The organism is Marivita sp. (assembly GCF_051859345.1).
Taxonomy (GTDB): domain Bacteria; phylum Pseudomonadota; class Alphaproteobacteria; order Rhodobacterales; family Rhodobacteraceae; genus Marivita.
In genome coordinates, this window is sequence record NZ_JBHYFV010000009.1 from 56106 (window position 1) to 113112 (window position 57007).

At 59.6% G+C, this 57007-nt stretch carries 54 protein-coding genes (2 of these 54 only partly in view); 29 read left to right on the top strand and 25 right to left on the bottom strand.

Annotated features, from left to right (window positions below):
- The 8 genes in view from ACTIEN_RS08250 to gluQRS are tightly spaced (at most 58 nt apart) and all read left to right on the top strand, a layout consistent with a single transcriptional unit that may run on beyond the window.
- Nucleotides 1–423, top strand: the 3' portion of a protein-coding gene (locus ACTIEN_RS08250; protein ID WP_439522648.1) for a DMT family transporter. It extends 489 nt beyond the left edge of the window; 423 of the gene's 912 nt are visible here — the last part of the coding sequence; its start codon lies off the left edge, out of view; the stop codon is at nt 421–423.
- A gap of 58 nt (nt 424–481) precedes the next feature.
- Nucleotides 482–1348, top strand: coding sequence for an ATPase (locus ACTIEN_RS08255; RefSeq protein WP_439522649.1), 867 nt, complete (start codon nt 482–484; stop codon nt 1346–1348).
- Nucleotides 1349–1351: 3 nt separating this feature from the next.
- Nucleotides 1352–2296, top strand: a complete 945-nt coding sequence (locus tag ACTIEN_RS08260; protein WP_439522650.1) for a homoserine O-succinyltransferase — start codon at nt 1352–1354, stop codon at nt 2294–2296.
- 9 nt (nt 2297–2305) lie between these two features.
- A complete protein-coding gene (locus ACTIEN_RS08265; RefSeq protein ID WP_439522651.1) occupies nt 2306–3259 on the top strand; it encodes an alpha/beta fold hydrolase in 954 nt (317 codons plus the stop codon).
- Nucleotides 3260–3311: 52 nt separating this feature from the next.
- Complete coding sequence (gene ppk2 / locus ACTIEN_RS08270; RefSeq protein WP_439522652.1) at nt 3312–4181, top strand: polyphosphate kinase 2; 870 nt, start codon at nt 3312–3314, stop codon at nt 4179–4181.
- A complete protein-coding gene (locus tag ACTIEN_RS08275; RefSeq protein WP_439522653.1) occupies nt 4174–4791 on the top strand; it encodes a TetR/AcrR family transcriptional regulator in 618 nt (205 codons plus the stop codon). The genes ppk2 and ACTIEN_RS08275 overlap by 8 nt, the downstream gene beginning before the upstream one ends.
- A gap of 36 nt (nt 4792–4827) precedes the next feature.
- The gene (gene trmFO, locus ACTIEN_RS08280) at nt 4828–6192 is read left to right on the top strand and encodes a methylenetetrahydrofolate--tRNA-(uracil(54)-C(5))-methyltransferase (FADH(2)-oxidizing) TrmFO (protein ID WP_439522654.1); all 1365 of its coding nucleotides are present in this window, start codon (nt 4828–4830) and stop codon (nt 6190–6192) included.
- Nucleotides 6192–7046 carry a tRNA glutamyl-Q(34) synthetase GluQRS gene (gene gluQRS, locus ACTIEN_RS08285; RefSeq protein ID WP_439522655.1) on the top strand — a complete coding sequence of 285 codons (855 nt, stop codon included), beginning with the start codon at nt 6192–6194 and terminating at the stop codon, nt 7044–7046. Before trmFO ends, gluQRS begins: the two co-directional genes overlap by 1 nt.
- A gap of 65 nt (nt 7047–7111) precedes the next feature.
- Here gluQRS and hisI read toward each other — a convergent pair whose 3' ends face one another.
- Entirely contained in the window at nt 7112–7474 is a 363-nt protein-coding gene (hisI, locus tag ACTIEN_RS08290; protein WP_439522656.1) for a phosphoribosyl-AMP cyclohydrolase, read from the bottom strand.
- 68 nt (nt 7475–7542) lie between these two features.
- Here hisI and ACTIEN_RS08295 point away from each other — a divergent pair, with 68 nt between their 5' ends.
- Nucleotides 7543–7995, top strand: coding sequence for an iron-sulfur cluster assembly scaffold protein (locus ACTIEN_RS08295; RefSeq protein ID WP_439522657.1), 453 nt, complete (start codon nt 7543–7545; stop codon nt 7993–7995).
- Nucleotides 7996–8173: 178 nt separating this feature from the next.
- On the opposite strand, the gene ACTIEN_RS08300 is transcribed toward ACTIEN_RS08295, so the two are convergent.
- The 5 genes from ACTIEN_RS08300 to sciP all read right to left on the bottom strand — a co-directional run bounded on the left by ACTIEN_RS08300 (nt 8174) and on the right by sciP (nt 13885).
- Nucleotides 8174–8308, bottom strand: a complete 135-nt coding sequence (locus ACTIEN_RS08300; RefSeq protein ID WP_439522658.1) for a hypothetical protein — start codon at nt 8306–8308, stop codon at nt 8174–8176.
- A gap of 86 nt (nt 8309–8394) precedes the next feature.
- Nucleotides 8395–10485 carry an ATP-dependent DNA helicase RecG gene (gene recG / locus ACTIEN_RS08305; protein ID WP_439522659.1) on the bottom strand — a complete coding sequence of 697 codons (2091 nt, stop codon included), beginning with the start codon at nt 10483–10485 and terminating at the stop codon, nt 8395–8397.
- The gene (gene ligA / locus ACTIEN_RS08310; RefSeq protein WP_439522660.1) at nt 10482–12605 is read right to left on the bottom strand and encodes an NAD-dependent DNA ligase LigA; all 2124 of its coding nucleotides are present in this window, start codon (nt 12603–12605) and stop codon (nt 10482–10484) included. Before ligA ends, recG begins: the two co-directional genes overlap by 4 nt.
- Before the next feature lie 179 nt (nt 12606–12784).
- Nucleotides 12785–13495, bottom strand: coding sequence for a response regulator transcription factor CtrA (gene ctrA / locus ACTIEN_RS08315; protein ID WP_439522661.1), 711 nt, complete (start codon nt 13493–13495; stop codon nt 12785–12787).
- A gap of 117 nt (nt 13496–13612) precedes the next feature.
- On the bottom strand, nt 13613–13885 hold the full coding sequence (gene sciP / locus ACTIEN_RS08320; protein WP_439522709.1) for a CtrA inhibitor SciP: 273 nt from the start codon (nt 13883–13885) through the stop codon (nt 13613–13615).
- A gap of 144 nt (nt 13886–14029) precedes the next feature.
- Between sciP and mnmA the strand changes: the two genes are divergently transcribed.
- Together mnmA and ACTIEN_RS08330 are read left to right on the top strand one after the other, a co-directional pair.
- Nucleotides 14030–15169, top strand: a complete 1140-nt coding sequence (gene mnmA / locus ACTIEN_RS08325; RefSeq protein ID WP_439522662.1) for a tRNA 2-thiouridine(34) synthase MnmA — start codon at nt 14030–14032, stop codon at nt 15167–15169.
- Between the two features lie 69 nt (nt 15170–15238).
- Nucleotides 15239–17038, top strand: a complete 1800-nt coding sequence (locus ACTIEN_RS08330) for a glycosyltransferase (protein ID WP_439522663.1) — start codon at nt 15239–15241, stop codon at nt 17036–17038.
- A gap of 18 nt (nt 17039–17056) precedes the next feature.
- Here ACTIEN_RS08330 and ACTIEN_RS08335 read toward each other — a convergent pair whose 3' ends face one another.
- Genes ACTIEN_RS08335 through ACTIEN_RS08345 form a run of 3 tightly spaced genes read right to left on the bottom strand, consistent with a single transcriptional unit; the run spans nt 17057 to nt 19073 of the window.
- Nucleotides 17057–17722 (bottom strand): alpha/beta hydrolase, encoded by a 666-nt coding sequence (locus ACTIEN_RS08335; RefSeq protein ID WP_439522664.1) that lies wholly within the window; start codon nt 17720–17722, stop codon nt 17057–17059.
- A complete protein-coding gene (locus ACTIEN_RS08340) occupies nt 17719–18348 on the bottom strand; it encodes a DNA-3-methyladenine glycosylase family protein (RefSeq protein ID WP_439522665.1) in 630 nt (209 codons plus the stop codon). Before ACTIEN_RS08340 ends, ACTIEN_RS08335 begins: the two co-directional genes overlap by 4 nt.
- Entirely contained in the window at nt 18333–19073 is a 741-nt protein-coding gene (locus ACTIEN_RS08345; protein WP_439522666.1) for a precorrin-6A/cobalt-precorrin-6A reductase, read from the bottom strand. Before ACTIEN_RS08345 ends, ACTIEN_RS08340 begins: the two co-directional genes overlap by 16 nt.
- A gap of 89 nt (nt 19074–19162) precedes the next feature.
- Here ACTIEN_RS08345 and ACTIEN_RS08350 point away from each other — a divergent pair, with 89 nt between their 5' ends.
- Both ACTIEN_RS08350 and ACTIEN_RS08355 read left to right on the top strand, forming a co-directional pair.
- Nucleotides 19163–20401, top strand: a complete 1239-nt coding sequence (locus ACTIEN_RS08350) for an MFS transporter (RefSeq protein ID WP_439509180.1) — start codon at nt 19163–19165, stop codon at nt 20399–20401.
- A 98-nt stretch (nt 20402–20499) separates the two neighbouring features.
- Nucleotides 20500–20748, top strand: a complete 249-nt coding sequence (locus ACTIEN_RS08355) for a hypothetical protein (RefSeq protein WP_439522667.1) — start codon at nt 20500–20502, stop codon at nt 20746–20748.
- Nucleotides 20749–20752: 4 nt separating this feature from the next.
- Here ACTIEN_RS08355 and ACTIEN_RS08360 read toward each other — a convergent pair whose 3' ends face one another.
- The 4 genes from ACTIEN_RS08360 to ACTIEN_RS08375 form a co-directional block, all read right to left on the bottom strand.
- Entirely contained in the window at nt 20753–21529 is a 777-nt protein-coding gene (locus ACTIEN_RS08360; RefSeq protein ID WP_439522668.1) for a squalene/phytoene synthase family protein, read from the bottom strand.
- Complete coding sequence (cimA, locus tag ACTIEN_RS08365) at nt 21526–23145, bottom strand: citramalate synthase (protein ID WP_439522669.1); 1620 nt, start codon at nt 23143–23145, stop codon at nt 21526–21528. Before cimA ends, ACTIEN_RS08360 begins: the two co-directional genes overlap by 4 nt.
- 184 nt (nt 23146–23329) lie before the next feature.
- On the bottom strand, nt 23330–24733 hold the full coding sequence (gene cysS, locus ACTIEN_RS08370; protein WP_439522670.1) for a cysteine--tRNA ligase: 1404 nt from the start codon (nt 24731–24733) through the stop codon (nt 23330–23332).
- A gap of 156 nt (nt 24734–24889) precedes the next feature.
- A complete protein-coding gene (locus ACTIEN_RS08375) occupies nt 24890–25807 on the bottom strand; it encodes a cation diffusion facilitator family transporter (RefSeq protein ID WP_439522671.1) in 918 nt (305 codons plus the stop codon).
- Between the two features lie 166 nt (nt 25808–25973).
- Between ACTIEN_RS08375 and ACTIEN_RS08380 the strand changes: the two genes are divergently transcribed.
- On the top strand, nt 25974–27155 hold the full coding sequence (locus ACTIEN_RS08380) for a pyridoxal phosphate-dependent aminotransferase (RefSeq protein ID WP_439522672.1): 1182 nt from the start codon (nt 25974–25976) through the stop codon (nt 27153–27155).
- A 116-nt stretch (nt 27156–27271) separates the two neighbouring features.
- Here ACTIEN_RS08380 and ndk read toward each other — a convergent pair whose 3' ends face one another.
- Complete coding sequence (ndk, locus tag ACTIEN_RS08385) at nt 27272–27694, bottom strand: nucleoside-diphosphate kinase (protein ID WP_439522673.1); 423 nt, start codon at nt 27692–27694, stop codon at nt 27272–27274.
- A 176-nt stretch (nt 27695–27870) separates the two neighbouring features.
- On the opposite strand from ndk, the gene ACTIEN_RS08390 reads away from it, so the two are divergent.
- The 8 genes from ACTIEN_RS08390 (at nt 27871) to ACTIEN_RS08425 (ending at nt 35061) form a co-directional block, all read left to right on the top strand.
- Nucleotides 27871–29724 (top strand): ABC-F family ATP-binding cassette domain-containing protein, encoded by a 1854-nt coding sequence (locus ACTIEN_RS08390; protein WP_439522674.1) that lies wholly within the window; start codon nt 27871–27873, stop codon nt 29722–29724.
- A 56-nt stretch (nt 29725–29780) separates the two neighbouring features.
- Entirely contained in the window at nt 29781–30404 is a 624-nt protein-coding gene (locus ACTIEN_RS08395) for a MarC family protein (RefSeq protein WP_439522675.1), read from the top strand.
- A 71-nt stretch (nt 30405–30475) separates the two neighbouring features.
- Complete coding sequence (locus ACTIEN_RS08400; RefSeq protein ID WP_439522676.1) at nt 30476–31057, top strand: retropepsin-like aspartic protease family protein; 582 nt, start codon at nt 30476–30478, stop codon at nt 31055–31057.
- A gap of 76 nt (nt 31058–31133) precedes the next feature.
- Nucleotides 31134–31946 (top strand): arginyltransferase, encoded by an 813-nt coding sequence (locus ACTIEN_RS08405; RefSeq protein WP_439522677.1) that lies wholly within the window; start codon nt 31134–31136, stop codon nt 31944–31946.
- Between the two features lie 360 nt (nt 31947–32306).
- Nucleotides 32307–32462, top strand: coding sequence for a light-harvesting antenna LH1, beta subunit (pufB, locus tag ACTIEN_RS08410; RefSeq protein WP_439522678.1), 156 nt, complete (start codon nt 32307–32309; stop codon nt 32460–32462).
- A gap of 12 nt (nt 32463–32474) precedes the next feature.
- Complete coding sequence (locus tag ACTIEN_RS08415; protein ID WP_439522679.1) at nt 32475–32822, top strand: light-harvesting protein; 348 nt, start codon at nt 32475–32477, stop codon at nt 32820–32822.
- A gap of 107 nt (nt 32823–32929) precedes the next feature.
- Nucleotides 32930–34369 (top strand): PucC family protein, encoded by a 1440-nt coding sequence (locus tag ACTIEN_RS08420; RefSeq protein ID WP_439522680.1) that lies wholly within the window; start codon nt 32930–32932, stop codon nt 34367–34369.
- Nucleotides 34366–35061, top strand: coding sequence for a hypothetical protein (locus ACTIEN_RS08425; protein WP_439522681.1), 696 nt, complete (start codon nt 34366–34368; stop codon nt 35059–35061). The genes ACTIEN_RS08420 and ACTIEN_RS08425 overlap by 4 nt, the downstream gene beginning before the upstream one ends.
- A gap of 96 nt (nt 35062–35157) precedes the next feature.
- Here ACTIEN_RS08425 and ACTIEN_RS08430 read toward each other — a convergent pair whose 3' ends face one another.
- The 3 genes from ACTIEN_RS08430 to ACTIEN_RS08440 all read right to left on the bottom strand — a co-directional run bounded on the left by ACTIEN_RS08430 (nt 35158) and on the right by ACTIEN_RS08440 (nt 39687).
- On the bottom strand, nt 35158–37509 hold the full coding sequence (locus tag ACTIEN_RS08430; protein WP_439522682.1) for a TRAP transporter large permease: 2352 nt from the start codon (nt 37507–37509) through the stop codon (nt 35158–35160).
- Nucleotides 37510–37573: 64 nt separating this feature from the next.
- Nucleotides 37574–38485, bottom strand: a complete 912-nt coding sequence (locus ACTIEN_RS08435; RefSeq protein ID WP_439522683.1) for a TRAP transporter small permease subunit — start codon at nt 38483–38485, stop codon at nt 37574–37576.
- Between the two features lie 116 nt (nt 38486–38601).
- Nucleotides 38602–39687: a TRAP transporter substrate-binding protein gene (locus tag ACTIEN_RS08440; protein ID WP_439522684.1), complete on the bottom strand. Its 1086-nt coding sequence runs from the start codon at nt 39685–39687 to the stop codon at nt 38602–38604.
- 680 nt (nt 39688–40367) lie between these two features.
- Here ACTIEN_RS08440 and ACTIEN_RS08445 point away from each other — a divergent pair.
- Together ACTIEN_RS08445 and ilvN are read left to right on the top strand one after the other, a co-directional pair.
- The gene (locus ACTIEN_RS08445; RefSeq protein WP_439522685.1) at nt 40368–42122 is read left to right on the top strand and encodes an acetolactate synthase 3 large subunit; all 1755 of its coding nucleotides are present in this window, start codon (nt 40368–40370) and stop codon (nt 42120–42122) included.
- A gap of 93 nt (nt 42123–42215) precedes the next feature.
- The gene (gene ilvN, locus ACTIEN_RS08450) at nt 42216–42776 is read left to right on the top strand and encodes an acetolactate synthase small subunit (protein WP_439522686.1); all 561 of its coding nucleotides are present in this window, start codon (nt 42216–42218) and stop codon (nt 42774–42776) included.
- Between the two features lie 59 nt (nt 42777–42835).
- Here the strand turns inward: ilvN and ACTIEN_RS08455 are convergent, their stop codons facing one another.
- The gene (locus tag ACTIEN_RS08455) at nt 42836–43201 is read right to left on the bottom strand and encodes a hypothetical protein (protein ID WP_439522687.1); all 366 of its coding nucleotides are present in this window, start codon (nt 43199–43201) and stop codon (nt 42836–42838) included.
- Between the two features lie 270 nt (nt 43202–43471).
- Between ACTIEN_RS08455 and ACTIEN_RS08460 the strand changes: the two genes are divergently transcribed.
- The 3 genes from ACTIEN_RS08460 to ACTIEN_RS08470 all read left to right on the top strand — a co-directional run bounded on the left by ACTIEN_RS08460 (nt 43472) and on the right by ACTIEN_RS08470 (nt 45750).
- Nucleotides 43472–44266 (top strand): helix-turn-helix domain-containing protein, encoded by a 795-nt coding sequence (locus tag ACTIEN_RS08460; RefSeq protein ID WP_439522688.1) that lies wholly within the window; start codon nt 43472–43474, stop codon nt 44264–44266.
- 102 nt (nt 44267–44368) lie between these two features.
- A complete protein-coding gene (locus ACTIEN_RS08465; RefSeq protein WP_439522689.1) occupies nt 44369–45517 on the top strand; it encodes an aromatic ring-hydroxylating oxygenase subunit alpha in 1149 nt (382 codons plus the stop codon).
- Nucleotides 45514–45750, top strand: a complete 237-nt coding sequence (locus ACTIEN_RS08470) for a hypothetical protein (protein ID WP_439522690.1) — start codon at nt 45514–45516, stop codon at nt 45748–45750. The genes ACTIEN_RS08465 and ACTIEN_RS08470 overlap by 4 nt, the downstream gene beginning before the upstream one ends.
- Nucleotides 45751–45769: 19 nt before the next feature.
- Here the strand turns inward: ACTIEN_RS08470 and ACTIEN_RS08475 are convergent, their stop codons facing one another.
- The 5 genes from ACTIEN_RS08475 to ACTIEN_RS08495 all read right to left on the bottom strand — a co-directional run bounded on the left by ACTIEN_RS08475 (nt 45770) and on the right by ACTIEN_RS08495 (nt 53059).
- Nucleotides 45770–46561: a DUF2189 domain-containing protein gene (locus tag ACTIEN_RS08475; protein ID WP_439522691.1), complete on the bottom strand. Its 792-nt coding sequence runs from the start codon at nt 46559–46561 to the stop codon at nt 45770–45772.
- A 161-nt stretch (nt 46562–46722) separates the two neighbouring features.
- Nucleotides 46723–47847, bottom strand: coding sequence for a peptide chain release factor 2 (gene prfB, locus ACTIEN_RS08480; RefSeq protein ID WP_439522692.1), 1125 nt, complete (start codon nt 47845–47847; stop codon nt 46723–46725).
- 96 nt (nt 47848–47943) lie between these two features.
- Nucleotides 47944–50496 (bottom strand): penicillin-binding protein 1A, encoded by a 2553-nt coding sequence (locus tag ACTIEN_RS08485; RefSeq protein ID WP_439522693.1) that lies wholly within the window; start codon nt 50494–50496, stop codon nt 47944–47946.
- A gap of 113 nt (nt 50497–50609) precedes the next feature.
- Complete coding sequence (locus ACTIEN_RS08490; RefSeq protein WP_439522694.1) at nt 50610–51827, bottom strand: N-acetylmuramoyl-L-alanine amidase; 1218 nt, start codon at nt 51825–51827, stop codon at nt 50610–50612.
- Between the two features lie 77 nt (nt 51828–51904).
- The gene (locus ACTIEN_RS08495; protein WP_439522695.1) at nt 51905–53059 is read right to left on the bottom strand and encodes a pyridoxal phosphate-dependent aminotransferase; all 1155 of its coding nucleotides are present in this window, start codon (nt 53057–53059) and stop codon (nt 51905–51907) included.
- A 57-nt stretch (nt 53060–53116) separates the two neighbouring features.
- Between ACTIEN_RS08495 and ACTIEN_RS08500 the strand changes: the two genes are divergently transcribed.
- Both ACTIEN_RS08500 and ACTIEN_RS08505 read left to right on the top strand, forming a co-directional pair.
- Nucleotides 53117–54448, top strand: a complete 1332-nt coding sequence (locus tag ACTIEN_RS08500) for a M48 family metalloprotease (protein WP_439522696.1) — start codon at nt 53117–53119, stop codon at nt 54446–54448.
- Between the two features lie 38 nt (nt 54449–54486).
- Entirely contained in the window at nt 54487–55236 is a 750-nt protein-coding gene (locus ACTIEN_RS08505; protein WP_439522697.1) for a DsbA family protein, read from the top strand.
- A gap of 8 nt (nt 55237–55244) precedes the next feature.
- On the opposite strand, the gene ACTIEN_RS08510 is transcribed toward ACTIEN_RS08505, so the two are convergent.
- Both ACTIEN_RS08510 and ispG read right to left on the bottom strand, forming a co-directional pair.
- Complete coding sequence (locus ACTIEN_RS08510; RefSeq protein ID WP_439522698.1) at nt 55245–55565, bottom strand: hypothetical protein; 321 nt, start codon at nt 55563–55565, stop codon at nt 55245–55247.
- Between the two features lie 1086 nt (nt 55566–56651).
- Nucleotides 56652–57007, bottom strand: the end of a protein-coding gene (ispG, locus tag ACTIEN_RS08515; RefSeq protein ID WP_439522699.1) for a flavodoxin-dependent (E)-4-hydroxy-3-methylbut-2-enyl-diphosphate synthase. Its footprint extends 772 nt past the window's final position; 356 of the gene's 1128 nt are visible here — the last part of the coding sequence; its start codon lies off the right edge, out of view; it ends in the stop codon at nt 56652–56654.

Consider the following 57007-nt stretch of genomic DNA (forward strand, 5'->3'; position numbering starts at 1 on the left):
GCAGGCACCCTGTCCTACGCATTTGCCAGCGCGTGGGCGCGAAAGATGCTGGGCGGCATCCCCCCGGTGATCGCGGCGGCGGGCATGCTGAGCGGTTCGACGCTGTGCATGATCCCGCTGGTTCTGGTGATCGAAGGGGTGCCTTCGCTGGCGCTTGCCGCCTCGACCTGGTCGGCAATCGCCTATTACGCGATCATCGCCACCGCGCTGGCTTACCTGCTCTATTACCGTGTTCTTGGCATGGCGGGCAGCGGCAACCTGTTGCTTGTCACGTTGATCATCCCGCCCATCGCGATCACACTGGGGGCTTTGGTGCGCCACGAAACCCTGCATCCCGGCGAATACCTTGGATTTGGTCTTCTTGCCTTGGGACTAAGCATCATCGACGGGCGACTTTGGCGGCGCAGGCCCACAACCGTTTGACGCCCCCGCGCCGCATCGCTAATTCCAAACGACGGGATTTCGGGCACGGGACAGCGCAATGATCTACACCTCTGCACAGGACTGGCGGGACGCGCCGAACAAACGCGTTGTGTTGTTTGCCATGTCGGGCCTCGGCAAGACCCATATCTCGAACCTGCTGCGCGACAGCGGCGACTGGTTCCACTACTCGATAGATTACCGCATCGGCACCCGCTACATGGGCGAATACATCGCCGACAATGCCAAGCGCGAAGCGATGAAGGTGCCGTTCCTGCGGGATCTGCTGATGTCGGATTCGATCTATATCGGCTCGAACATCACGTTCGACAACCTGGCCCCCGTCGCTGCCTACCTGGGCAAACCCGGCGATCCCGCGCGCGGTGGCTCTCCAATGGATGAGTACCGCAAGCGGCAGGACCAGTTCCGTCGCGCCGAGATGGCGGCCCTGCTCGACACCGGCTATTTCATCGACCGCGCCATCGACCTGTATGGCTATCCGCATTTCGTCTGCGACACCGGTGGGTCGATCTGCGAATGGGTCGATCCCGAAGACCCGAACGATCCGATCCTGTCAGAGCTGACGAAACACGCGCTGCTGGTGTGGATCAAAGGCGACGAGGCCCATACCCAGGATCTTGTCCGGCGGTTTGACAAGGCACCCAAGCCGATGGCGTACCAACCTGAATTCCTGAGCCGCGTCTGGGACCAATATCTAAGCGAAAACAAGATTGAACAAGACGATGTTGATCCAGACGCCTTTATCCGCTGGACCTATGCGCAGGCGCTTGCACATCGTCAGCCCCGCTACCGGATGATGGCGGATCGTTGGGGTGTCACCATCGACGCCAATGATCTGATCGCAGACCCCACACCGCAAAACTTTGACACGTTGATCGCCCGCGCGCTTGACCAGAAAAGACCGTAAGACATGCCTATCAAACTGCCTAACAACCTGCCCGCCTTTGACGTTCTCAAGCGTGAGGGCGTCATGGTCATTCCCGACGAAATGGCCAGCCAGCAGGACATCCGCCCGCTGCGCATCGCGCTGCTGAACCTGATGCCCAAGAAGATCCAGACCGAGAACCAGTTTGCCCGGCTGATCGGGGCCACGCCCTTGCAGATCGAATTCAACCTGATCCGCATGTCCGAACATCAGACCCGCAACACTGCTGCCGAACATATGGAAAGCTTTTACCGCCCATTTTCCGAGGTAGCAGACAGTGGAGAAAAGTTTGACGGGTTGATTATCACCGGGGCGCCGATTGAACATTTGCCTTATGAAGAGGTGACTTACTGGGACGAGCTCACGCAAGTGATGAACTGGACCCAGACCCATGTGCATTCCACCTTTGGTGTGTGCTGGGGTGGCATGGCGATGATCAGCCATTTTCACGGCGTACCCAAGATCGAGCTGCCGCAAAAGGCGTTCGGCTGCGTCCGGCACCGCAATCTTGCGCCCGCCTCACCCTATCTGCGCGGGTTTTCGGACGATATGGTGATCCCTGTCAGCCGCTGGACCGAAATCCGCCGTGATGACGTTCTGAAAGCTGGTCTGCCGATTCTGATCGACAGCACCGAAACCGGGCCCTGCCTGATCGAAGATCCCGATCATCGCGCGCTTTATGTGTTCAACCATTTTGAATACGACAGTGGCACGCTCAAGGATGAATACGACCGGGATGTCGAAAACGGCACGCCGATCAATGTCCCTGCGAATTACTACCCGAATGACGACCCCAGCAAACCACCACAGAACCGCTGGCGCAGTCACGCGCACCTTCTCTATGGCAACTGGGTGTCCGAGATCTATCTTACAACTCCGTTCGACATCGACCAGATCGGCGCGTCCAGCACGGATCTGCGCAACAAATAGGAGGTCGCCGTGGCGATAAAGGGGTTAGGCGTCTTGCTTGGCTGTGCAGCTGCGTTGGTGCTGACCACAGCCTGCACGGCAAACTATCGCGAAGCCAGTGCCGAAGAGAGGTTTCCCCCACAGGGCACATTCCTGAACGTCAATGGCACGCAGGTGCATTATGTCACCAAGGGCGCCGGCCCGGACATCGTCCTGATCCACGGAGCCAGCGGCAACCTGCGGGATTTCACCTTCTCGCTGGTCGACAAGCTGGCCAACCGCTATCGCGTCACTGCGTTTGACCGGCCCGGTCTGGGCTACACCGAACGGGTCAATCCGAGTGGCACAACCATTGTCCAGCAAGCCAATCTTCTGGCGGATGCGTCAAACCAACTTGGCCTGCAAAAACCGATGGTTCTGGGGCATTCTTACGGTGGCGCAGTGGCGCTGGCCTGGGCGGTCGAGCGGCCCGACAGCATGTCCGCGCTCATCCTTCTTGCCGCCGCCTCAAACCCGTGGACCAGCGATCTGAGCCTCTTTTACAAGGTCACGTCAAGCGATCTGGGCAGCGCGGTCGTTGTTCCCGCTCTGACCGCCTTTGCCCCCAACCCGGTGATCGAAAGCGCCATCGAAGACATCTTTGCACCGCAAAGTGAACCCGAAGGTTATGCGGATCACGTCGGAGCGCCCCTGACCCTGCGCCGCGTCTCTTTGCGCGCCAATGCGATGCAGCGCGCCAACCTGCTGGACGAGATCACGGCTCTGTATCCCCGCTATGGCATCATCGACGTCCCGACCGAAATCGTTCACGGCGATGCAGACACCACGGTCGGTCTGTCCATCCATTCGATTCCGCTTTCCAAACAGATCGACGGCGCGAACCTAACCGTCCTCGAAGGCGTCGGCCACATGCCTCACCATGCCGCCGAACCCGAGGTCATCACCGCCATAGATCGGGCTGCATCACGAGCGGGTTTGCGTTAATCGCATTAACATCCCATATTCAAATCAGAGCAGACGACAGAAAGGGCGGAAGATGGACCTTCCCTTTGATGGTGCGATCAGCGCCTTCTTCAAGAACGATGCGCCAGAAGACATCAGAAACGCGATCAAGCGCGCGGACAAGGACGATATCATCAATCCGGATTATCCGTATTCGGAACGGATGCCGCGCAAGGCCTACCAGAAAGACCTTGACGCGCTTCAGATCGAACTGGTCAAGATGAAGACTTGGGCACGCGAAACCGGAACCCGCGTGGCAATTGTGTTCGAAGGCCGTGATGCCGCCGGTAAAGGCGGTACAATCAAACGCTTCCGCGAGAATCTTAATCCACGCGGCACCCATGTTGTCGCCTTGTCGAAACCGACCGAAACGGAAGCGACTCAATGGTATTTCCAACGCTATATCGACCATCTGCCCGCGGCTGGTGAGATCACGTTTTTTGACCGCAGTTGGTACAATCGCGCCGTGGTCGAACATGTGTTCGAGTTCTGCACCCCCGAACAACGCATGCACTTCTTCCGGCAAGTTCCTGATTTTGAACGCATGTTGGTGGATGACGGTATCAAGCTTTTCAAGATCTGGCTCAATGTCGGTCGTGCCGAACAGCTGCGCCGCTTTCTATCGCGTGAGAAAGACCCTCTAAAGCAATGGAAATTAAGCTGGATTGACGTTGAAGGCCTCAAGCGATGGGACGCCTACAGCGCCGCGATTCAGGAGACCTTTGCAAAGACGCATACCGATCATGCCCCATGGACCATCGTGCGTTCGGACGACAAGCGCCGCGCGCGCATCAACGCCATTCGCAGTGTGCTGACGCAACTGGATTACACGCGCAAAGACGCCAAGGCGCTTGGCAAGATCGACCCTAAGGTCTGTGGTGGGCCGGACATCTGGGATGAGTAAACGCGGCTATCATCATGGCAATCTCCGGCAGGCCCTGATCGACGCGGCGCTCGAGCTGATCACCGAAAAGGGCCCAACCGGCTTTACCCTGTCCGAGGCTGCCAAACAGGCGGGCGTCACCCCCGCCGCCGTCTATCGCCATTTCGAAGGCCGCGAAGACCTGATCGCCGAAGCCGCGCGCCAAGGCTACGCGATTTTCGCGGACGTGATGCAATTCGCCTATGACAGCGGCCAACCCTCGGCCCTGGCCGCGTTCGAGGCAACCGGGCGGGCATATTTAGCTTTTGCGCGAAAATACCCCGGTCATTATATCGCAATGTTTGAAAGTGGCATCTCGGTGAACCGCACTCCCGAGCTTGCCGCCGTTTCGGCTCGGGCACGCGCTGTGCTGGAACGCGCCGCCGAGGAATTGTCACAGCATATCCCACCGGAAAAGCGCCCTCCCGCCTCCATGTTCTCGGCCCATATCTGGGCGCTGAGCCACGGTGTTGTCGAACTGTTCGCCCGCAACTCCCCCGGCACCACGTCGCCGTTCCCGCCGGAAGAGCTTCTTGAATCGGGTATCGGCATATATCTGCGCGGTTTGGGCCTCATCGCGCCGGATCAGTGACGTGACAAACGGTGCGCGACGAATTACATGCCTCTCATGACACAAGAACTGCATATCGTCGGCGGCGGCATGGCCGGATCCGAGGCCGCTTGGCAGGCCGCAAACCGGGGTATTCCCGTGGTGATCCACGAAATGCGCCCCAAGGTCGAAACCTTCGCCCACAAGACCGGCGATCTGGGCGAGATGGTGTGCTCCAATTCCTTCCGCTCGGACGACCATGAACAGAACGCCGTGGGCCTGCTGCATTGGGAAATGCGCGAGGCAGGCGGGTTGATCATCGACACCGCGCACCAGCATCGCCTGCCCGCCGGTGGCGCGCTGGCCGTGGACCGGGACGCCTTCAGCGCCGCCATCACCGCCCGCCTGCATGCCCATCCGCTTGTGCGGGTCAGCCACGAGGAAATCACCGATCTGCCCGATGACGGCCAGTGGATCTTTGCCACCGGCCCCCTGACCAGCGCCGCATTGGGTCAGGCAATCCAGACCGAGACCGGCACCGACCGACTTGCCTTTTTCGACGCGATTGCCCCGATTGTCTATTTCGACAGCATCGACATGTCCAAGGCATGGCTGCAATCGCGCTATGACAAGGGCGAGACCGAAGAAGAACAACGCGCCTACATCAACTGCCCGATGGACAAGGCCCAATACGACGCCTTCATCGACGCGCTTCTCGCCGCCGACAAGACCGAGTTTCACGAGGGGGAAACCGCCGGGTATTTCGACGGTTGTCTTCCGATCGAAGTGATGTCCGAACGCGGCCGCGAAACCCTGCGCCACGGCCCGATGAAGCCCGTTGGCCTGACCAACCCGCACCAGCCCGATGTCAAACCCTGGGCCGTGGTGCAACTGCGCCGCGACAACGCACTGGGCACGCTCTACAACATCGTCGGGTTTCAGACAAAGATGAAGTACGGCGCGCAAGCCTCTGTTTTCAAAATGATTCCCGGCCTTGAGAACGCGAGCTTCGCGCGCCTTGGCGGCATTCATCGCAACACGTTCCTGAATTCCCCAACTCTGCTCGATGACCAGATGCGCCTGCGCTCCAAGCCGAACATTCGCTTTGCGGGACAGGTTACCGGCGTCGAAGGCTATGTCGAATCCTCGGCGATGGGGCTTCTGGCCGGTCGCATGGCCGCCGCCGAAATCTCCGGCCAACCGCTCCCCACCGTGCCGCAGGACAGCGCCCATGGCGCGCTCATTCATCACATCAGCGGTGGCGCCGAGGCGAAAACCTTCCAGCCGATGAACGTCAATTTTGGCCTTTTCCGCCCAGTCGAAGGACTCAAGGGGGGACGACGTGGCCGCAAGGACCGCTACAAGGCCTATACCGACCGTGCGAAAACCGCTTGGTCCAACTGGCTCGGGGCGCAGGAGTCCGCCAAGTCCGCAGCGGAATAGTGGGGTTCGTCACGCGCTTCGCGCCCAGCCCGACGGGCCAGTTGCACCTTGGCCATGCCTTTTCGGCCCTGCTGGCGCATGACATGGCGCAGGCCGCAGACGGGCGGTTTCTGCTGCGCATCGAAGACACCGATACGGCGCGGTGTACCCCTGCATTCGAAGCGCAGATCACCGACGATCTGACATGGCTTGGCCTGACATGGGAAACCCCGGTGCTGCGCCAATCCGACAACGTCGATGCCTATGATGCAGCCCTCATGCAGCTGGGTGACATGGGGCTGCTTTATCCCTGCTCCTGCACCCGAGGCGATATCCGCCGCGCGGCCTCTGCCCCGCAGGAAGGCGCGGCGATGTTTGGGCCGGACGGGATGATCTATCCCGGCACCTGTCGCCACCGCCCATGGCACGAACGACGCCATACCGATGCCGTGCGCCTTGACATGGGCAAGGCACTGGATCGCCTCGCCGACCTGCCCCAGTACATTGAGACCGGCATTCACCCGGCATTGAGGTTAACGCGCGCGCACCTTCTGCACGAGGTTGGCGACATTGTCCTGGCGCGCCGCGACACGAAATCCGCAGCCTATCACCTGAGCGTTGTTGTGGACGATGCCGCGCAAGCGATCAGCCATGTGGTTCGCGGCGAAGACCTTGCCACCGCGACCCCCATCCACGTTGTCCTTCAGGCCCTGCTGGGCCTCGCGACACCGATCTACCACCATCACCGCCTGATCCGCGACGAACACGGCAAACGCCTGGCCAAGCGCGACGATGCCCGTGCCATTGCGCTTTATCGCGCCGAAGGGGCCAGCCCGAACGATGTCCGGAAAATGGTCGGCTTGCCCGCGCCCTGATCTTCTCTGGTTCAAAAATATCTCGGGGCAGTCGCCCGAAGGGTGACAGGGGCAAAGCCCCCTGCCTACACCTCCATCGGCGCCATGATCTCGATTTCCTTGCCATCGCGGATTTCGGTGTAGAAACAGGACCGTCGGTTGGTGTGACAAGCCGGCCCTGTCTGATTGACTGTCACCAACAGGCAATCACGATCACAATCCACACGCAGCGACACCAGTTCCTGCACATGACCCGAGCTTTCACCCTTGACCCAGAACGCCTGCCGCGAGCGTGACCAATAGGTGACGTGCCCGGTCTCAAGCGTCTTGGCGACAGCGTCCGCGTTCATCCACGCCATCATCAGCACCTCACCGCTCGTGCGATCCTGTGCAATTGCCGGAATCAGCCCCGCAGCGTTATAGACCAAAGTCGCAGGATCAAAGCTCATAGGGAAAAACCTTTTTGCATCCGCCGTTTGGTCCCCTATCTATGAGGGGAACCGCGAAAGGGAAAGCCATGTCTGGCGACACCGATCTTATCAAACTCTATTCCGGCCGCATTCTTGAACTGGCGGCGGATATCCCGCACCACACGCGTCTTGACGCGCCGGGGGCCAGTGTCAAGAAACGCTCACCGCTGTGCGGGTCGACCGTGACGGTCGATGTCACACTTGAAGACGGCAAAGTCAGCGCATTTGGACAGGACGTCAAAGCCTGCGCCCTTGGTCAGGCCGCCGCATCCGTGGTGGGTGGCGCGATCATCGGGTGCACGTCGCAGCAGATTGCAGCGGCGCGCGACGAATTGCGCGCCATGCTCAAGGAAGACGGCCCCACCCCCAAGGCCCCGTTTGACGGGCTTGAAGTGTTGCGCCCGGCCGTTGCCTTCAAGAACCGCCATGCCTCGATCATGCTGACATTGGATGCGGCGTCAGAGGCTGTGGCGCAGTTGGCTGAAACGCAATCCGCCTGAATTTTACCATCCGATAAAAAAACCGCCGCACTTCAGGATCTGAAGGCGGCGGAAAGTGACGTGTTCGTTGGGGGCCGTCAAAGCTCTGAAGGCAGGCAACCTTCAATGGGACAGGTGCATCAGTTGGGACAGGATGCAAACGAGCTTTCAGGCAAAAACACGCAGGCAGAAAACAAAGTCAGACAAGCACCGGCAGGTGCAGTGCGGTCACCAGCATCACGATCAATGACATGGCCCCAAGCGCATCCTGAAGAAGCGCCGAATTGGTCTGGGCCCTGGCACTGTGAAACGAGGTCTTGATCCGCTGCATCATGGTGACGTCCTCCTTGTTGCCTCTTTGTTCTCACATTAAGAACAGCCTGTAAAGAACTTTTTAAGAACATTTGAGAACAAAAGCGGTTAACCGACCGAAATCAGCTGTATCGCCTGATCCTGCTTCATCAGGTACAAAAGGGCGCGCGCGGCCTGCCCGCGTGCAGATTTCAGGGTCGGATCATCCTGCAATAGCTTGCGCGCATCGTCCTGCGCCACGGCCATCAAACTGGCCTGTCGTTCAAGATCGGCGATCTGGAACCGGGGCAAGCCTGATTGGGCGGTGCCCAGAACATCCCCTGCCCCGCGCATTTCCAGATCGACCTCGGAAATGCGGAATCCGTCTTCGGTTTCGCGCAGAGTGGTCAGCCGTTTCAATCCCGTCTCGTTCAGCGGCGGCTGATACAGCAGCAAACAGGTCGACGCCGCCGCCCCACGCCCGACGCGCCCGCGAAGCTGATGCAATTGCGCCAAACCGAACGTTTCGGCGCGTTCGACCACCATAATCGACGCGTTGGGAACGTTGACGCCCACTTCGATCACCGTGGTCGCGACCAGAACGCCCGTTTCCCCACGCACAAACCGGGCCATCGCCGCGTCTTTGTCGGACGGCGGCATCTGACCATGTACCAGACCAACAACCCCGTCCCCCAATGCCGCGCGCAGGCGTTTGAACCGCTCTTCTGCTGCGGTCAGATCGGACAGTTCGCTTTCATCCACCAAGGGACAGACCCAATAGGCCTGCCGTCCCTGTGACACCGCTTGACGCAGATGTGCCACCACCTCGTCCATCCGTTCATTTGACAGCAACGCCGTCTTGACCGGTGTGCGTCCGGGCGGCTTTTCATCCAGCACAGACACATCCATGTCGCCATATTGCGCCAGCGCCAGGGATCGCGGAATCGGCGTGGCCGTCATGACCAGAACATCCACCGCCAGCCCCTTGCGGCCCAGTTCCAAACGCTGCCGGACCCCGAAGCGGTGTTGTTCGTCAATGATCGCCAGCCGCAGGTCGGCAAAGATCACATCTTTCTGGAACACCGCATGGGTGCCCACCAGGATCTGGATGTCGCCGCGTTCAAGCGCCGCCAGCTTGGCCTTGCGCTCTGCCCCCTTGTCCCGTCCGGTGAGCAGTTCAAGGACAACACCCGCGTCTTCGGCCAAAGGCTGCAACCCCTCAAGGTGCTGGCGCGCAAGGATTTCGGTCGGGGCCATCATGACACCCTGTCCACCGGCCTCGACCGCCGTGAGCAACGCCATAAAGGCGACAAGCGTCTTTCCCGACCCCACATCACCTTGCAGCAGGCGGTTCATGCGGTGCGCGCTGGCCATGTCATCAGTGATTTCATCTATCGAGCGCATCTGCGCGGCCGTGGGTTTGTAGGGCAGCGCCGCCAGCACCTTGCTCCGCAAATGCCCGTTGCCTGCGCTGATTATTCCGGGTTTCGCGCGTTTCTGCGCCCGCGCCAGCGCCAGTGTCAGTTGATGCGCCAAAAGTTCGTCATAAGCCAGCCGCCGCCGCGCCGGACTGTCCAGCGACAAGGCTCCGACCCCTTGCGGCGCATGCGCCATCTCCATCGCCGCACGCCAGTTTGGCCAGTTTTCGCGCTCGACAAGGGCCGCGTCAGCCCATTCCGCAAGGTCCGGCGCACGGCCAAGCGCATCCGTCGCCGCCTTGACCATCGTCTTTTGCGTGATCCCGGCAGTGAGCGGATAGACCGGTTCGAAATCTGGCAGCGTATCTGCCTCATCCGGCAAAAGCACATGGTCGGGATGCACCATCTGCGCCATTCCGTCGAAGAACTCGACCTTGCCCGACACGATCCGCCGCGCGCCGAACGGCAGGATCCTGGCAACGTAGTCACCGCGTGCATGGAAGAAGACGATCTGGAACGCGGTCTTGGCATCCTCGACCGTCACACGATACGCCCCGCCCTTGTTGCGCGGCGGGCGATGTTGGCCGATGACCACTTCGACCGTCAGCGTTCCGGGCAGGTCCGCACCTTGCACAGAGTCCCGGACACGCCGGTCCACCACCGAATGCGGCAAGGTATACAAAAGATCACGGGGCAATTCGATGCCCATGTGGCCCAGCGTGTCGGTTGTCTTCGGGCCGACGCCCTTAAGCCCGCTGAGATCGCCAAAGAGCGGAAACAGGATTTCCGGTCTGCCGCTCATGCGCCCTCGATCAGGTTGAACCAGCCGTCTTCATCAATGATCTGCACACCCAGATCCCGCGCCTTGGTTTCCTTTGATCCGGCACCGGGACCGGCCACCAACAGGTCGGTCCTGGCCGACACCGACCCCGACACCTTGGCGCCCAGCGATTCCGCCCGCGCCTTGGCCTCGGCGCGCGTCATGCGTTCAAGCGTTCCGGTAAAGACGACCGTCTTCCCCGCCACGGGACTGCCGTCGGTTTGGGGGCGTTCGGCGTCCTGCACGGTCAGATGCGCCACCAGCCGGTTGATCGACGCGCGTTCGGCCTCTTGCGCAAAGCTTGACACAAGCGAATTGGCAACCACCTTGCCGATGCCGTCGATCCCGATCAGTCCCTGCCACGCCTCGCTGTCCGGGTCCTGGGACGCGTCGATGGCGTGTTCGAAGCCGTCCCAAGTGCCGTAAGACCGCGCGAGAAGATTTGCGACAACCTCACCCACATGCCGGATTCCAAGGGAAAAGATCAGCCGCCCCAAGGGGATGGCGCGCTTTTCGTCGATGGCGTCAAAAAGGTTCTGTGCCGATTTTTCGCCCCAGCCTTCGCGGTTCTTGAGCTGTTGCATGCCGCTGCCATAGCGGTCGCGGAGCGTGAAGATGTCGGCGGGTTCAGTGATCCAGCCGTCAGTGTAGAACTGTTCGACCTGCTTTGCACCCAGCCCTTCGATGTCGAAGGCAGCGCGGGAGACAAAATGCTTGAGCTTTTCCACCGCCTGCGCCGGGCAGATCAGGCCGCCGCTGCACCGGCGGACGGCATCGCCTTCTTCGCGGATCGCTTCGGAGCCGCATTCGGGACAGAGTTTCGGGAAATCAAAGGGTTCTGACTCGTCGGGCCGTTTCTCAAGGTCGACATCCGCGACTTTCGGGATCACGTCGCCCGCGCGGTAGACCTGCACCCAGTCGCCGACGCGGATGTCCTTGCCCCCCCGGATCGGCGCCCCGTTGGAATCGCGCCCGGCGATGTAATCTTCGTTGTGGAGCGTGGCATTCGACACGACAACACCGCCAACCGTGACAGGCGTCAGCCGCGCCACCGGGCTAAGCGCGCCGGTGCGGCCGACCTGAATGTCGATGGATTCAAGCCGGGTCCAGGCCAGTTCGGCGGGAAATTTATGCGCAATCGCCCAGCGGGGGGTGGTCGATCGGAAGCCAAGCCGCGACTGGTAGCCAAGATCATCGACCTTGTAGACCACACCGTCGATGTCAAAGCCGAGGGTCGCGCGCTGTTCCTCGATCTGATGGTACTGCGCGATCATCTCGTCCGGACCGGCACACCGTTTGGTCAGTGGGTTGGTCTGAAATCCCAGCTCTTGCAGCCGCGCAATCGCATCGCTTTGGGTGTCCGCCAAAGGGCTACTGAGCGCGCCCCAGGAATAGGCAAAAAACCGGAGCGGGCGATCCCTTGTGATCGACGAATCCAGTTGGCGCAAGGATCCTGCGGCGGCGTTGCGCGGGTTGGCAAAGGTCTTGGCACCCTTTGCCGATTGACGGGAGTTGAGCGCCGCGAAATCGGCGTGGCTCATGTAGACTTCACCGCGTATTTCAAGGATGTCCGGCGCGCCGGTCAGAATTTCGGGAATGTCGTCGATGGTACGCGCATTTGCGGTGACGTTTTCACCAACGGCCCCATCACCCCGCGTGGCGGCCTGCACCAGTTTGCCATTCTCATACCGCAGAGCAAGTGACAGCCCGTCGATCTTGGGTTCCGCCGTGTAGGCCAGCGGGTCGGTTTCGGCCAGACCCAGGTAGCGGCGGATGCTTTGGTCAAAGCTGGTGATGTCGGCATCGTCGAACGCATTCGAAAGAGACATCATGCGCACTTCGTGGCGCACCTTGGCAAAGCCGTCGGCAATTGGCGCGCCAACCTGTTCGCTTGGACTGTCGGCGCGTTTGAGATCGGGAAAACGCGCCTCGATCTCGGCATTGCGCCGCTTCAGGCGGTCGTATTCCGCGTCGGTTATTTCTGGCGCATCTTCGGTGTGATAGGCGGTGTTCGCCTCGGCCAGGATGGTGGCAAGGCGATCAAGTTCAACGCGGGCGTCCGCTTCTGACAGGTCTTCGACCGCGATCTCCTGCTCTGCCATACGCCCCCCTTGGCCGGTGTTCAGGACAGAGTGATAGGACCCGTGCGGCACAGCGTCCAGATTTGAAACGCGGTGCAGGTCCAGAATATCGCCTGATCGCAGCCTGTGAAGCCATTGCGCCAAGGTTGGGGCAGACGATGCGCGAACGCATCGTTGCAGGTTTCCCGCGTCGGTGCCGTCTAGGCCCCGATGGCAATGCGTCCTTCGTCCGTCACTTCGGGATCGCGCAAGACGTACCCACGGCCCCAGACGGTTTCGATATTGCTGCCATCCCCCGTCGCTTCGGCCAGTTTCTTGCGCAGCTTGCAGATAAACACATCGATGATCTTGAGTTCCGGTTCATCCATGCCGCCATAGAGATGGTTCAGGAACATCTCTTTCGTGAGTGTCGTACCTTTTCGCAGGCTGAGCAATTCGAGCATCTGGTATTCCTTGCCGGTCAGATGGACAGTGTTGCCATCCACCTGCACCGTTTTGGTATCAAGGTTCACTTCAACCTTGCCGGTCCGAATGATGGATTGCGAATGGCCTTTTGACCGGCGGATGATCGCATGAATGCGGGCGATCAGTTCTTCGCGGTGAAAGGGTTTGGTCAGGTAATCGTCGGCGCCAAACCCAAATCCCTTGATCTTGTCTTCACTGGCATCGTTGCCGGACAGAATGAGGATCGGGGTTTCAATGCGCGCAAGGCGCAGTTGGCGCAGAACGTCAAAGCCGTTCATGTCCGGCAGGTTGATATCAAGCAGAATCAAATCGTAGTCATACAGCTTGGCCAGATCGACACCTTCTTCCCCCAGATCGGTGGAATAGACGTTCAGATTGGCATTGCCCAACATCAATTCGATGCTTTTCGAAGTCGTCGGGTCGTCTTCGACCAAGAGTACGCGCATCAAGTTTCTCCGCAATGTCAGCGTCCGGCACCGTCAAACTGACCAGAAAAGGTTAATCTTAGGTTAGCAGGAAAATCTTCATAGACACAACTTAAGATTGTTTTACATAAATGGTATTCACCTGTATCGTTGCACAGCAGTCGCTTTCAGCGCGTCGCGCCCGTGACGGGACGAGGCGGCGATCCAGGACTCCAGTTCCTCTTCGCTGAGTTCATAGCGTTGCAGCGCCTCGGTCCGTGAAATCAGGCAATGCACCACTGCATCGACAACAATGGCCTTGCGCGACGCCACCCATCGATAGGTGTTTGGCGGCGGCAGATCGGCATGCGTGAGGATCGTGCCATCCGACAGGGTCACTGTGCGCGGCCCATTGGCTTTTTTAAGATACATCATCCGGCCCTTTCCAAGCCCTGAATTCCTGCTTAGAGGCACCATGACGTGATCAGCCTTAATGTGACGTGAAGCCAAGGGTTGAGAGTATGTCGGATTTACCTATATTTCGCGCGATCACCCCACGAACCGGAGACTCCGCCAATGGCCCTCGATGCGCCGACCCTCAATTCGCTTGGATTCGCCAAGACACCTGCGGAAACCCGCGTGGTTGTGGCCATGTCGGGTGGCGTGGACAGTTCGGTTGTGGCCGCACAACTGGCCGAGGAAGGTTATGATGTCGTCGGTGTGACGCTTCAGCTGTATGATCACGGCGCGGCGCTGGCCAAGAAAGGTGCGTGTTGCGCCGGGTTGGACATCCACGATGCGCGCCGCGTGGCCGAGGACATGGGCTTTCCGCATTACGTTCTGGATTACGAAAACATCTTCAAGGATGCCGTGATCGACGAATTCGCCGACAGCTATCTGGCGGGCGCCACACCTGTGCCCTGCATCCGCTGCAACGAGCGGGTGAAGTTCAAGGATCTGCTTGAAACGGCCAAGGATCTTGAGGCCGATTGCATGGCAACCGGGCATTACATCCAGCGCAAGATGGGTGAACACGGCCCCGAACTTCACAGCGCCGAGGATGCGAACCGCGATCAGAGCTATTTCCTGTTCTCGACCACGCCGGAACAGCTTGATTACCTGCGCTTTCCGCTGGGCCATTTGCCGTCCAAGGACGCGACCCGCGAACTGGCGGCGCGCTATGGTCTGCAAGTGGCGGACAAGCCCGACAGCCAGGACATCTGCTTTGTGCCGAACGGCAATTACGCGCAGGTGATCGAGAAACTGCGCCCCGGCGCTGCGGAATCCGGCGAGATCGTACATGCCGATGGCCGGGTATTGGGCACGCATAACGGTGTGATCCACTATACGATCGGTCAGCGGCGCGGGCTTGGGATCGGGGGGCTGGAAGAACCGCTTTATGTCGTCAAGCTGGATGTCGATACCAAACAGGTGATTGTCGGTCCGAAAGAATTGCTGTCCACCCGCACCATTCCGGTACGCGAAATCAACTGGCTGGGAGGCGCGCCCTTTACCAGCCAGAGCGAATGGCATGTGTCGGTCAAGGTCCGCTCCACCCGCCCGCCGCGCGCGGCGATCCTTCGTCCGCTGTCAGACACGAGTGCCGAGGTGGAACTGCTGACCCCGGAGGAAGGCGTGTCCCCCGGTCAGGCCTGTGTCTTTTACGAAACCGCAGGGAGCCGCATCCTGGGTGGCGGCTGGATCTGGCGCGGCTGAGCAAAAAGAGATTGCGTCGGCGCGGCAGGTGATTGACCCTGACGGCAAGTGTAACGAGGACATCCTCTGATGCCCGGCGCAGCGAAAACACGGATTGTCTGTATACTGCCCCGCCTTGGCAAAAATGTCGGCGGCGGCAAGATCAAGGCGATGTTTCGCCGGATGGCCTTATTGGCCGACCGCGAGGATACGGATGTCACACTGCTCAACATCCAGCACACCTGCCGTCAGAAGATCACCTTTGCCGAGTTGGTGGCGAAAGGCATTCTGGACAAAAGGGTCAGCCATCAGTCCATTTACGAGATGTGCCGGCCGGACCAGATGGTCCAGACCCATATCGGAGTCAAAATCCCCACTTGGGACAACCGGAAGACCAAGAGCGAACTGAACACAACGACATATTTTCAAGGCAAGACACCGGTCATGCAAGACGCCGTCGAAGCGACTCCGGCAGGCGATCTCATGCTACGCAGGGTGATGACCGACCCCAACCGGGACATCCGGCTCAAGTATCTCGATGGGGATCTTGTGGAAAGTCGTGTTCGGATCGGCGACGGCGTGATCAAGAAAACCGCCTATGTGGACGGCACGCCGCGTGCAAAGACGACGCGGGACAACAAATTGTTTGTCCGGGTCGAGGATTTCGGGCTTGGCATGACCTTCCGGAACGAAGCGATGCACCACAGGGCGCTTGTGGAACGTTTTTTTCCCGATGATTGCGTCGTGTTTGTCGACGGCATCACAACGGCGTACCTGTCTCCGGCAATTCGCGCACCCAAGATCCTTTTTCTGCACGCCGATCACCGCAGACCGAATGGCACTATCTTGTCGCGCTCGCGTGCGCGGATCGACGCGTTTGACGGAGATGCCATCGTCACGGCCACACATGTCCAGAAAAAACGTCTGGAAGCCGATACGCGACATGCCGCACCGATCCGGGTGATCCCTCACTACACCACCATGACACGACGAAAGGTCGAAACCCGCAGCCATATCTGTACCGTGTCGCGGCTTGATCTGAAGGGCAAACCGATCCACCACTGCGTCGAAGCGTTCATGCGCGTCATGCATCTCATTCCGTCGTGCAATTACCTGATCTACGGCGGCGGTGTTGGGCAGGCGCGTTTGCAGCAGTTGATTGATCACCACAAATGCGGGGATCGGGTGATCCTGATGGGGCAGACTTCCGACCCCGCCGCGGTGTTCAGTTCTTCCCTGTTTTCACTGGCCCCGACCATGACCGAGGGGTTTGGACTGGCCCTTCTGGAATCGCTCACATGTGGATGTCCGGTGATCAGCTATGACGTGGATTACGGCCCGCGCGAGCTGATCCGGCCGCGCCACAACGGAGAATTGGTTACGCCAGGGGATATTGACGGTATCGCTCAAGCCATTCTGAAAGTGCACACGCATCACGATCACTATGCAGCCGCCTGCCCTGACTCGGTACAGCCCTATTCCTTTGAGGTCTACAAGTCGCGGTATTACGATCTGATCGACGATCTGCAGGGCCGCGCCTTTGGCTTTGACATCATGGCCCCGGACCTCGTGCTCGAGACCGAACATGCGCTTCAGACCGCGCCGCAGCGCTACAAGGACCAGCTTCTTGGCCTCTATATCCGACTTTGTGAACAGCGCCGCGATCTGGGGGGCATGTACAAGGGGTTTCAGCAGATGCTTGCGCAGCATCCAAACGACCATCGTCCCCTGGTGCGCTGTGTCTGGCTCAGCCGTCGCCTGGCGCGGCCGAAAGAGTGCCGTGCCTATCTTGCGCGGCTGGCAGATCGGTTTCCCCAAGAACACGCGCGCCTCGTGACGCGCAATCCCGACCTTCTGGAACTGGCCGACGCTGCTGACAGTTTGGGGTGATCGGGTCTTGGAACCGTCTCAGAGGTTGCACTTGTCGCGCATGAAGGCCAGCGCCACCGACAGACCGTCCGGGGCGATGCCATGTGCGGTGCCCTTCATGATATGGGCGAACACATCTTCCCAGCCCGCGTTCTGCAACGCCTCTGCCGCCTCGGGCAAAGATTGGGGCGGCACCACGTCATCCTGATCGCCATGCACCAGCAGGATCGGAAAGCGGCTGACCACCTCGTCGACCAACAGTTCAGGCGCCAGCAGGCGACCCGAGAACGCCACCATACCGGCGATCGGATCTTCCCGGCGCGGCGCCACATGCAGGCCCATCATCGTTCCCTGACTGAACCCGAACAGAACAACCTGCTCGGGCAGCAAATCCTCGTCCACCATGAGTGCGTCGAGAAATGCGTCCAGGTCATTGACCGCGCTGGCCATGCCGGACATCGATTCCTCTTCTGACGATCCGTCGATCCACGGGATCGGGAACCACTGAAACCCGAAGGGCGCTCCGGCACAGGCTTCGGGCGCATCGGGGGCCACGAACAGCGTATCGGGCAAGTGTTCGCCAAGCGGATCGGCCAAGCCCAACAAGTCAGGACCATTTGCACCATAGCCATGCAGAAACACCACGGCAGAGCGTGTCTCGCCGGATACCGGCTCCTTGCGGACTGCGTTCAACACCCGTGTCATGCGATCCCCTCTCGGTCTTTTGCAACGTGGTAGTAGGCCCAGAGCGCGCGCGCCGCAACCGATCTCCATGGGCTCCACGCCTCGGCCATCTGGCGCAGCGGCTTTTCCTTGGGACGGTCGGGCAGATCGAACAACATTCGGGCACTTTCCTGCAATGCCAGATCGCCCGGCGCAAACACATCCGCGCGACCCAGCGAGAACATCGCATAGATTTCGGCAGTCCAGACACCAATGCCGGTGACAGCCGTCAATGTCTTGATGACCTCGTCATTCGGCGCATGGCGCAGCGCCTCATAATTGATCCCAGCCTCGGCCAGCGCACAGGCATAGCGCGCTTTCTGTCGGCTCAGACCCAGGTCGCGCAGCCCCTCCTGATCCCGCGCCAACACCGCCTCGGGGGTTGTCGCACCAGCGTTTTCCAACTTGGACCAGATCGCACGGGCGGACGCGACGCTGACCTGCTGGCTGACGATCGCGCTCAGAAGTTGCCCGAACCCGTCTGGACGCCGCCGCAAAGGCAAATCGCCAGTCTGCTCCAACGCATGTGCAAAGCGCGGCTCGGCCTTGGCCAGCCACTCGGCCCCTTCAGCCACGCAGGCATCCGTTTCGATCAGACGTCCAACCACACCCGCTCCTTTACCCAGTCAAGCGCCGCGTCGACCGTGTTCACCACCGGACCCGTCGTCACGCGCGGTCGCGTCACCATGTAGACCGGCAGGCCCAACCTGCGGGCCGCCGCGATCTTGGGCCAGCCGCCCGGCCCTCCTGCATTGCGGGTCAGCACGGCGTCGATCCGGAACCTGCGCATAAGCGCAATTTCCTGCGCCTCGGTGAAAGGCGCGATTCCGTGCAGGTATCGCCCGTATTTCATCGGGAACGGGTCGTTATGCGCCGTCAACTGGCGCACAAACAGATGCGCATGACGCAGCGCGCGCATGTCATGCAGCGAAGGCCGCCCAAGAGTCACAAGAACCCGCGATCCAGCGGGAATCGCAAACGCCGCATCGCGCGCAGATCGCAAGGGGATCCAGGTGTCGCGCGGCGTCGGACGCCACGCCGGACGGGTCAACGTGAGACACTGCACACCCGCCTGCTCGGCCACGCGTGCGCCCAGATGCAAGGACGCGACATCGCAGGGATGGGGCGCAAGAACCAGCGCGTCGGCGGTCAGGACAAGCTCCATCAGGGCTGCGTGATCCGACGCGCCCTGCCCGGTCATCCGGTCGCGCGCAGGCAGCCACAGCCGCGACCGTCCGTCCAGCCGCGCCGCCAGGTCGCGCGCTTCGGCCGATCCGCCCAGGATCACAACCTGCCCCTGCCGTGCGGAATTTGAACCGTCGAAATCCTTCATCCGCAACCGCTTATAAAACCGCAGCACAAAGCGCCACCGACGCGCAGAGACACTTGCAGGAAATGGAATTTGGACATACGGCTGCTGACATGAGCACACTTGACCACGCCACCCCCGACGACGCCACAGAAAATCGCCGCGCCAAGCGCAACGTTTTCGTTCTGGTTCTGGCCCAAGCCATCCTTGGCGCACAGATGCCGATGCTGTTCACCGTGGGCGGGCTGGCCGGGCAGTCGCTGGCATCCAACATCTGTTTCGCCACGCTGCCGATCTCGTTGATCGTGCTCGGGTCGATGACCACGGCCACACCGATCTCGGCCTTCATGCAGAAATTCGGCCGCCGCGCGGGGTTTTTTGTCGGCGCAATGGGCGGCGCGCTGGGGGGCGCCATCGGGGCATATGGCCTGTATATCGCGTCTTTCCCGGTATTCCTTCTGGGCAGTTTCCTGACCGGTATCTACATGTCGGCGCAGGGTTTTTACCGCTTTGCAGCAGCTGACACGGCAACCGATGCGTTTCGCCCCAAAGCCATTTCCTATGTGATGGCCGGAGGGCTGGCTGCCGCGGTGATTGGTCCACAATTGGTGAAAGCCACCGCAGATTCCTATGTCGTGCCTTTTCTCGGCACCTATTTCGCGGTCATTGCGTTGAACATCGCGGGATCCGTGCTGTTCTGGTTCATTGATATCCCCAAACCCAAAGCGCCCCACGCCGATGACCCAAAGGGCCGCACCCGAATGGAGCTGTTGAAAAGCCCGCGCATCGCCGTGGCCATCATCTGCGCCATGGTCACTTACGCGCTGATGAACCTCGTGATGACATCGACCCCGCTGGCCGTTGTGGGCTGTGGCTATACCGCCGGGAATGCGGCGGATATCGTGTCGGCACATGTTCTGGCAATGTTTGCCCCGTCCTTCTTCACGGGCCATCTGATCGTGCGCTTTGGCGTCGAAAAGATTGTCGCCACCGGTCTGGTGATCCTTGCCGCCGCAGGGGCCGTGGCGCTGCAGGGTGTCGAGATCGAGAACTTCTATATCGCGCTGATCCTGCTTGGCCTTGGCTGGAACTTTGGCTTTATCGGAGCCACCACGATGTTGACGGCAGCGCATGAACCGCATGAGCGTGGTCGCGTGCAGGGCATGAATGACGTGCTGGTGTTCGGTGGTGTGACGCTGGCCTCGCTTGCGTCGGGCGGCTTGCTCAACTGTTCCGGCGGAACCCCCGTCGAAGGCTGGAGCGCCGTCAACATGGCGATGGCCCCGTTCCTGATGTTGGCGGGCGGCGCATTGATCTGGCTGATGTTTCGACCGCGCGAAGACACCGTCTGATCCCTAAAATGCGATTCAGTTTGTCGCGCGACGGGTAAAGCGACCTTCACACTTGCACGCCAAGACTGCAGGCACCTTCCACCAGAACGGTGTCTGCCATGATCCGACCGATTGTCTTTGCCCTGTGCCTGCCCTTGCTGACCAGCTGTCAGCATTACGACAAGGCCGCCCATTTTGCCGTGGGTGCCGCTGTGTCGCATGTCGTGGCGACGGAAACCAAAAGTCCAACCGCGGGATGCCTGGCGGCGATTGGCGTTGGTGTGGTGAAAGAAATGATCGACGATGTGGCAGACCCGCTCGACATCCTTGCAACCGGGCTGGGATGCAGCGTTACGATGGCATTCTGATCGACTACCAGCGCCCGGTTGCGGCCTGCCAGATCAACCGCGCCTTCCGGGCCGTTTCTGATGCGCCAAGAGTGCCATCAGCCACCCGGCGTGGATCTGCCTGCGCCTGCTTCAGAACAGGTCCCGCCTGCCACGCAGCCAACGCTATGGGCTGTGCCGCGCGAGGCATTGATCCACGTTCCCGACGGGCCTGTTGCAACCGGTTAAGCCCGTCTGCCGCCAGCGCCTTAACCGCCTCGGGTCGTCCGTCCACCAGCGGGCGGCGTCCCTGTCGTTCCAGTTCCGGCACCGCGCGCAGGAACTGTGCCAAGCCGCTGGCATATCCGAGATCTCTGAATGCTGCGGGGGTGTCGCCAGTCAATGCCTGCGACGCCGCCAACAAGAGAGAGGCCGCAGTATCTTCGATATATTTTGAAAATGCCGCATGATCTTCAAATGGATCACGATAAACATCCCAGAGCCGCGCTTCCACAACCCGCTGCAACAACCGCGCCGCCTTGGCATCCAGAACATGGGCCAATGAGGTCACCACCTCGTGCCGGCGCACCAGACCGCCTGACGCGATTTCCTCTAGCGCGTCGGTCCACCATTGCAGGCGCATCTCGGCGATGATCGCTTCCTGCGTCACCCAAGGCGCGCGGGACACCTCGACGTTGAAGGCGTAGACCGGGAACAGCACCTTGCGTGCCTCGACCGGAGCCGCCATCGTTGCGGCAAAACGGTCGGGATCGCCACGTTCGACCAGTTGCGCACAAGCGATCAGATCGGCGTCGAAGCTCATGCCGACGCGGCGTCCCGCACCAGTTTCCAGCGCACGGCATCCAGCAGCGCCTCGAAAGACGCGTCGATGATGTTGGCGCTCACGCCCACGGTGGACCAGCGTCGCCCCTGCCCGTCCTCGCTGTCGATGATGACGCGGGTGACGGCTTCGGTGCCGCCCTGGGTGATGCGCACCTTGAAATCGACCAGCCGCAGATCGTCGATCATGTCCTGATACGGTCCCAGATCCTTGGCCAGCGCCTTGGACAGCGCGTTCACCGGGCCCCGGTCATTGCCGAGTTCGTCCATCGATTCGCTGACCGACAGCTTCTTGTCGCCATCCACCTTGACCACCACGACGGCTTCGGAATGCGAGATCATCTTGTTGTACTTGTTCTTGCGCCGCTCCACCGTGACACGGTAGCGCTTGACCTCGAAGTACTCGGGCAGCATCCCAAGCTCATCCCGCGCCAGCAATTCGAAGCTCGCCTGCGCGGTGTCGTAGGAATAGCCCTCGGATTCCCGCGCCTTGATCCGATCGAGGATGCGGGCCAACGCCGGGTCTTTATCGGGCACCTCGATCCCGGCCTCGGCCAGACGGCGGCGCAGGTTCGACTGACCCGCCTGATTGGACATCGGGATGATGCGGCGATTGCCGACCAGGCCGGGCTCGATATGTTCGTAGGTCGTGGGGTTCTTCAGGATCGCGCTGGCGTGCAATCCGGCCTTGTGGGCAAAGGCGGACGATCCGACATAGGCCGATTGCTTCATCGGCACCCGGTTCAGGATTTCGTCCAGCATCCGGCTGATCTGGGTCATGCCCTCCAGCGCGTCGTGGGTGACCCCCGTCTCAAAGGTACTCGCGTAGGGTTCCTTGAGCAGCAGCGTCGGGATCAGCGCGGTCAGGTTCGCATTGCCGCAGCGTTCGCCCAGCCCGTTCAGCGTGCCTTGAATTTGGCGCGCACCCGCATCGACAGCAGCCAAGGTCGCGGCAACGGCCATTTCGGTGTCATTGTGGGTGTGAATGCCCAAACGGTCGCCGGGGATGCCTGCCGCGATCACCGCGGCGGTGATGTGCGACACTTCGCTGGGAAGCGTTCCGCCATTGGTGTCACACAGGACGATCCAGCGGGCGCCGGAGTCGAACGCGGCGTGCAGGCAGGTCAGGGCGTAATCGGGGTTGGCCTTGTACCCGTCGAAGAAATGTTCCGCGTCGAACAGCGCCTCGCGGCCTTGCGACACGATATGGGCCACCGAGGCGCGGATGTTTTCGGTGTTTTCCTCAAGCGTGATGCCAAGGGCGGCTGAGACATGGAAATCATGCGTCTTGCCGACCAGACAGACCGCGCTGGTTCCGGCGTTCATCACGGCCGCAAGCACGTCGTCGTTTTCGGCGGACCGGCCCGCGCGCTTGGTCATGCCGAAGGCGGTGATGGTGGCCTTGGTGTGTCCGACCTCGTCGAAAAACGCAGAGTCAGTGGGGTTGGCACCGGGCCAGCCACCTTCGATATAGTCGATGCCAAGCGCGTCGAGCGCCTCGACAATGCGGTGCTTTTCCGGGGTCGAGAATTGCACGCCCTGGGTTTGCTGCCCGTCGCGGAGTGTGGTGTCGTAGAGGGTGAGGCGGGTTTTGGTCATCGGTTGGCCTTTGCGGTGAGGGCCGCGCCCGACCCTGGGTGGGCGCATCTTTCGGTCGAGCGGTGCGAGGCGGCGTCACGCGCATGACATTGGTTCGGAGCGAGCGGGTAGCCAATGCGCCCTCCCGGGGGGAGGATCGGGCGCGGCCCGGCGTGCCGCCGGGCGGAGTGGTTCGAGCGGAGTATCATTCAAGGTGCTCCCATTCGCCGATTTTATCCGAAGTTGCGTTGAGCACCCATTTCGTACCTTCTGGTGTATCAGAGATCATCACGCCGATATCTGCGAGCTTGTCTCGAATTTCATCAGCGCGAGCGAAGTCTTTTCGATTTTTGGCGTCCGCTCTCTCGTTAATCCAGAACTCAGCTTTCTTCACAAATCCGTCCGTCGGAGTATCCGCTTCTGACAACCACCATTCCGACATATTTTCCGTCAAAAGCCCCATCATCTGCGCTCCGGCTGCCAGTGCAGGGGCGTCGACCTCGCCGGCAAACTTGTGCAGCGACGCAATCGCCCCAGCCGTATTCAGATCATCCGACAAAGCTTCGACCACTTCGGCAGGCACGGCACCGGGTGCCACCCCATCCGTCAACGCCCGCCACTTGCGCAGCGTCGCCTCGGCCTCTTCCCGCTTCTTCTCAGTCCAATCCATCGGCTTGCGGTAATGCGTGCTCAGGAACACAAACCGGATCACCTCACCCGGTACGCCCTGCTCCAGCAAATCCCGAACGGTAAAGAAATTGCCCAGCGACTTGGACATCTTCTTGCCCTCGACCTGCAACATCTCGTTGTGCAGCCAGTACCGGGCAAAGCCATGTCCTGCACATTTGCTCTGCGCAATCTCGTTCTCGTGGTGCGGGAACATCAGGTCGTTGCCGCCTCCGTGGATGTCGAAATCATCGCCCAAGAGGTCATAGGCCATGGCCGAGCATTCGATGTGCCAACCGGGGCGACCCCTTCCCCAAGGACTGTCCCAACCGGGAAGATCGTCCGAGGACGGCTTCCACATGACGAAATCCATCGGGTTGCGCTTGTAGGGTGCGACCTCGACCCGCGCACCGGCGATCATGTCATCGACCGACCGGCCCGAGAGTTTGCCATAGCCCTCTTTCCACGTGTCGACCGCGAAGAGCACATGGCCTTGCTCAACATATGCATGCTTTTCCTTGATCAGGTCTTTGATCATCGCGATCATCTGCGCGATATAGCCCGTCGCGCGAGGCTCTGCGGTGGGGCGCAGCGCACCAAGCGCGTCCATATCGGCGTGATACCAGCCAATCGTCTCGTCCGACCGTTCCCGGATTAGCGCCTCAAGCGTTCCGTCTGCCCCCGCTGCGCGCCGCTTTTGGGCGGTTTCGTTGATGCGGTCATCCACATCGGTGAAGTTGCGCACATAGGTGACGTGCTCGGCCCCATAGACATGGCGCAGAAGACGAAACAGCACGTCGAACACGATCACCGGCCGCGCGTTGCCCAGATGGGCGCGGTCATAGACGGTGGGTCCGCAGACATACATCCGCACATTTTCAGGATCGAGAGGAACAAACTCCTCTTTGGTGCGGGTGGCAGTGTTGGTCAGCCGAATGGTCATAGGTCCGTCCTCGCGGAAAACGTCGCGGCGGGCGTATCAACTTCGGTTCAGTAAGGGAATAGAAGACCGGCCCGCCAGATGGATTAGCAGGGAATGCAGCAAAGAATGGGTGCCGTGTTGGTCATGCCATCTCGTACGCGGAACATCCGGGCCATGTCAAGAATGTCCGATCAACCGGGGATTGGTGCAGGCGTGACGGGCACATTCCAGTTCCAGCGTGGAATGATGGATCCCGGCCTTGGACAGAACCTCTTTCAGCGCGCTCTTGATCTGATCCGCATCGCTCCAACGGCCTTCGTTTACCACCACATGCGCCTCAAGCGCGGGTTCGTGTTCCTGCATCTGCCACAGATGGGTATGGTGAATGTCGTGAACACCATCCACTGCGCGCAGGGTGCCCAGGATTTCGTTTGTGTCGAGGCTCGCCGGACTGCCCAGCATCAGGATATGGATCACCCCCGAGATCTCGGCGAAGGACATCCACAGGATGTACCCGGCAATGCCGAAGGTCACCAGCGGGTCGATGATCTGCCAGTCATAAAGCAGGATCAGCGTTCCCGCGATGATCACCACCACGGACCCCAAAGCGTCAGCCACGTTGTGCAGAAAGGCCGCGCGGATGTTGACGCTGTCCTTGGACATCGCATAGGTCAACGCGGCCGTGACAAGATCCACAACCAGCGCGATGCTGGCGATGATCACAACCAGCCAGCCATCAACGCCCTGCGGATCAAACAGCCGCAGGGTCGCTTCGTAAATCAGGTAAATTCCCAGAAGAATCAGCGTGGTGTAGTTGATCAGTGCGGCCACCACTTCGGCGCGGGCATAGCCGAAGGTCATGTCGGCGGTGGCATCCTTGCGCGCAATCCTGCGGGCCGCGAGAGCGATGATCAACGCCGCCGCATCCGACAGGTTGTGAAGGGCGTCGGCAATCAGCGCAAGCGAGCCTGACAGGATCCCACCGATGATCTGCGCCAAAGTCAGGGCAAGATTGACCCCGACCGCCCCCATGAGACGCCCGTCCCCGGCCTTTGGGTCGATATGATGGTGGTGATGGTGGTGATGATGTCCCATTCAACGCCTCGGATAAGGGTGCTGGTGCGCCAGACCTTTTCCATGTCCTAACGCCGCTTTGGCCAAAGGTTCAAGGGTCCGGCGCGTGACCCCGTCTGCCCATGACTGGTCTGGACTTTGGTCCTGTGCCTCTGGCAGGACGGGCCGAGAGCAAACGGAGGGTGTCATGCCAGCATTGTCACAACGGATCACCACGCTGAACGGGGATGGATCGGATGGGTGGGACGTCTTCTACCGCGCCCGCGCCATGCTGGATGCAGGTGAGGATGTGACCGAGCTTACCATCGGTGAACATGACATCCGTACCGATCCGTCGATCCTGCGCGCGATGCATGACAGCGCCATGGGGGGCCATACGGGCTATGCAATTGTTCCCGGTGTCAGCGCCTTGCGCGATAAGGTTGCAGCGCGGGTTCAGGCACAAAGTGGTGTGCCGACGACGCGGGACAACGTGCTGGTCACACCCGGCGGTCAGGCGGCGCTGTTTGCGGCGCATATGGCCGTGTGTTCTCAGGGGGATGCCGCGCTGATCGTGGATCCTTATTACGCGACCTATCCGGGAACCCTGAGGGCGGCGGGCGCCGTGCCCCGCGCGGTTCCGACACGCTCTGCACACGGATTCTTGCCGCAGCGCGAGGCTTTGGAGGCGGCCTGCGACGGTGCGGCTTCGCTGTTGATCAACACTCCGAACAATCCCACCGGCGCGGTCTACCCGCGCGAGACGTTGGAGATGATCGCGGATGTCGTGCGCAATCAGGACATGTGGCTGATCTCGGACGAGGTTTACGACGTGCAGGTCTGGGACGGCACACATCTTAGCCCACGCGCGATACCGGGGATGGCAGAGCGCACGCTGGTCATCGGGTCAATGTCCAAGAGCCATGCCATGACCGGCAGCCGGATCGGCTGGATCGTCGGACCGGAGGCCGCCATCGAGGCGCTGATCGACCTTGCGACCAACACGACATATGGCGTTCCGGGCTATATTCAGGACGCCGCCGTGTTCGGATTGCAATCCGGTCTGGACCTGGAGGCCGAGGTGGCCGCTCCGTTCCGGCGGCGGCGCGAGATTGCGGCGCGGGTTCTGGCAGAGCAGTCAGCAGTGCGCGCGATCCCGGCGCAGGGGGCGATGTATGTCATGCTGGATGTGCGCGCGACCGGCTTGTCAGGAGAGGCTTTTGCCAATGCCTTGCTCGAGACGCATCGGATCGCGGTGATGCCGGGGGAAAGTTTTGGCCAGTCGGCGGCAGGTCATGTCCGGGTGGCCATGACCGTGGAGGATGCACGTTTCGAGGCGGCTCTGCGCCAATTGTGCGGGTTTGCATCAGGTCTGGCCAAGGCGGCATGAAGGCGGACGGGGTTCCCGCACGGATCAGGCGGTGTCGGGTCGGGATCGGCCTTGTCCAAAAAAACAAGCCGGGCTGAAGCCCGGCTTGCGCATTTGATCAATCGAATTCTGGGGGTTTAGCCGACCAGTTCAAGACCGGAGAAGAAGAACGCGATTTCTTCGGCCGCTGTTTCTGGTGCATCGGAGCCGTGGACCGAGTTTTCACCAACGGATTCAGCAAATTCGGCACGGATGGTGCCGGGGGCTGCGTCGGCGGGGTTGGTGGCGCCCATGACTTCACGGTTCTTGGCAATTGCGCCTTCGCCTTCGAGCACCTGAACCACAACCGGTTCGGACGCCATGAATTCACACAGTTCGTCATAGAACGGACGCTCGGCATGTACGGCGTAGAACTTGCCCGCCTGCGCCTTGGTCAGATGAATGCGCTTTTGGGCGACGATGCGCAGGCCGGCATCTTCGAACTTGGCGTTTATCTTGCCAGTCAGGTTGCGGCGGGTGGCGTCGGGTTTGATGATCGAGAAAGTGCGTTCGAGGGCCATTTTGGTCGCTCCGTGGTTTGGGTTTGTGTTTGGAGCGCCGGTTAGCATGGGGTTCTGGTGTTGGAAAGCCCCTCACGGGGCTTGCGGGGGCTCTGCCCCCGGACCCCCGAGGTATTTTTGGCCCAAAGACGCCAAGGGCGCTGGTGTGTTGTCCGGAGCGTTGGTAAGGGCGTGCCATGTTGAAGATTGAAGATATCACCTACGCGGTTGAAGGGCGGCCTTTGTTCGAGGGCGCATCGGCGGTTATTCCGGATGGTCACAAGGTTGGTCTTGTGGGGCCGAACGGGGCTGGAAAGACAACCCTGTTTCGCCTTATTCGCGGAGATTTGGCGCTGGAAGGTGGCGCGATTTCGGTTCCCCGCGGCGCACGCGTGGGCGGGGTGTCGCAGGAAGTGCCAGGGTCCGATGTGTCGTTGCTCGACACCGTGCTGGCCGCAGACACCGAGCGCGCGGCGCTGATGGAAGAGGCCGAGACGGCGACGGATGGCGCGCGCATTGCAGAAGTGCAGACACGGCTGGCGGATATTGATGCCTGGTCTGCAGAAGCCCGCGCAGCGTCGATCCTCAAGGGGTTGGGCTTTGACGATGCCGAGCAATTGATGCCGTGCAGCGCCTTTTCCGGTGGTTGGCGGATGCGGGTCGCCCTAGCGGGGGTGCTGTTTTCGGAACCCGATCTGTTGTTGCTGGATGAGCCGACCAACTATCTTGATCTTGAAGGCGCGCTATGGCTGGAAAGCTACCTGGCGAAATATCCCTATACGGTGATTGTGATCAGCCATGACCGCGGGTTGTTGAACCGGGCTGTGGGATCGATCCTGCATCTCGAAGACCGTCAGTTGACCTATTATCAGGGCCCCTATGACCAATTTGCGCGGCAGCGGGCGGAGCGGCGCGCGCAAGCGACGGCGGTGGCCAAGAAGCAGCAGGCGCGGGTGGCGCATCTGCAATCCTTTGTCGACCGGTTCCGCGCCAAGGCCAGCAAGGCAAAGCAGGCGCAATCGCGGCTCAAGATGATCGAACGGATGGACATGGTCACGGCGCCCGAGGATATCGCCAAGCGGGTGTTCACGTTCCCACAGCCGGACGAGCTGTCGCCGCCGATCATCCGGGTCGAGAATGGCGTGACCGGGTATGGTGAGACCGAAGTGCTGCGCAAGCTGGACCTGCGGATCGACCAGGATGACCGGATCGCGCTTCTGGGCAAGAACGGTCAGGGTAAGTCGACCCTGGCCAAGCTGCTGTCGGATCGGTTGCCACTGATGGCGGGGCGGATCACGCGATCCTCGAAGTTACGCATCGGGTTCTTTGCCCAGCACCAGGTGGACGAGTTGCATGTGGACGAGACGCCGCTGGAGCACTTGCGGCGCGCGCGTCCGCACGAAATGCCAACGCGGCACCGGGCGCGGCTGGCGGGCTTTGGCTTGATGGCGGCGCAGGCGGAAACCGTGGTGGGCAAGCTTTCGGGGGGGCAGAAGGCGCGGTTGTCGCTGCTGCTGGCCACCCTGGATGCGCCGCATCTGTTGATCCTGGACGAGCCGACCAACCACCTTGACATCGAAAGCCGCGAGGCGCTGGTCGAGGCGCTGACCGCCTATTCCGGCGCGGTCATTCTGGTGAGCCACGACATGCACCTCTTGTCGATGGTGGCGGACCGCCTGTGGCTGGTCAAGGACGGGTCGGTGACGCCTTACGAAGACGACCTGGACGCCTATCGCACCATGCTGTTGACGTCTGACAAGCCGGTCAAGGCGGACAAGCCCAAGCCGGCGCGCCCTGCCCGGCCCGACCGGGACGCGATGCTGGCGATCAAGGCCGAAGTCCGCAAATGCGAAGCGCGGGTGGAAAAGATCGAGGGGATGCGCGAAACGCTGGCGAAAAAGCTGGCCGATCCGGCGCTTTATGAACCCGGCCGCAAAGGCGAACTCGAGACCTGGAACAAGAAATACGCCGAGGTGATGGACGGTCTGCGCCGCGCCGAGGCGCTTTGGGAAGCCGCGGCACAGAAGCTCGAGTTTGCCGAAAGCGCCTGACAGGGGGTTGGTCGAAGGACTTGCGTGTGTGCATCAAACATGGTTGAGCGTGACGGATGGACACTGCTTTCCTGATATCCGCGTTTGTTACGCTGCTCGTGGTCATTGACCCGATCGGTTTGACGCCGGTCTTCATTGCCCTGACGCCGGGCCTGTCGACCCAAGAGCGGCGCGCAATTGCCATCCGGGCGACGGTCATTGCGGCAGGCCTGCTGTTTCTTTTTGCGTTTCTGGGTGAGCAGGTACTTGGCTTCATCGGGATTTCCATGCCCGCGTTTCGCATTGCCGGGGGTATCCTGTTGTTTCTGACGGCGTTGGACATGTTGTTTGAACGCCGCACCAAGCGCCGCGAGGATCAGGTCGACCGGGACGATGTTCCCGATCCATCTGTCTTTCCGATCGCGATCCCGCTGATTGCCGGACCGGGCGCGATTGCGTCGATCATTCTGTTGGTCGGACAGGCCGAGGGCACCCTTGGCATGGTGTCGGTTCTGGGCGTCATGGTGGTTGTTCTGGCGATCGTGTTCCTTCTGTTTCTGAGCGCATCGCCGATCGAGCGGGCGCTGGGCAAGACCGGGATCGTGGTGGTGACGCGGCTTCTGGGGATGCTGTTGGCGGCCTTGTCGGTGCAGTTTGTGCTGGACGGCATTCGTGGCTTCGGGGTGGTGCTGGGCAGCTGACCCCCCGGCCCTACACATTCGCAGGCCAAGTCCCTACATTTTAGCCAGACACAGGCCTTGGGGGTAACGCAATGTCGACGATGGACTACGGAAATCTGGCATATCTTGTGCTTTTGGGCGCTGTGCTGGTTTTCTGGTTCTTCATTCAGAACCGCCAGAGCCTGAACAAGACGCTGCAACAAGCGGCCGTCTGGGGTCTCATCTTTCTGGGGGTGATTGCAGCGGTGGGCCTTTGGGACGACATCCGCCAGAACGCGCAGCCACAGCAGCTTGTCGTGGAGGACTCTGGTCGCATCGAAGTGCCGCGCGGGCCGGACGGGCATTACTACCTGACGCTGGACATCAATGATGCCCCCGTCCGTTTTGTCGTGGACACCGGGGCAACCAGCATGGTGTTGACGCAGGAGGACGCGCTGCGGGTCGGGCTTACTGAAGAGGACATCATCTTCTTCTCCGAAGCCATGACCGCAAATGGACCGGTGCGCACGGCCCCGGTCCGGCTGGACGATGTGTCGCTGGGACCGTTTCACGATACCAATGTGCGGGCTTTCGTGAATGAAGGCGAAATGTCCAAATCGCTTTTGGGAATGGAGTATCTCAATCTGTTTGCCCGGTTGGAAATCAATGGTGGCCGGTTGATCCTGGAACGCTGAACGATCCCCGTTTCTGGGGGGTTGGCTGATCCGGAGGCTTGGGCTACGTTCTCACCATATCGACGAAGAGATCTCTATGCGCCATTCGCTGCCACTCGCGCCGCAGTTTTATGTGACTGCGCCTCAACCCTGCCCGTATCTGCCTGGCAGAATGGAACGCAAGCTGTTCACTGCGCTTCAGGGCGATGCTGCGGACAAGCTGAACAACAGCCTGTCAAAGCAGGGGTTCCGGCGGTCGCAGAACGTGCTGTACCGGCCGTCCTGTTCGGATTGCGCGGCCTGTCTTTCCGCGCGGATATCGGTTGACGGGTTTCGCCTGTCGCGCAGTCAGAAACGAACCCTCAAGCGCAATGCGCATCTGCGGCGTCGTGCCTCGAGCGCCTGGGCAACCGAGGATCAATACGAGCTGTTTCGCACCTATCTGGATGCGCGCCATGCAGATGGCGGCATGGCGGATATGGACGTATTTGATTTTGCCGCGATGGTCGAGGAGACTCCGATCCGGTCGCGGGTGATCGAATATTCCGACAGCGAGACACGCCAGCTTCAGGCGGTGTGCCTGACCGATGTGCTCGATGACGGGTTGAGCATGGTCTATTCGTTCTACAGCCCGGATGTGCCCGCACAAAGCCTTGGAACCTACATGATCCTTGATCACGTCGAAATCGCCCGAGAGGCTGGCCTGCCCTATGTCTATCTTGGCTACTGGGTGCCGGGCAGCACAAAAATGGGATACAAGGCGTCGTTCTCGGGCCTTGAGCTGTTTCGCCACGGGGGATGGGAGCCGTTCCAGACACCCGACAGCTATTGCGCGGACACCCATCCGATGTCGACCGATCCGATTGCGGAACAGGTCGCCAATATTTCGTTGCCAGACCTGCGAAGCTGAGGCTGCCGGATCGCGTGACCGGGCCCTGAGACATAAGCGACGCCGGAATCGTCTCAGATCGACGAAAATCCACTCCAGGTACAGGAATCAGCAGGTTTTGCATGGTTTTCACGCGCGAACTTGTGATTTGGGCGGCGTTTGATGCGCATGCCCTAACGTAAGGCATTGATTTCATAAGGTATGGTTCCACCGCAATGTGTCAGGATATATTTACACTTGATGGTGTAAAGTTTGCCTGACATTATTATGAGCACTGACTGTGCTGTTCAGCGGGGCGGTCGGGGAGACGCGAGCGTGACCGGCAGTCTTTATTACAGGTCACTCTGCGCTCCGTTTACATAACCACGGAGGAGATCGGATATGACCGACGATCCAGATAAAGTATGGCCAACCGGCCTGACGCTCAAAGAAGCTGAAGAAGTCCACAGCTATCTTATCGACGGCACCCGCGTGTTTGGGGCCATTGCGCTTGTGGCGCATTTTCTTGTGGCGGTCTCGACGCCATGGCTCGGATAAGGGGGTAATGTCATGAACAATGCCAAAATGTGGCTTGTGGTGTCGCCCTCAGTGGGCGTTCCCGTTTTTCTTGGTGCAGTTGCGGTGGGCTCGTTTGCCGTCCATGTCGCAGTTCTGAGCAAGGTATCCTGGTACAATGACTATTTGTCCGGTCAGGAGCTTGGCTCGGGTGACGAAATGGCTGCTGCTGCCCTTGTGCCGGATGTCGACACGGCCAAAGCGTCTTATGTGCGTCCCCTCGAGAATGGCAATCAGGAAGTCACCGTCATCATGCCGGACGGGACAACCGCACGCGCCATCCTTCAACCAAACGACGTTCTCGCCTCCGCCGGGTCGCCGTCGTTATTGGTCGCTGACTGAACACATCACCTCTTGGCGGAATCGCCAGGTGATATTTTCCTCCGGACACCTTGGGCCGTTCATTTTTTGAGGACGGCCTGAGGTTCCGCCGCGACAATTGGAAAATCATGTTTAACTATCGGTCATTTGCACTGAACAACCTTGCCAGGATTGCACCGCGATTTCTGCCATTTGCAGATGTCGCAACCGACGAAGTTCCGCTGTCGAAACTCTTGCGCCTGTCCCTGTTTCAGGTGACGGTCGGCATGGCGCTGGTTCTTTTGGTTGGAACATTGAACCGCGTGATGATCGTTGAACTGTCCGTTCCTGCAACCCTTGTTGCCGGGATGTTGGCTTTGCCGCTGGTGTTTGCCCCCTTCCGCACACTGATCGGGTTCAAGTCGGACACGCATGTCTCGGCCCTTGGCTGGAGACGCGTTCCGTATATCTGGAAGGGCACGTTGTATCAGTTCGGCGGTTTCGCCATCATGCCCTTCGCTCTTCTGGTTCTGTCCGGCTATGGCGAGGCCGTCGATGCACCACGCTGGATCGGGTTGTCATCTGCGGCACTTGCCTTTTTGCTGGTTGGTGCCGGCGCTCATATCGTGCAGACGGTCGGGCTCGCCCTTGCCACGGATCTGGTGGATGAAGAGGATCATCCGAAAGTTGTCGGACTGATGTATGTCATGCTTCTTTTGGGGATGGTGGTCAGCGCGCTGATCTATGGCGCGCTGCTTGAGACCTATTCGCCGGGACGCCTTGTGCAGGTCATTCAGGGTTCTGCGGTCGTCACCGTTGCCATCAATTTCTTTGCCATCTGGAAGCAAGAGGCGCGCGACCGCGTGCGCGCCCGCGAGATGGAAGTCGCCCCGCGCATCCAGTTTCGTCAGGCCTGGAGCGATCTGGTCGCGCGACAGGGGATGCTGCCCCTGCTGGTGATCATCGGGCTGGGCACGTTCGGGTTCGGCATGGCGGATGTTCTGCTGGAACCCTACGGCGCACAAGCGCTGGGATTGAGCGTCGCGGAGACAACCAAACTGACCGCCCTGCTGGCTTTGGGTACGCTGATCGGTTTTGCCTGCGCGTCCTACAGTCTTGGTGCCGGCGGCACGCCGATACGTCTTGCCCGCATGGGGGCACTGATTGGCATTCCGGGATTTGCCGCGATCGTTCTGTCCTCGACCCTGATCGGAACCCCGCTTTTTCTTGCGGGCATTTTTGCCACCGGGCTTGGTGCCGGGCTTTTTGGGCATGCGACGCTGACCGCAACCCTTCGGGCCGCGCCTGCAAACCAGATCGGTCTGTCCCTTGGCGCATGGGGCGCCGTGCAGGCCACCTGCGCGGGTGTGGGCATCGCCCTTGCAGGACTTGTCCGCGATATCCTTGTTGGACTGGATGTATTGGGTGGTCTTGATCCAACAACGCCCTATGACGTCGTGTTCATTATCGAGATCGCCTTTCTTGCGTTGGCTGTGCTTGTCGCCTTTCGGTACACGTCCGGCGCAGGAGAGGCTGAAGACGTGCCGCGCGCGGCCAAGCACCACCCCAAATCAATGGAGGTCACATGACCAAGGTAATTTCACGACTTTTTGCCGATGCGGCCAAAGCCCAAGCCGTAAAGGCCGATCTGCTGAGCAAAGGCTTTCCGACCAAGGCAGTTCTCACGTTTGGGGCGGAAGACAAACCCGGTGCGGATGACCTGAAAAACCTGGGCATGGAGAAAAAGACGGCCACGGCCTATGCCAAGAACATTGGCAAAGGCAGTACTGCCATGGTTGTGCTGGCCACCTATAAGCCTTTGGGGGCCGCACGCATTGCCCGAGAGGCCTTTGCAGCAACAGAGACAATTGATGTCGGGGACTTGTCGGAAGAAACCTATGTCAAGGAAGAGCCGAAAGGTGCAACCGAGTCTGTCAGCGTTCTCAAGGATCATCCGCTTTTCCTGACCCGGAGACGCGACATCGAGGAACACCGTCCCGGTCTTGTATCGCAATCGCTTGGGCTTCGGATGCTTTTGCCGCACAAGACCGGCAAGAGGTCCGTCATCAGGGGCGGGCGGTATATGTCGCGGTCTTTCTGGCCAATGCCGTTGCTTACCAAGAACCGGCATTCCGACTCTGTCATCAGTGGTGGCAAATACATCTCGAAGTACTTCTGGCCGATGCCTTTGGTGACCACCAGCGAACGTCGTAATTCCGTCATTCCAAACGGCGGCACACCGTTTTCCCGGATGCTGAACCTGCCATTGCTGATCAAATAGACGGGTCACATAGCGCAGGCCGCCTTTCGGGGCAGACATGATCCAAACAAAAAGGCCGCTCTTTCGGGCGGCCTTTCTTGCGTGATGCGTAGAAGTTTACCTGATCAAATCCGGCACGATGGTCACGATCCCCGGGAAGAACCACAGGATGGCAAGGCCAAGCACCTGAATGCCCACAAACGGGATGACACCCCGATAGATATGTCCGGTGGTGACCTCTTTCGGGGCCACGCCGCGCAGATAGAACAGCGCAAACCCGAACGGTGGCGTCAGGAATGATGTCTGCAAGTTGATCGCGATCATGATCGTGACCCATGCCGGATCAAGCGTGCCGCCGTAAATGACCGGGCCAACAATCGGCACCACGATGTAGATGATCTCGAGGAAATCAAGCACGAAGCCCAGGATGAACAGGATCAGCATTACAACCAGAAACACAATTGTCTCGTTGTCGAACGAGCGCAGGAATTGCTGGATGTAATGTTCGCCGCCGAATGAAATCAGCACGAGGTTCAGAAGCTGTGACCCGATCAGGATGGTGAAGACCATCGAGGTCACCTTGGCGGTTTCCCGGACGACCGGTCCAAGGATGTTCGTTCTGAGCAGAACCCAGCAGCTGTACAGCAGACCGAAAAAGGCAAAGTGATAGGTGATCTGCGCGGCCACATAGGCCACCCAGTCCTGGAATGGCACGCTTTCGCGGGTGATGCGCAGGTCGAAATTGATGCCAAGCAGGATCATGATGACCAGGGCCAATGACGCCCAGATGACGATCTTGGATGCGCCCTGCTCTTCGCTGAGTTTGCGATAGGCGGCCAGCATGATCGCACCCGCAGCACCCAGCGCAGCCGCCGGTGTCGGGTTGGTGATCCCGCCAAGGATGGACCCAAGCACCGCAACGATCAGAACCAGCGGTGGGAAGACCACGCGCAGCAGTTCATTCTTGGACAGACGCCCCATCGCGATCCAGACACCGAACATGGTCAGCGCCATCGGGATGGCAAGGATCATGAAGGTTGCCCCCGGCCCCGTCAGTGGCGAAATGAACAGGATGTCCGCCAGCACCGCCAGAACAACACCGGCCCCGCCGATGATCAACGGCAATGCAACCGAAGACGGAGACACCCCACGCGCAAGGATCAGGACAAGCGCCAGCAGGGTAAAGATCGTGGCAACGCCGGTCCCGATCGGGGCAGCATTGTCTCGGGCGGCCAACAGGGAGGCCGCACGTTCTTCTTCGGTCAGTTCGACAACCTCACCTGTATCACCTGCCGCGGTCATCGCAGCGCGTTGCGCACTTGCTTCGTCCCACGCGTCCTGACCGTGAAGTTCAATCATTGCGGCCTGGCATTGTTCGGACACGTTTGTCCGCAGGCTCGGGCCATCGGCGCGTTGCGCATAGTCGGATACCGTGATGGACTGGTTTCCGATCAGACCAACGCTGACACCAATCACAACCGCAGCAATCAGACCGAACGGGGCCGCAAGATACCAGGTCAGCGCCTCATTGCGGGTGACGACCTCTCCGGAGTCGCCCGAGATCTGCACGGGCGGAGCACTTTCCGGGCGGAAAAGCGCATATCCGAAGGCATAAAGCCCATACAGAGACGCAAGGAACAGACCTGGCAAAAGAGCGGCCTGAAACAGCGTCCCCACCGACAGGACCGCCGGTTCCCCAAGGTATGTCAGCGCGTCCCCGCACCCGGCGAACTGGGCCCGGGTTTCCTGACCAGTTGCATAGAGATCACCGACCAGCGTCCCCAGAAGAACGATCACGATGGAGGGCGGGATGATCTGGCCCAATGTGCCGGATGCCGCGATCACGCCGGTTGCGAGTTCTGGCGAATAGTTGTTGCGCAACATGGTCGGCAGGGCGAGCAGACCCATGGTCACAACCGTCGCGCCGACGATACCGGTCGAGGCGGCAAGAAACGCACCCACGATGACGATCGAGACCGCCAGGCCACCCGGCAAGGGCCCGAACACGCGCGCCATGGAGGTCAGCAGGTCTTCGGCTATACGGGACCGTTCCAGAACGATACCCATCATGACGAACATCAGAACGGCCAGCAGCGTTTCGATCGACTGGCCCGCAATTACACGTTCGTTCATCCGGTTCACGATGAAGGACAGGTTCCGCTCCATCGCCTGTTCCCAGCCACCGATGAACACGGGTTCGGCAAGCCTTGGCAGGTCAGGGTATCGGAAGATGGATATCGAATCTCGGGCCACACCTTCGGCCACAAGCGCCGCGTAATCGGCAGAACTCCGGTCAATCGCCTGGTGAATAAGAAGCCCCGCACTGTCCAGCGCAGCGATGATCGCAAAGGAAATAACCCCTGCCCCGGCAATGGCAAAGGCCACCGGAAAACCGGTCATGATTCCCGCAAAGAGCGTGAGGAAAACGATGATCAGACCGATCTCGACCCCATCCAGTCCGAAAAGCATCTTGTGGTATCCCTTTAACTTCGCGCCTTTTGCGGCGTCCTTGTGTCTTCAATCGGCGGCGAGATCAGGTCGAACCCGAATGGATTGCATGCTCCATGTCTTCCGCCTCGTCGCCAGTCTTGTCGATATCGAGGTATTTGCCCGCGCTTTCCTCGCCCTCGAGCCATTCGAGGTAGGACCGCCAGAAGAACGTGATGGCCTGAAGGAAGACCATGACGCAAAACAGAACGATCAGAACCTTGAACAGGAAATAGGCGTTGAACCCGTTGGGGCTGAAGCCGATGGTTTCGACGTTCCAGCGGAAAATCCGCGATTGCATCAGCATGCGATCCAGATCGCTGGTCGACGTGACGGCAGGTGTCATCAGGTGACGCCACATGAAGAACCAGGAATACATGTAGGTCAGAACAACCGCCGGCATCATGAACGCAAGACAACCGAACATGTCGATCATGCGCTTGGTGCGGAATTTGACCGCGGAATAGACAAGGTCAACGCGGACATGGCCCCCCTGCACAAAGGTGTAGGCGACACACAGGCAGACGACGACGGCATTGTGAAACTTGAGCCCTTCGGCCCACCAGCTCAGGTCTTTGGCAAAGGCTGTTCCAAGGGGACCAAGCTGAATCTCGGCGACCCGGAAGATACGTTGCAGGAAGACAATCATGACTTGCGTCAAGACCATGACAAGCCCGGCCCAGGCTGCTGTCCGGCCAACCGCATTGGCAAACGCTTCAAGAATGCGAACGCACCACCACAAGAACTCGCGTTTCCAGAACGCGCCAATCAACGTGATGACGATAAGGCTGGTAAAGACGACAAAGAAAAACTCGACCGATGCACCGTAATAGATGAACCGCATCACCGATTCCGGGTTGGACCAGTTCAGCCATTGACCCGGATTAAAGACAGCAAGGACAAGATGATACGGAGCCAGAGCAATATTCTGAAGCACCCAGATGATGAAGTCGATCATGCTAAGACCTCTTGTCCCGAACCCTGTTTCCAAAGCGACGAGAGCGTGTGTTGAATATTTAAAAAACCCCGCCCGAGGCATCAATAGCCTTCGGGCAGGGCAAGATCACGACGTGATCAACCTGCGTTTACGCGGTTCCGCTGACGCATGTATTCGCCATCACCAATGTCGTACCATGCCGCGCTTTCCGCCATCGAAGCGAAATAGCTTTCGGAGATTTCAGCGTAGATCGGATCACCCATGTTCTCTTCGCGAACCTCGGCAGAGGCGCGACCGAACGCGTCCCAGACGTCATCCGGGAATTCGCGAACCTGGACACCCGCGGATTGCAGACGCACCAGTGCGGCACCGTTTTCGGCAAGCGACAACGCGGTGTTTTGCGCATGGGCCGCTTCACAGGCAACCTTGACGATGGCTTGCTGCTGCGCGGTCAGCGATTCCCACACTTCCAGGTTGAACACGGTGTGAAGTGCCGAACCCGGCTCGTGGAAACCGGCAGTGTAATAAAGCTTGGTCACTTCCTGGAAGCCAAGGCGTTCGTCCGCATAGGGGCCGATCCATTCCGCACCGTCAATCTGACCGGACGACAGCGCCTGATAGATTTCGCCGCCGGGGATGTTCTGAACCGATGCGCCAAGACGACCAAGAACCTGACCACCCTGGCCCGGCATACGGAAACGCAGGCCCTGAAGGTCTTCGGCCGAATTGATTTCGGTGTTGAACCAACCGCCCGGCTGCATCGCCGTCATACCGCACATCAGCGGCTTCAGGTTGAACAGCGACGACAGGTTGTCGTGCAGTTCCTGCCCGCCACGACGGTAGTACCAGTTTGCCATTTCCTGCGAGGTCATGCCGAACGGAACGGACGTCATGAATGCCAGCGCCGGATGCTGGTTCAGGAAGTAGTATTCTGCCGAGTGATAGATGTCGGCCTGCCCCGAGGACACGGCGTCGAACACTTCGAACGCGCCCACAAGCGAACCGGCGGGCATCTTGTTGATGGTCAACTGTCCGTCGGACATCGCCGTGATGTAGTTGATTGCCAGCTGGGCAGCTTCATCGAAGACCGCAAAGCCATCAGGCACCGATGTCACCATTGTCAACGTACGATTGCCCTGGGCAATCGCTGGTGCAGCAAGTGTGGTTGCTGCTGCGGCACCTGCGCCTACAGTAGACGTCCGCAAAAATGAACGACGATCCATTTATTTCCTCCCCTTCAGTTTTGGATGCACAAGAACAGCCAGTCCGCTGTTTGCGCGGATCATTTAGTGCCCGGACCGTAATCAGAAAAAATTTTTTATGCAAATGCTTAACAGACCTTACGCATGTACAAATTTTAGGCAGTTTTTACATCCAAACAGGCCCGCAAAGCGCGTCAGGAGCGCGTCAATCGGTCTTGCCGACAATGATCAAAAAAGCCGACCTGTTGCCCCTTGCCAGCCTTCGAATAGCCCTTCGACCGGCGCAATCATGCGTCAGCGTCGGGACGCGTGGCAGCAACACCGGCACACCCAGAAATACACATCTTCGCACGATGGCACACAGCTATTGCTCCAAACCCAAGGCGACTCGGTAGAATTGCACCAAAGAAGCTTCGGAATTTATGGATATTTCGTCGCAGCAGCGGATTTCAGCAATAAATGACAAGAAAATCTGCCTCACGGGTACTTTTTTCGCGCTTTTCGATGTTGACGCTCCCCAACGCCCAACATAATGTCTCGCCACGCGAAAAGGAGCCGAGATGGCACAAGTCCTCGTCATTCTAGTTGGAAAGCGCATGGGCCGGTAACGGAACCTGATCAGGACCCCATGCGCCCCCGACTGAAAAGCGGGGGTTTTTTTTCGCGTAACGAACAGAAGTGTCTGTAAACGGAGCAAAGCGATGACACGTCAAATGACCGGAGCGAAAATGGTGGTTCAAGCCCTGAAGGATCAGGGTGTGGACACAGTATTCGGATATCCCGGTGGCGCAGTGCTACCGATTTACGATGAGATTTTTCAGCAGAACGGCATTCGCCATTTTCTGGTGCGTCACGAACAGGGTGCCGTCCATGCCGCCGAGGGTTACGCCCGCGCCACGGGCAAACCCGGCGTTGTGCTTGTGACCTCTGGCCCCGGTGCCACCAACGCGGTGACGGGGTTGACCGATGCGCTGATGGATTCCATTCCGATTGTGGTTCTGACCGGCCAGGTTCCGACCTTCATGATCGGCTCGGACGCGTTCCAGGAAGCCGACACCGTGGGCATCACCCGCCCCTGCACCAAGCACAACTGGCTGGTCAAGGACACCGACCGGCTGTCGGGTGTGATCCACGAAGCGTTCCACGTTGCGACCTCGGGCCGTCCGGGACCGGTTCTTGTGGATATTCCCAAGGACGTACAGTTCGCCACCGGAACCTATACCGAGAAAGCCAAAGCCAAGGTCAGCCATTATCAGCCGCAGGTCAAAGGCGATATGGAGACGATCACGCAACTGGTCGAAGCCATCGAAACCGCAGAGCGGCCAGTTTTCTACACCGGTGGCGGCGTCATCAACTCTGGCCCCGGTGCCAGCCAGCTGTTGCGCGAACTGGTCGAGGCGACAGGTATCCCGATCACGTCCACCCTGATGGGTCTCGGCTCTTACCCGGCCAGTGGCAAACATTGGTTGGGGATGCTGGGCATGCACGGTCTTTACGAGGCCAATCTGGCGATGCATGGCTGCGATTTGATGATCAATGTCGGCGCACGGTTCGACGACCGGATCACCGGACGACTGGACGCGTTCAGCCCCAAATCGAAAAAGGCGCATATCGACATCGACCCAAGCTCGATCAACAAGGTGATCCGGGTGGACATGCCGATCATCGGGGATGTCGGTCATGTGCTAGAGGACATTCTCAAGGTCTGGAAAGCGCGCGGCCGCAAGGTGAACAACGAGGCGCTGCAAAAGTGGTGGAGCCAGATCGACAAATGGCGCGCGGTGGACTGCCTGAAGTACAAACCCTCGGGAAAGTCCATTCGCCCGCAATATGCCCTGGATCGTCTTGAGCAACTGACCAAGGGTCGGGATCGCTATATCACCACGGAAGTCGGCCAGCACCAGATGTGGGCCGCGCAGTATCTTGGCTTCGAGGATCCGAACCGCTGGATGACCTCGGGTGGTCTGGGCACGATGGGCTACGGCACTCCGGCGTCTATCGGTGTTCAGGTGGCGCATCCGGATGCGTTGGTGATCAACGTCGCGGGTGAAGCGTCGTGGTTGATGAACATGCAGGAAATGAGCACAGCCGTGCAGTACCGCCTGCCCGTGAAGCAATTCATCATGAACAACGAACGCCTTGGCATGGTGCGCCAATGGCAGGAGTTGCTGCATGGTGAGCGGTATTCCCACAGCTGGTCCGAAGCCCTGCCCGATTTCGTCAAGCTGGCCGAGGCGTTCGGCTGCAAGGGTATCTTGTGCAAAGACCCGGCCGATCTTGATGATGCGATCATGGAAATGCTCGACTATGACGGGCCGGTGATTTTTGACTGTCTGGTCGAAAAGCACGAGAACTGTTTCCCGATGATCCCGTCGGGCGAACCGCACAACAAGATGTTGCTGGGCGAAGCCAAGACCAAGGACTCCATCGGCACAAAAGGCGCGGTGATGGTCTGAGTGTTGGACCGGGTTACATGCCCGGTCCCGTCACACAGGTCCATGTAGGGGTCCGCCCCTGCACCCCGGCATATTTGGAAAGAGAAAAAGATCATGTCTGCGCTAAACATCAAAAAAGGTTCAACCAAACATTCGGCCTATAACCTGCGTCCAACGTTCTCGGATGTTCAGGAAACGCACACATTGGCGGTCTTGGTAGACAACGAACCCGGCGTTCTGGCGAGGGTGATCGGTCTGTTTTCCGGACGTGGTTACAACATCGACAGCCTGACTGTCGCCGAGGTCGATCATCTTGGGCACACCAGTCGGATCACCATCGTAACCACCGGCACGCCGCAGGTGATCGAACAGATCAAGGCACAGTTGGGACGGATCGTTCCGGTTCATCAGGTCAATGATCTGACCGTCGAGGGACGCTCCGTTGAGCGTGAACTCTCGCTGATCAAAGTCGAATGTGCTGGTGAGAAACGGGTGGAGTCGCTGCGACTCGCCGATATTTTCCGCGCGCATGTCGTGGACAGCACATTGGAAAGCTTTGTGTTCCAGATCACCGGTACGCCGGAAAAAGTGGATGCCTTCATTGACCTGATGCGCCCCCTGGGGCTGGTCGAGGTGGCACGAACCGGAGTCGCGGCCTTGTCACGCGGCGTGTGACGCCAACAACAGCCATGTCGGGGAACATGCTTCCCCGACACCAGGACGCGTTCGCCTGATCAGGCGAATTTGCGGGCTGGCTGTGCGCCAAAATAATCAGACAGGTCGACAACCTTTTTGGATGTGTCCGCCCTTTGCGCCGGCATGTCATTTGCACCGACCCGCTGACCCGCGCGCAGCTTTTGCGGCAGGTCCGGCGAATGCGATTGCATCAGGATCTGCGGATTGGTCGCCTTGCGCACGTTTTCCTGAACGGTGACGTCAAACTGGACAAGATCACCCGCGTCAAGGGACGGTGCATCATGGATGCAACCATCGCCGGGCGTATAATAGGCTAGCTCACCTTGGTCTTCGCACCAGATAACCGCATTCTGGGCAGATGCATCGGACCACAACACAACACCAAACATATTCTGCAGCTTCATATTCTAGGTTCCCCATCATTGAAGACCAATGTGTTAATTTTTACGCTAACACGACATCCTGAACTCTGCGTCGATAACGACAAATTTGTGTCATTTGCGATTGACCCTGACGCACATCCGCACCACCATTAACACAATACCGTTACAACTGTATGCCGATTGTTCAGGTTTTCCAGGTTTCATGCTGATCCTACCACTGCTCTCCGCGCGCTTTCGCCTCGGATTTGTTGCCCCCAAACAAAATGATATCCAACAAAAAGGTCTTCGGTCGTGACACCTCCAAGCCCATCGGAATTGCGCAATACCCTTGGCGCAAATCTACGCGACCTTGCAAAGTCCACTGAGTCCATTTCGGCATTGTGTCGCGATCTTGGGATCAACCGGACGCAGTTCAATCGGTATCTGTCGGGCGAAAGTTTCCCAAGGCCGGACGTGCTTTTTCGGATCTGTCAGTACTTCAAGGTCGATGCACGCATCATTCTGGAACCGCTTTCAGACATCAAACTGGGTCCGAAATCATTGCTTGGGCATCCAGAAATCAACGATTTCCTGTCCTGTGGCGTAACGAGCCTGAGCGAAACAATGTTTCCAAGCGGCTTTTATAAGTTCGCGCGCCGCAGTTTCTTGCACGACACCCTGTTTGTGCAAGGGCTGGTCTATGTCTATCGCAAAGACGATGCCGTCTTCCTGCGTGGCTTTGAAGCCAAGGAAGCGATGGCGCAACAAGGCATTCCCACAGGCCCGAAACAACGCGAATTCCGAGGTCTGCTGCTGGCTCAGGAAGGTGGCATTGCCGCACTTGTCAGCCGCCGCGAGTCTCTGACGACGTCGTTCAATTTCCTGTCGCCGGTGCCGTCGTTTCAAAACAATTACTGGGTCGGCTACACGATGCGCACCGTCGCGGAAAGCCTCTCGGGATCGCGTGCGGCGCGCCTTGTCTACGAGCATCTTGGACATGATGGCCCAAAGGTACGCAAAGAGGCACGGACCACGGGGTTCTGCGAAACAGAGCAGCTCTTGCCCTATCAGCGCAAACTTTTGCGGCTCGACGAGCCTTTCCATTAGGGCGTGACACTGGTCGGTTGGCGGCAGCTTTTGTCGTGATTTGACGCGACCGGGCATGGTTGCGCAGGCACGGTCTCATCCAGTCAATGACTGGAGGCAGCAATGACAGTGATCGATCCCGTTCTGGCCGATGTGCTCAAACCGACCGCTCAGGCGCGCGGACTTCCCAATGCACATTACACCGATCCGGCGAAATTCGCCGAAGAACGCGATGCCCTTTTCGGGTCCGGTTGGGCCGGATTGGCAGTTGCGTCGGATGTGCCCGAGATCGGCGATGCTGTCCCGATCAGCTTTCTGGACATTCCCTTGCTTCTGATCCGTGGACGCGACGACGGTGTCCGGGTGTTTCAGAACATCTGCCGTCATCGCGGCATGATCCTTGTAGAAGAACCGCGCAAGATCGAAGGCGCGATCCGCTGCCCCTATCATTCGTGGTGCTACAGCACCCAGGGTCAGCTTGTCGCGACACCGCATGTGGGGGGGCCGGGTTTCAATTCACACGAAGACATCGACCGCAGCACGCTTGGCCTGATCGAGGTCCGCAGTCATGTCTGGCGTGACGTCGTCTGGATCAACCTGTCCGGCACCGCCCCCGATTTCGAGGACGCGATGGCGGACGTCATCGCGCGTTGGGCGGATTTCGAACAACCTTTGTATCATGGCGGCGCGGACAGCACATTCACCCTTGCGGTGAACGGCAACTGGAAACTGGCCATCGAAAACTACTGCGAAAGCTATCACTTGCCCTGGGTGCATCCGGGCCTGAACAGCTATTCGCGACTCGAGGATCATTACAACATCGAACACGAGGGGCTGACCTCTGGGCAGGGCACGCTGGTCTATCGGCAGTTGAGAGACGACGATGGCCAAAGCTTTGCGGATTTTGCCAATCTGGATGCCAAATGGGATGCGGGGGCGGAATATCTGTCGATCTATCCCAATGTCATGCTGGGGGTGCATCGCGATCATGCCTTCGCCATCATCCTGCGCCCTGACGGTCCGGGGCGCACCGAGGAATATGTCCATCTTTATTACGCGTCGCCTGAAACGGATGACACCTTGCGCAAAAGGAATTCAGAACAGTGGAAGGTCGTCTTCGAGGAAGACATCTTTGTGGTCGAAGGTATGCAGCGCGGACGACGCGCACCGGGGTTTGACGGTGGACGCTTCTCACCCGCGATGGATGGTCCGACCCATTGCTTTCACAAATGGGCCGCGGACCGGATCGCACATCACCGCGCCACCGAATGACACAGACGCTGGATCAGGCGTTGTTGGACGCCCACGAGCGCGCCGACAGCGATGCGTTGATCCACCTGTATCAACAGGCGGCCCAAGAGGCGGAAACCGAACAGGCAACCGGCTTCTTTCTGACCCATGCCTACGTTTTTGCGCTGGAATGCGGCGACACGCGCGCAGCATCGCTGCGACATGAGCTGGTGCAACTGGGGCGCGAAACGCTGTCCCCGGCCGACGGCGTCTAGGCGCAGGCCAGAGCCGGTGTCACGCCGGGTCAATCGCGATTGGAGGCGAACGCACCTGATCGTAAAGATGCCATGTCGCATGACCCAATAGCGGAAGCGCCACCAGAAGCCCGAGGAAACCGGGGACCAGCGCCAGAAACGTCACGATGGCAATAAACAGGCCCCAGCCCAGCATCAGGATCGGGTTTTCCATCACATATTGAAACGATGTGATCATGGCCGTCACGAAATCGACCTCTCGGTCCAGCAACAACGGCAGCGCGATCACCGTGATGTTGAACAGCAGAATTGCAAACAAGGCGCCCACAATGCTGCCCACTGTCAGCATCATAAGCCCGTTTGCGGACAGATAGACGTCCAGCGCACTTGAGACATTGGTCATCGTGCTTAGCCCAAGAAACAGGGCAAAGATCATGTGTGCGAGGAAGAACCAGAACAGGAACACCATGATGATGATCGCGCACATCGACGGAAGCTGCCTGCGCGACTGATGCAGTACAACCCCGAAAATGTCCGATGACACCAAAGGGTCACCCCGTTCAAGCCTGCGGCTGACTTCGTAGAACCCAACCGCAGCAAAGGGGCCGATCAGCGGAAAGCCGATCGCGGCCAGCACCAGCCAAAAGGTCGTCCCGGTCCAGAGCGTGATCCACGAGATCAGCCACCCTGCCAGCACATAGAATCCGGCAAAGACCAAAGCGTATCCCGGCGCACGGGTCAAATCGTGCCAACCGCGTTTCAATGCGGTCCGCAGGATGTCCAAAGACACAGCTCCAAGTGTCGGCACACCAAGTTCAGGTGTTTCCCTCATGCCATCCTCCCCAGCATGGCGTTCGCGCGCGTCCGCATCAAAGCCGCTTGTCCGGGGTTTGGCAATATCAAGACGGATGTTTCCAGGCGTCCCGATGCGTCAACGCATCGTCGATTTTCCGTCAACGGAAAATCCGCGCGTCATTCCAGCGTCGATCAGGGTCAGTCGGCGCGCGCTTCGGCACGGGATTTGCCCGAGACGTTCTGCGCAAGGGTCGACGCCATGAAGGGATCAAGGTCGCCGTCAAGCACACCTTTGGTATCCGATGTCTCGTGCCCGGTACGCAGGTCTTTGACCATCTGATAAGGCTGCAAGACGTAGGATCGGATCTGGTTGCCCCAGCCAGCATCGCCCTTGGCCTCGTGTGCGGCGTTGATCGCCTCGTTGCGACGGTCGAGTTCAAGCTGGTACAGCCGTGACTTCAGAGCCTTCATCGCGATGTCGCGGTTCTGGTGCTGTGATTTCTCGGAACTGGTCACGACGATTCCGGTGGGCGCATGGGTGATCCGTACCGCGGAATCGGTTGTGTTGACGTGCTGGCCCCCTGCCCCGGACGACCGATATGTGTCGATGCGGATGTCAGCGGGGTTCACTTCGATCTCGATATTGTCGTCCACCACGGGATAGACCCAGACCGAACAGAACGACGTGTGCCGCTTGGCAGCGCTGTCAAAGGGCGAAATGCGGACAAGCCGATGGACACCGGATTCCGACTTCAGCCAGCCATAGGCGTTCGGGCCGGAAATCTTGTAGGCGGCCGATTTGATGCCGGCCTCTTCGCCCGGAGTCTCGGCCTGCTTTTCAACCTCGTACCCATGCTGTTCGGCCCAGCGGACATACATCCGTGCAAGCATGTTGGCCCAGTCGCAGGATTCTGTCCCACCCGCACCAGAGTTGATTTCGAGGAACGTGTCATTGCCATCCGCTTCACCATCCAGCAACGCCTCGAGCTCTTTCTTTGCGGCCTTGTCCGCCAGCGCCTTGAGCGCGTTCTCGGCGTCGGTGACAACCTCCTGGTCCTCTTCCATCTCGCCCAGTTGGATCATTTCGACATTGTCGGACAGATCCTGCTTGATCGAGGTGTAGGTCTCGATCGCGTCGACCAGCATCTGGCGGTCGCGCATCAGCTTTTGGGCGGCGGCCGGATCGTCCCACAGGTTCGGGTCTTCGACACGCGCGTTGAATTCTTCCAGACGATGCTGGGCGGTTTCCCAATCCAGACGCTGCTCCAGCAGGTTCACGGACTTTTCGATCTGTTCAACGATATTCTGGATTTCAGCGCGCATCGGCGATCCTGTTTGCTCGGGCCTTGGTCACGACCTGATAAACCAGCGCCGCGACCCCTTCAAGGCAGCGTCGCTTTAGAGAGACAAGGCGTGATGTCAGTAAAGACCGCCAGAGCTTAGCGTCCCAAAGGAGGCTTTCGGGCCGACAAGCCCTGTTCCACCACTTGATGTCGTCACCTGTTTGGACGCCGCGCTGCCTTCGTTATAGAGCTCGAAGTTGGACCCCATGGCAAAACCGCCATCAAACTGGATGCCAAAGATCGGCTCTTCGCCCTGACGGAAACATTCGGCCACGACGTTGTCACCGCTGGCACTATCGGAAAGCCGCGCGCCGGTGTTGCGGTCGATCTTGATGAACTGGCAACTGTCCGGAGTGCGGAATTTGCTCCCGCCGAACTTTGCAACGGCCTTCTGCATGAACGCGTTGAAAACCGGTCCACACATGCCCCCCCCCGACGCTCCAGATCCAAGGCCGCGAGGTTGGTCGAACCCGATATAGCACCCGGCCACGATATTAGACGTGAAGCCGATGAACCAAACGTCTTTCGCGTCATTGGTGGTGCCGGTCTTGCCAGCGGTCGGAACAGGCAGGCTGACAGCACTGCGCGCGGTACCGCGTTCGACGACACCCTGCAGCATCGACGTCAACTGGTAGGCCGTGACCGCATCCATCACACGTTCACGATTGCTCCGCACGGTCGGGCCCTGACCCGCCTGCAGGCTCGCCAGCGTGCAATCTTCGCAGACGCGCTGGTCGTGTTTGTAAACGGTATTGCCATAGCGGTCCTGCACGCGGTCAACCAATGTCGGCTCGACCCGCTCACCGCCATTGGCAAACATCGCATAGGCCGCGACCATCTTGTACAATGTGGTTTCATCCGCCCCGAGCGCGTTGGCCAGAACCCGGCCCATATTGTCGTAGACACCGAATTTTTCGGCATAGCGCCCAACCGTGTCCATGCCGACCTCTTGTGCAAGACGGATGGTCATCAGGTTCCGCGACTGCTCGATCCCGGTGCGCAACGGGGTCGGTCCATAGAACCGGTTCGACGCATTCTTCGGGCGCCAGACACCTTGGGGCGTGTTGATCTCGATTGGCGCATCGACGACGATGGTGGCCGGGGAATACCCGCTGTCGAGCGCTGCCGCATAGACAAAGGGTTTAAAGCTTGATCCCGGCTGTCGCTGCGCCTGTGTTGCGCGGTTGAAGACCGAATGCTGATAGCTGAACCCGCCCTGCATCGCGACGACACGACCGGTGTTCACATCCATCGCCATAAACGCGCCCTGCACCTGCGGCACCTGCCGCAGGGTCCAGCGGATAAAGCTGCCATCATTGTCAGCCGTCATGCGGCGCACATGCACCACATCCCCGACGTCGACCAGATCACCCGCCACCTGTCCCCGACGCCCCAAAGATCCGTCTTCGTTACGCTTGCGCGCCCATTCGACGTCTCTGGCGGGAACCCAGTGACCGTCCTCATCATCAGGCACACCTTCGATACCGATACGCGCATCGTTCTCGCCCACTTCAAGCACCACTGCCGGGTACCACGGGTTTTCCAGCCGAATGTCGCGCGCGATGGCGACGGTGCCCAACGCCTCGCGCCAGGCGGTGCTGTCCGTCAGCATGTCAGCAGGAATCTTTTCACCGGTGCCGCGCCAGACGCCTTGAGAACGGTCATAAAGCTCGAGCGCGCGCTGAAGCGCGTCTTCGGCTTCGACCTGAAGTTCGGGGTCAAGCGTGGCGCGCACGCTGAGGCCACCCGAGAAAAATTCGCCTTCCCCAAAATCCACGCTCAATTGGCGGCGAATTTCATCCGTGAAGTAGTTGCGCGGCGGAAGCGCATCGCGGAACGGGGCATAATCGCCGTTCTGAACGGATTTGAGCGGCAGCGCGACTTCGGTTTCATAGGTCTGTTCGTCGATGAAGCCATTCTCGAGCATCTCTTTCAGAACGAAATTCCGACGCGCCAGCAGACGATCCTTGCGGCGCACGGGATGAAAATCCGACGGAGCCTTGGGCAAAGACGCCAGCATCGCAGCCTCGTGCGGCGCCAATTCCACCAACGATTTGTTGAAATACGTCTGCGCCGCCGCCGTCACGCCATACGAGTTCTGGCCAAGGAAAATCTCGTTCATGTAAAGTTCGAGGATCTTGTCCTTGCTCAGGGTGTCCTCGATCCGCGACGCAAGGATGATTTCCTTGATCTTGCGCTCCACCTGGCGATCACCGGACAACAGGAAGTTCTTCATCACCTGTTGGGTAATGGTCGACGCCCCGCGCACATCCTGCCCGCGCGACGCAACGGCATCGAATGCCGCCGCAGCGATCCCGCGCAGGTCATAGCCTTTGTGTTCGTAGAAATTCTTGTCTTCCGCCGAAATGAACGCCTCTTTGACCAGATCGGGGATTTCATTGGCCGGTGTGAACAGGCGACGTTCCTGCGCGAATTCGTCAATGATCCGCCCCTCGACCGAATAAATCCGGCTGATTGTCGGCGGCGTGTATTGCGCCAGGCTTTCATGGCTGGGCAGATCGCGCCCATACATCCAGAACACTCCGCCCACGCCAAGCGCGACCATCATCATCCCCATGGTGATGAGTGTGAAGATCGCGCCAAAGAAAGACAGGATAAATCTGGTCACCGCGTGCCCCTGTTTCAGTTGTCTACCCCTACAAAATCGAGGGCTGATGGTCAAAACACATTGCTGTTCGAACCGGCGTTCCGTTGCCTATGACGCAGGGTCATTTGGCGATGTCAGTTGCGTCGAAGCGGCTCCAGCGCGGTATCTTCATTGCGCCAGTCGATCAAGCCGTCCCGAATTCCGGCAGCCATGCCCTGCCGCCAGATCGGATCACTCAGGTTTTTCAGGTCGGTATCGGTCGATAGAAACCCGACCTCCAAAAGAACGGACGGAATATCCGCAGCCTTCAGGACAGAGAAACCCGCGCTGCGCATCGGGCGTTTGTGCACACGCCCCACGGCGTTCTGGATGCCCTTCAGCATATGCTGCGCCAACGCTTCGCTGCGTGGAGCGTTTTCCAGACGGGCAAGGCTCATCAACACATTGGCCACCCGGTCGTCGGACTGACTGAGGTCAACCCCCGCCAGCAGATCATTCCGGTCGTGCCGTTCCGCCAATGCCGCTGACGCCGCGTCCGAGGCATCATCCGACAGCGTGTAGACAGCCGCACCGCGGGCTTCGCCTTCGGCCAGTGCGTCGGCATGAAGCGAGATGAACACATTTGCCCCCGCGTCCCGCGCCCGCGCGACGCGGGCCTCGAGCGACACAAAATAATCACCATCCCGCGTCAGGGCGACATCAAAGCCCCCCGCCCGACGCAGCACCTCCTGCAATTCCCGTGCAAAGGTCAGCATCAGGTCCGCCTCACGCACCTCTCCGCGTTCAGCACCGGGATCTATGCCGCCATGTCCGGGATCAAGCACAACCATCAGCCGTTCGGGATCGCGCGGCATTGGTTTGATGATCTGCGCCGCTTGCGGCAGATCCCAACGCGGATCGCGCGGCGCGCCGGACTCTGCTGCAAACGCGGCCTGGTCAGTGGACGTCAGCAAGACGGAAATCGTTGCAGCACCCGTCGTTGTGTCCGTCAACAGTTCCGCACTGTCGATGATCATGGGTTCGGCCAATGCTGCCACAAGCCGCGACCACCCCGGACGATAGCCGCCTGTCCGCAAGGTCGTCACGCGATCGGCGTCAACCAGCGACTGCGGGTCCACCTCGCCCCATTGAACTTCGCGGAAATCCATCACCAGCCGGTTCGGATCGGTCAGCGTAAACACCCGCCACGGCACGCCCTGGCTTATTTCGAGGCGCAGTTCGGCCCCGTGTCGACGATCTGTGATCGACCCATCTTCAAAACGCGCCAGCGCGCCAAGGTCTTGTGATTGCAATGGCGCTGCCAGAAAACCCGACAGCACACAGGCCAGAACCAGTTTCAGAACACCGCTCATTTTCTCACCATGGCCTCTGATCGGGCCTTTGGGGAGATCATACCGGATTCGGTGGTCCGAGGACAGTCTGTATACAATCAGTCGATATGCCCCTGCTCGCGCATGAAACGACTCAGACGGTCAAGCCCTTCGATGATGTCTTCGGTCGAGCGCGCATAGGAGAACCGCAATGTCCCGCCACCACGCACCGGATCGAAATCAAGCCCCGGAGTCACGGCAACCCCCGCCTCGTCAAGTATCGCACGGGCAAAAGCACGGCTGTCCTTGGTGAGATGCGCAATATCGGCGTAGACATAGAACGCGCCATCGGGTGGCGCGATGCGATCAAAGCCCGCCCTGGGCAGACCTTCGATCATCAGGCGGCGGTTCTCGCGATAAACAGCCATGTTCGACTCAAGTTCATCCCCCGCATCCATCGCGGCCAAGGCCGCTACCTGAGCCGCATGCGGCGCACAGATGAACATGTTTTGCGCCAGCCGTTCGACCTGCCGCACATTGGCCTCGGGCATCACCAGCCAGCCAACGCGCCAGCCGGTCATGCTAAAATACTTGGAGAAGGAGTTGATGACACAGACATCATCGCTGACTTCCAATGCCGTGACGGCTTTGTGGTCGTATTCTATCCCGTGGTAAATCTCGTCCGACAGAAAGGCCGCGCCCTTGTCCTGAGCCACATCGACCAGTGCGCCAAGCGCGTCCTTGTTCAGCATGGTCCCGGTCGGATTGGCGGGCGAGGCCACCATCATGCCCTGACAGTCGATGCCCTCAAGGTCCGACGGCTCGAGTTGAAACCGCGCCTCGGCGCGGGTCTGCACCTCGACCGGTTTCAGGCTCAGCGATTTCATGATCTGGCGATAAGACGGATAGCCCGGCGCCCCCAGCGCAATCCGGTCCCCGGCATCGAAGAGCGCGGTGAAGGCAAGAATGAACCCCCCCGACGATCCGGGTGTGACCACCACCCGCGCCGGGTCAAGATCGACATTGTACCAGTCGCCGTAAAGCCGCGCGATCCGTCGGCGCAACCGAGGAAGCCCAAGCGCGACCGTATAGCCAAGCGGATCATCGCGCATTGCCGCAACGAGGCTCTCGCGCGCCAGAACAGGGGCCGGAGTGCCCGGTTGGCCCACTTCCATATGGATGATGTGACGTCCCGCGTCTTCGGCCTGACGCGCTGCTTCCATGACATCCATCACGATAAAGGGATCAACCGCCCCACGGCTTGAGTTTCGCATCGTTCTCTTCCTACACTGCCCGACAGCAGACCTAGGGGCGAAGGCAGGGCAACGTCAATGTATCACGCAACGCGGCACATGATCCGGGTGACCGGATTGATGCTGTGCCTGACAGCACTGATCGGCGCGGTCCCCGCACGCGCGGCGCAACTGTTGCGCGACGCCGATATCGAATATTCGCTGCAACAACTTGGCGCACCGATTCTGCGCGCTGCGGGTCTGAGTCCAAATCAGGTGCGCATCCTGCTGATCGACGACAACACGTTGAACGCCTTCATTGTCGACACGCAGCACATCTTTATCCACTCGGGCCTTCTGACAAAGCTCGACACCGCCGCGCAGATTCAGGCGGTCATCGCCCATGAGGCGGCCCATATCGCCAACGGACATATCTCGCGCCGGATGGGCAACATGCAGACGGCGCGCACAGCCGCCGGTCTTGGCATGGTGCTCGCGGCAGCGGCCGCGGCGGCCGGTGGCGGTCGCGCGGCGGCAGGTCTTGCGATTGGCGCGCAATCCTCGGCCCTTCGCAACTTTCTGGCTCACACGCGGGCCGAGGAATCCTCGGCCGACATCAGTTCGATCCGCTACCTGGTGCGCGCCGGTGTCGATCCGCAAGGCGCAATCGAGGTGCAAGACCTGTTTCGCGGGCAAGAAGCCCTGTCAGAGCGGCGGCAGGACCCCTACATGCAGTCGCACCCCCTGACCCGCGACCGGTTGCGTGCCCTCAAAGGCCTTGTTGCCGGCGCGTCGGCCCAAACCGCCCCCGATCCGGCAGCCGAGTACTGGTTCGCCCGCGCCAAAGGCAAGCTGACCGCGTTCACCCGCGCCCCAAGCTGGACATTGCGCCGCGCAGACAGCAGCGGTACGGCGGACATCGCCTACATGCGCAAGGCAGTCGCCTATCATCGCCAAAGCGACCTGGGCCGTGCGATCAGCAATATCGACGGCGCGATCGGCTTGCGCCCGAATGATCCGTTCCTGCGCGAACTCAAAGGGCAAATCCTGCTTGAATCCCGCCGTGCCTCGGATGCGGTGGCGGTCTATTCAGCGGCAGCCCGGCTTGCACCGCGCGAACCCCTGATTCTTGGCGGATTGGGACGGGCGTATCTTGCAGCCGGCAATGCCGGAGAGGCGCTGCGCACACTCGAGGCCGCAAGAGGCCGCGATTTCAGCGATGCGCGCATCCTGCGGGATCTGGCCGTCGCTTATGCCAAGACCGGACAGGACGCGATGGCGTCACTTGTGACCGCAGAACGCTATGCGGTGCAGGGTCGGCTCAAGGATGCGGCCATTCACGCAAAACGGGCCGAGGGCGCTTTGCCGCGCGGATCAGGCCCATGGCAACGCGCGCAAGATGTGCTAAGTGCTGCGCAACGCGCCCGATAGCGCCCCAACAGCGTAAAGCCTGATTACTGGAGACACCCATGTTGAAAACCCGCCTCGCCTCATCTTTCGCTGCCCTTGCGCTGGCCACAGGTGTCCAGGCTGCCGACCTTGACCTCGACAATATGTCGGATGCAGACCGTGCCGCCTTTGGCGCTCAGGTGCGCGCCTATCTGCTGGAAAATCCGCAGGTGATCATGGAAGCCGTGCAGGTTCTGGAAGAACGCCAGGCCGCAGAACAGGCGCAGGGCGACGTGTCGCTGGTGGAGAACAACGCCGACGCGATCTTCAATGACGGTTATTCCTGGGTCGGCGGGAACCCGGAAGGCGACGTGACAATCGTCGAATTCTTCGATTACCGGTGCGGCTACTGCCGCCGGGCGCACCCTGAAGTGATGGAACTCCTCGAAAGCGACGGCAACATTCGCTATATCGCCAAGGAGTTTCCGATCCTTGGCGAGAACTCGCTGATTTCGTCGCGCTATGCGTTGGCCGTGCGGGATGTCGCCGGGGAAGAGGCGTATGAAGCCGCCAAGGAAGCCCTGATCGTGTTGAATGCCGAAATGGATGACACTGTCCTGCGCCGCCTGTCCGACACGCTTGGCGTGGATGCGGATGCGGTGATCGCCGCGATGGACAAGGACAGCATCACCGAGCAACTGGCGACCACGCGCGCGCTGGCGCAGACGCTTCAGATCAACGGGACACCGTCCTTCGTGATGGGCGATCAGCTGATCCGGGGCTATGTGCCGCTTGAGGCGATGCAGGAAATCATCGCAGAGGCGCGGTAACTGCGATATCAATAGGATTTGGTGGATTTCTCTCGGTCGACAATTTGAACCGTACCGCCCTCATCCATGACGACCGTATAGGTAATCAGGTCTATTCTCTCTTCACGAGAGATAGCAACTGTGTATTTCCATGTCGCGTCTTGGGTAATGGACGATATACCGCCACCGTCAAGCCCAGTATAGGTCTCTGAAATATCACGCAAAATTGCTTCGATCACGCACCGTGACGTTTCAACGGGAGTACTTCCGCATTCCTTCATAATGCCTCCAAGAGCTTGATTGTACAGCACAAGGCTGATGAGCAGAGCCATAGCGGCCAAACGGGTCATCGCGATGGTCTTCGTGTAATCGCTTGCCCAAGTCGTGCTTCTTCGAGGGTTCGCGGATAATGACGGACCATTTTTGCCGACCAATCTGATGTTGTGGGGTCAGGTTGCGGCCCGCCGTGCGCATGCGTCAATTGTGCTCGCAACTCTCGGTTTTGAGACGGACTTCTTACAGTACCTTTGCCTGTAATGTCTGAAATGGCCCATCGCCAAGGGAACGCATGTTCCGCATACAACGACATTCCCGAGCCCATAACGGAATGCATGTCATGATCGGAGGTTCCGTAGCACGCATCGGCATTCGTGTCGTCTCCTCTCCCCTGTGGACACGCAGCAGAACCTTGTGTGGCATGTCCCATACCCAACAAGTGTCCAATTTCATGTACATGGGCGCGTTGAAGCACCGATGCTCCAGTACTGTCTGTGTCTTTAGGCGTTGGACGAGTGTCGTTGCTATCGTACAAACTTGAATGTGATCCAAAAAATGACTCGGATGGGTCAAGCCTTACAACGTCAATCGTGTGGTGATGTGAGCCCCCGGCAGTCACGTCCGACCCATTTAGTCGAAAGCGACAATAAACGTTTGCGCGGTAAGTCTGCCCATCTTCATATTCAAGCCAGGTGGGGAAATTGTTTACCAACCAGAATTTCCCGTTCCAAAAAGACTGTGCAGACTGCACGAAGTTCGACTTCCACCTGCTCCAACTACCAGCTGTCCAACGCACGATACTCCGTGCGGTTCTCGCTGGGTCGCCATAGTCATGATATGTACCGGAAGCAGCGCCACCAGCCGGATTGATTTGCCGAAATCCCAATCGCATCGTCAAAGTCAGATTCGCGTTATTGAAGCGGTCGCACACGGTCGCATCAAGTTCTGCGTCGTATTTCGCATATCTTTTTGTGGTTTTGACCACACGTCGAACAGGGGTTAATGCCATGATAAATGCCGAACAATAGCTAAAAATGCAGAAAAATAACGTGATATATCGTGCGCGACGACACGTCATTTTACAAGTCAAAATGAATGGCTTCTGTTCAAGATAATTGCACAGGCCGCTAATAGTTCGTTCGTCAGTTGGGTAGGATAAACTACTCCGCCGCTTCTTGCGCGCTGACGGAGTCCAGTTCCGCCGCCTTCTTTTCGACCTCTTCGACGATGTGATCGACCATCTGCTCGTTCGACATCTTGTGGCTTTGCGCACCGGCCAGATAGACCATCCCGAACCCGTTGCCGCCACCGGTAAAACCAACATCGGTCATCAGCGCTTCGCCCGGACCGTTCACCACACACCCGATGATCGAAAGGCTCATCGGGGTCTTGATATGCTCAAGCCGTTTTTCCAAAGTTTCGACCGTCTTGATCACGTCAAAGCCCTGCCGTGCGCAGGACGGGCAGGAGATGATGTTCACGCCGCGATGGCGCAGGCCAAGCGACTTGAGAATCT

What these genes read in the sequence shown, in the direction of transcription:
- ACTIEN_RS08490 (WP_439522694.1), bottom strand. Translation starts at nt 51,827, where the DNA reads ATGAGCGGTGTTCTGAAACTGGTTCTGGCCTGTGTGCTGTCGGGTTTT.
- ndk (WP_439522673.1), bottom strand. Translation starts at nt 27,694, where the DNA reads ATGGCCCTCGAACGCACTTTCTCGATCATCAAACCCGACGCCACCCGC.
- ACTIEN_RS08355 (WP_439522667.1), top strand. Translation starts at nt 20,500, where the DNA reads ATGATCCGACCGATTGTCTTTGCCCTGTGCCTGCCCTTGCTGACCAGC.
- ACTIEN_RS08380 (WP_439522672.1), top strand. Translation starts at nt 25,974, where the DNA reads ATGCCAGCATTGTCACAACGGATCACCACGCTGAACGGGGATGGATCG.
- ACTIEN_RS08255 (WP_439522649.1), top strand. Translation starts at nt 482, where the DNA reads ATGATCTACACCTCTGCACAGGACTGGCGGGACGCGCCGAACAAACGC.
- ilvN (WP_439522686.1), top strand. Translation starts at nt 42,216, where the DNA reads ATGTCTGCGCTAAACATCAAAAAAGGTTCAACCAAACATTCGGCCTAT.
- recG (WP_439522659.1), bottom strand. Translation starts at nt 10,485, where the DNA reads ATGAGCGGCAGACCGGAAATCCTGTTTCCGCTCTTTGGCGATCTCAGC.
- cimA (WP_439522669.1), bottom strand. Translation starts at nt 23,145, where the DNA reads ATGACCAAAACCCGCCTCACCCTCTACGACACCACACTCCGCGACGGG.
- ACTIEN_RS08505 (WP_439522697.1), top strand. Translation starts at nt 54,487, where the DNA reads ATGTTGAAAACCCGCCTCGCCTCATCTTTCGCTGCCCTTGCGCTGGCC.
- ACTIEN_RS08445 (WP_439522685.1), top strand. Translation starts at nt 40,368, where the DNA reads ATGACACGTCAAATGACCGGAGCGAAAATGGTGGTTCAAGCCCTGAAG.
- ACTIEN_RS08360 (WP_439522668.1), bottom strand. Translation starts at nt 21,529, where the DNA reads ATGAGCTTCGACGCCGATCTGATCGCTTGTGCGCAACTGGTCGAACGT.
- ACTIEN_RS08430 (WP_439522682.1), bottom strand. Translation starts at nt 37,509, where the DNA reads ATGCTTTTCGGACTGGATGGGGTCGAGATCGGTCTGATCATCGTTTTC.
- ACTIEN_RS08330 (WP_439522663.1), top strand. Translation starts at nt 15,239, where the DNA reads ATGCCCGGCGCAGCGAAAACACGGATTGTCTGTATACTGCCCCGCCTT.
- pufB (WP_439522678.1), top strand. Translation starts at nt 32,307, where the DNA reads ATGACCGACGATCCAGATAAAGTATGGCCAACCGGCCTGACGCTCAAA.
- ACTIEN_RS08300 (WP_439522658.1), bottom strand. Translation starts at nt 8,308, where the DNA reads ATGATGCAGCGGATCAAGACCTCGTTTCACAGTGCCAGGGCCCAGACC.
- ACTIEN_RS08500 (WP_439522696.1), top strand. Translation starts at nt 53,117, where the DNA reads ATGTATCACGCAACGCGGCACATGATCCGGGTGACCGGATTGATGCTG.
- ACTIEN_RS08510 (WP_439522698.1), bottom strand. Translation starts at nt 55,565, where the DNA reads ATGACCCGTTTGGCCGCTATGGCTCTGCTCATCAGCCTTGTGCTGTAC.
- ppk2 (WP_439522652.1), top strand. Translation starts at nt 3,312, where the DNA reads ATGGACCTTCCCTTTGATGGTGCGATCAGCGCCTTCTTCAAGAACGAT.
- ACTIEN_RS08420 (WP_439522680.1), top strand. Translation starts at nt 32,930, where the DNA reads ATGTTTAACTATCGGTCATTTGCACTGAACAACCTTGCCAGGATTGCA.
- ACTIEN_RS08295 (WP_439522657.1), top strand. Translation starts at nt 7,543, where the DNA reads ATGTCTGGCGACACCGATCTTATCAAACTCTATTCCGGCCGCATTCTT.
- ACTIEN_RS08390 (WP_439522674.1), top strand. Translation starts at nt 27,871, where the DNA reads ATGTTGAAGATTGAAGATATCACCTACGCGGTTGAAGGGCGGCCTTTG.
- ACTIEN_RS08275 (WP_439522653.1), top strand. Translation starts at nt 4,174, where the DNA reads ATGAGTAAACGCGGCTATCATCATGGCAATCTCCGGCAGGCCCTGATC.
- trmFO (WP_439522654.1), top strand. Translation starts at nt 4,828, where the DNA reads ATGACACAAGAACTGCATATCGTCGGCGGCGGCATGGCCGGATCCGAG.
- ACTIEN_RS08350 (WP_439509180.1), top strand. Translation starts at nt 19,163, where the DNA reads ATGAGCACACTTGACCACGCCACCCCCGACGACGCCACAGAAAATCGC.
- ACTIEN_RS08435 (WP_439522683.1), bottom strand. Translation starts at nt 38,485, where the DNA reads ATGATCGACTTCATCATCTGGGTGCTTCAGAATATTGCTCTGGCTCCG.
- sciP (WP_439522709.1), bottom strand. Translation starts at nt 13,885, where the DNA reads ATGTATCTTAAAAAAGCCAATGGGCCGCGCACAGTGACCCTGTCGGAT.
- ACTIEN_RS08260 (WP_439522650.1), top strand. Translation starts at nt 1,352, where the DNA reads ATGCCTATCAAACTGCCTAACAACCTGCCCGCCTTTGACGTTCTCAAG.
- cysS (WP_439522670.1), bottom strand. Translation starts at nt 24,733, where the DNA reads ATGACCATTCGGCTGACCAACACTGCCACCCGCACCAAAGAGGAGTTT.
- ACTIEN_RS08440 (WP_439522684.1), bottom strand. Translation starts at nt 39,687, where the DNA reads ATGGATCGTCGTTCATTTTTGCGGACGTCTACTGTAGGCGCAGGTGCC.
- ACTIEN_RS08395 (WP_439522675.1), top strand. Translation starts at nt 29,781, where the DNA reads ATGGACACTGCTTTCCTGATATCCGCGTTTGTTACGCTGCTCGTGGTC.
- ACTIEN_RS08415 (WP_439522679.1), top strand. Translation starts at nt 32,475, where the DNA reads ATGAACAATGCCAAAATGTGGCTTGTGGTGTCGCCCTCAGTGGGCGTT.
- hisI (WP_439522656.1), bottom strand. Translation starts at nt 7,474, where the DNA reads ATGAGCTTTGATCCTGCGACTTTGGTCTATAACGCTGCGGGGCTGATT.
- ACTIEN_RS08455 (WP_439522687.1), bottom strand. Translation starts at nt 43,201, where the DNA reads ATGAAGCTGCAGAATATGTTTGGTGTTGTGTTGTGGTCCGATGCATCT.
- ACTIEN_RS08400 (WP_439522676.1), top strand. Translation starts at nt 30,476, where the DNA reads ATGTCGACGATGGACTACGGAAATCTGGCATATCTTGTGCTTTTGGGC.
- ACTIEN_RS08345 (WP_439522666.1), bottom strand. Translation starts at nt 19,073, where the DNA reads ATGAAGGATTTCGACGGTTCAAATTCCGCACGGCAGGGGCAGGTTGTG.
- ACTIEN_RS08495 (WP_439522695.1), bottom strand. Translation starts at nt 53,059, where the DNA reads ATGCGAAACTCAAGCCGTGGGGCGGTTGATCCCTTTATCGTGATGGAT.
- ACTIEN_RS08375 (WP_439522671.1), bottom strand. Translation starts at nt 25,807, where the DNA reads ATGGGACATCATCACCACCATCACCACCATCATATCGACCCAAAGGCC.
- ACTIEN_RS08405 (WP_439522677.1), top strand. Translation starts at nt 31,134, where the DNA reads ATGCGCCATTCGCTGCCACTCGCGCCGCAGTTTTATGTGACTGCGCCT.
- ACTIEN_RS08475 (WP_439522691.1), bottom strand. Translation starts at nt 46,561, where the DNA reads ATGAGGGAAACACCTGAACTTGGTGTGCCGACACTTGGAGCTGTGTCT.
- ACTIEN_RS08425 (WP_439522681.1), top strand. Translation starts at nt 34,366, where the DNA reads ATGACCAAGGTAATTTCACGACTTTTTGCCGATGCGGCCAAAGCCCAA.
- ligA (WP_439522660.1), bottom strand. Translation starts at nt 12,605, where the DNA reads ATGGCAGAGCAGGAGATCGCGGTCGAAGACCTGTCAGAAGCGGACGCC.
- ACTIEN_RS08335 (WP_439522664.1), bottom strand. Translation starts at nt 17,722, where the DNA reads ATGACACGGGTGTTGAACGCAGTCCGCAAGGAGCCGGTATCCGGCGAG.
- mnmA (WP_439522662.1), top strand. Translation starts at nt 14,030, where the DNA reads ATGGCCCTCGATGCGCCGACCCTCAATTCGCTTGGATTCGCCAAGACA.
- ACTIEN_RS08465 (WP_439522689.1), top strand. Translation starts at nt 44,369, where the DNA reads ATGACAGTGATCGATCCCGTTCTGGCCGATGTGCTCAAACCGACCGCT.
- ACTIEN_RS08470 (WP_439522690.1), top strand. Translation starts at nt 45,514, where the DNA reads ATGACACAGACGCTGGATCAGGCGTTGTTGGACGCCCACGAGCGCGCC.
- prfB (WP_439522692.1), bottom strand. Translation starts at nt 47,847, where the DNA reads ATGCGCGCTGAAATCCAGAATATCGTTGAACAGATCGAAAAGTCCGTG.
- ctrA (WP_439522661.1), bottom strand. Translation starts at nt 13,495, where the DNA reads ATGCGCGTACTCTTGGTCGAAGACGACCCGACGACTTCGAAAAGCATC.